Below are 41,952 nucleotides of genomic sequence, written 5' to 3'. Positions count from 1 at the left end.
GCGACTGCGCGTCACCACCACGTCGGACTGGACCAAGGTCGGTCTCGGCGGGGTCCCGCTGACCAACCTCGTCGTCACGACCTCGGCGCCGGGGTCCACGACGCGCACGGACCTCAGCCAGGGCTTCGTGCTGCTCTCCCAGCCGCTGCCTCGCGCCGAGTCGGGCGGCAGTGTCGAGGCGACCGTCGACGTGTTCCCCGCGCGGGCCGGCCGACGGCTGACCGTGACCATCGGCCGGGGCAGCATCGGCGCCACCACGGTGGCGGTCACCCGAGTCGACCGGCGACGGAGCACCGCGCTCGGCAGCTTCACCCGGGCCGGCGTCGACGGCACCGACGCCAACGAGCAGTCCTACGTCGTCCCGCTGCGTTGAGCCGTCAGGCCCTGACCAGCAGCTCGGCGTGGAGCACGGAGAACCAGCCGTCGGGGTCGTCGGCCCAGGCTCGCCAGCCGGCGGCGATCTCCGCCAGCTCGCCGGGGTCGGCGAGGCCGGCCGTCACGATCTGCTCGCCGAGCGTCGTCCGGGTGAGTCGGTCGGCCCAGAGCCCACCCCACCACTCCCGGTCGGCCGGTTCGGCGAAGCACCAGGTCGACGACGTCGCGGAGAGCACCTCCAGGCCCGCCTCACGCGCCCACCGGACCAGGTGCCGGCCGGCATCGGGATCGCCGCCGTTGCCGCGAGCGACCACGTCGTAGAGCTGCAGCCAGCGGTCGAGGGCCGGGCTGGCCGGCGCCCACACGAACCCGTGGTAGTCGGAGTCGCGCACCGCCACCAGCCCGCCGGGTCGCGCCACCCGGGCCATCTCGCGCAGCGCCTGCACCGGGTCGGCGACGTGCTGCAGCACCTGGTGGGCGTGGACCACGTCGAAGCTGCCGTCGTCGAACGGCAGCGCGTGCACGTCGGCCACCCGCACCTCGGCCGCCACTCCGCGCGACGCGAGCCCGTCACGGGTGACCGCGGCGGCCTCCTCGGACACCTCGACCGCGGTGACCGCACCCGGTGCCACCAGCTCGGCGAGGTCGGCGGTGATGGTGCCGGGCCCCGCCCCCACGTCGAGCAGGTCCAGCCCCGGCCGCAGGTGTGGCAGCAGGTGGGCCGCCGAGTTGGCGGCCGTCCGCCACCGGTGCGACCGCAGCACGCTCTCCGCGTGCCCGTGGGTGTAGCGGCCGCCGGCCGCGTCGCCGGTGGTCGTGACCCGACCCGCGTCGGTCACCGGGTCGCGGTGCCCTCGGTGTAGTCGGAGTCGTGGCTCTTCACCCAGGCCATCAGCTTGCGCAGCTCGCGGCCCGTGGCCTCGATCGGGTGCGCCTCGCCCTTGGCCCGCAGCGCCGTGAACTCCGGAGCGCCGGCGTCCTGGTCGTCGATGAAGCGCTGCGCGAACGTGCCGTCCTGGATCTCGGCCAGGATCTGCTTCATGTTGTCCTTGACGTGGGCGTCGAGGACCCGCGGGCCGGAGACGTAGTCGCCGTACTCGGCGGTGTCGGAGACCGACCAGCGCTGCTTGGCGATGCCGCCCTCGTACATCAGGTCGACGATCAGCTTGAGCTCGTGCAGGCACTCGAAGTAGGCGACCTCCGGCTGGTAGCCGGCCTCGGTGAGCACCTCGAAGCCGTACATGATCAGCTGCGAGGCACCGCCGCAGAGCACCGCCTGCTCGCCGAACAGGTCGGTCTCGGTCTCCTCGGTGAAGGTGGTCTTGATGCCGCCGGCGCGCAGGCCGCCCAGCGCCTTGGCGTAGGACAGCGCGAGCGGCCAGGCCTGGCCGGACTCGTCCTTCTCGACCGCGACCAGGACGGGCACGCCACGCCCGTCGACGTACTCGCGCCGGACCAGGTGACCCGGGCCCTTGGGGGCGATCATCACGACGTCGACGCCGGCGGGCGGGGTGATGTAGCCGAAGCGGATGTTGAAGCCGTGGCCGAACACCAGCGTGTCGCCCTCGGCCAGGTTGGGCTCGACGGACTCGGCGTAGAGCTTCCGCTGCACGTGGTCGGGAGCGAGGATGACGATGACGTCGGCCTCCTCGACCGCCTCGGCGGGGGTGACCACGCGCAGGCCCTCGGCCTCCGCCTTGGGCCGCGAGCCGGAGCCCTCGGGCAGGCCGACGCGGACGTCGACCCCGGAGTCGCGCAGGGACAGCGCGTGGGCGTGACCCTGGCTGCCGTAGCCCAGGACCGCCACGTTCTTGCCCTGGATCACGGACAGGTCGGCGTCGTCGTCGTAGAACATCTCGGCCACGGTGGGCTCTCTCCTTCTGGTGGGGTGGATCAGATCTTCGCGGATCGGGAGCGGGCGGCCAGCACCCGTCTCGAAACCGGCTGGGCTGGTCAGCCGGCGGCGGCCGGCGGCGGGACGGGGACGGGGCGGACCGGCCGCTCGCTGATCGACCGCGAGCCGCGGGAGATCGCGACCATGCCCGACTGCACGAGCTCGCGGATGCCGAACGGCTCGACCACCCGGAGGAAGTCGGCCAGCTTGCCACTGTTGCCGGTGATCTCGACGGTCACCGCGTCGGGGGCGACGTCGACGACCCGCGCCTTGAACAGCTGGACGGCGTCGAGGACGGCGCCGCGCGCGTCGGCGTCGGCCTTCACCTTGACCAGCATCAGCTCGCGGTTGACCGAGGCCTCGCCGTCGAGCTCGACGATCTTGATCACCTCGACGAGCTTGTTGAGCTGCTTGGTGACCTGCTCGAGCGGCGACTCCTCCACGTTGACCACGATGGTCATCCGGGAGACCTCGGGATGCTCGGTCGGACCGACCGCGAGGCTGTCGATGTTGAACCCGCGACGGCTGAACAGGCCGGCGATCCGCGCGAGGACGCCGGGCTTGTTCTCGACCAGCACCGACAGGGTGTGCTTGCTCATAGGTCGTCCTCGTCGAACTGGGGGGCCATGTCTCGCGCGTACTTGATGTCGTCGTTGCTGGTGCCGGCAGCGACCATCGGCCAGACCATCGCGTCGCGGTGGACGCGGAAGTCGACCACCACCGGGACGTCATTGATCTCCATGGCCTTCTGGATCGTCGCGTCGACGTCGTCGGGCGAGTCGCAGGACAGGCCGACGCAGCCGTAGGCCTCGGCCAGCTTGACGAAGTCGGGGATCCGCTTGGAGTGCAGGTCGGTGTTGGAGTAGCGCTCGTTGTAGAAGAGGGTCTGCCACTGACGGACCATGCCGAGCGACTCGTTGTTGACCACCGCGACCTTGATCGGGATGCCCTCGATCGCGCAGGTGGCCAGCTCCTGGTTGGTCATCTGGAAGCAGCCGTCGCCGTCGATCGACCAGACGGTGGCGTCGGGCCGGCCGACCTTGGCGCCCATGGCCGCCGGCACCGAGAAGCCCATGGTGCCGAGGCCGCCGGAGTTGATCCAGGTGCGCGGGTTCTCATAGCCGACGAAGTGGGCCGCCCACATCTGGTGCTGCCCGACGCCGGCGACGTAGATCGCCTCGGGGCCGGCCAGGGCACCGAGCCGCTCCATGACGTACTGCGGCGCGAGGGAGCCCTCGGCCTGGTCGTAGCCGAGCGGGTACTTCTTCTTCACGCCGGCCAGGAAGTCGACCCAGGCCTCGAAGTCGCCGGTGTGGCCGGCGTCGGCCTCGGCCTTGAGCGCCGCCGTGAGGTCGCTGATGACCTCCCGGGCGTCTCCGACGATCGGCACATCGGCGTGACGGTTCTTGCCGATCTCGGCCGGGTCGATGTCGGCGTGGATGACCTTGGCGTGGGGCGCGAACGAGTCGAGGTTGCCGGTGACCCGGTCGTCGAAGCGGGCGCCCAGGCTGATGATCAGGTCGCTGCGCTGCAGCGCCGCGACGGCGGCCACGGTGCCGTGCATGCCCGGCATGCCGAGGTGCTGGGGGTGGCTGTCGGGGAAGGCGCCCCGGGCCATCAGCGTGGTGACCACCGGCATCCCGGTGAGCTCGGCCAGCACGGCGAGCTCGCGTGAGGCGTTGGCGCGGATGGTGCCACCGCCGACGTAGAGCACCGGGCGTCGCGACTCCAGGATCAGCTTCGCCGCCTCGCGGATCTGCTTGCCGTGGGGGCGGGTGACGGGTCGGTAGCCCGGCAGCGTCAGCTCGGTGGGCCAGGTGAACGTCGTCTGTGCCTGCAGCGCGGACTTCGCCACGTCGACCAGCACCGGCCCCGGGCGGCCGGTGGAGGCGATGTGGAACGCCTCGGCCACGGTCCGCGGGATGTCGGCGGCGTCGGTGACCAGGAAGTTGTGCTTGGTGATCGGCATCGTGATGCCGCGGATGTCGGCCTCCTGGAAGGCGTCGGTGCCGATCATCGAGGCCCCCACCTGGCCGGTCACCGCGACCAGCGGCACGGAGTCCATGTGGGCGTCGGCGAGCGGGGTGACCAGGTTGGTCGCCCCGGGCCCGGAGGTCGCCATGCACACGCCGACCTTGCCGGTGGCGGCGGCGTAGCCCTGGGCGGCGTGCCCGGCCCCCTGCTCGTGGCGGACCAGGATGTGCCGGATCCGGGTGGAGTCCATCAGCGGGTCGTAGGCCGGCAGGATCGCCCCGCCCGGGATGCCGAAGATGTTCTCGGCACCGGCCCGCTCGAGGGACCTGATCAGGCTCTGTGCGCCGGTGATGCCGGTCGCGTCCTGGTCGCTCATCGCTTCGTCCTGCTCCTCCGCGCCCGGCCGGGCGCTCCTCCCGCGCCCCGGGGCGACGTGCCCCTGGTGCGCGACCAACAAAAAACCCCTCGGCCCGGTGTGGGCGACGAGGGGATGACGCGTGGTGACGGGGTCGTGACCCTCAGCCCACGCGCCAGATGCGTACGAGGTGCTCGCTGCACATGTGCCTACAGTCAGGGTACCCGGCCCGGTGCGTCAAGCGTCGTGCCGGGATGTTCCATCATGTGAAACCGCCGTCCTGCCATGCGGACGGCGCCGCCGGGGCTCGCCGGCGGTCAGTCGGCGGCGTCCTGCCAGGTGCAGAAGCAGGCCTTGTTGCCCTGGGCGTCGGCCAGCACCCAGAAGCTGGGCGCCTCGCTGTCGTCGACGAGGGTGCCGCCGGCGGCGATCGCCTCCGCGATGCGCTCCTCGACGACGTCGTGGGGGACGAACACGTCGAGGTGGAACCGCTGCCTGGGCTCCTCGTGAGCGTCGGTGCCTTGGAACCAGAGGCCGGGACGGGTGCCCCCCGGGTCGACCACCTCGTCGCCCTGCCCGGACGGCACATAGCCGAGCACCGCCGCCCAGAACGGCATGATCTGCGCCGCCTCGGCGGTGTCGAGAGCAAGGTCGAGGAGTCGGAGCTCGGCCGGCTCGGCGTCCAGCCCCGACTCGGCCGCGATCGTGCTGATGGTGGCGGCCAGCGCGAGGTCGCGCGAGGTGATGGCCCCGACGTCGTGGCTGCGGAGCCGGACCTCGACGTGGCCGTAGCGCAGGTCGAGGTCGGGGTGGTGGTTGGCCGCGTCGGCGGCCTCGCCGACCCGCTGCGCGAACCGGAGTCCGGTGGCGAGGTCGCCGGTGCGGTAGCGGGCGTGGATCGCCCGGAACAGCAGCCGCCAGTCGTCGAGGCCGGCGGCCAGCACCTCGGCGCCCGTGACGGGAGCCTTCGGGTCGGGGGTGTCGGTCATGGCAGGACCTCCTGTCCGATCGGACCCGGGTTGACGGCGACCTCCCAGCAGAAGCCGCCCGGGTCGGTGAAGTAGCCGGAGTAGCCGCCCCAGTCGCGCGCGACGCCGAGCCGCACGTCGGCGGCGCCGGCCTCGCGAGCCGCGACGAGCACGGCGTCGGCCTCCTCGGTGGTGGCGACGTTGTGGGCCAGCGTGAGGGGGATCGCCCCGTCGCCGCGGCGGATCGGCCCGACCTCGGCCTCGAACCCGGCCTCGGACCACAGGGAGAGCACCACCCGGTCGGCCACCTTGATCATCCCCACCTCGCCGGGCACGTCGAGGGCGGCCTCCCAGCCGAGGCCGTCGAGGTAGAACCTCCGCGCCGCCTCGAGGTCGGGCACGGCCAGGGTGACGAAGCTGAGTCGCTGGTCCACCCGCCCACCGTGTCAGACGGCACCGACAGACTCCAGGGCCGAGACGCCGTGGTGACGGCCGGGCCGCCTCACGCCAGCGCGGCAGCGGTCAGGGCGCTGAGGCTGCTGCGCTGCCGCCCGTCGGCGTCGAAGTTCGCGGCGTCCAACCAGGCGTCGTACGCCGGGGCGAGACGTCGCCACTCGGCGTCGGTGATCGAGAACCAGTCGGTGTCGCGGTTGCGGCCCTGATAGACCATCGCCTGCCGGAACCGACCCTCGTAGCGGAAGCCCAGCCGGGCGGCTGCCCTGCGGGAGGGCTCGTTGAGGCTGTCGCACTTCCATTCGTAGCGGCGGTAGCCGAGGTCGTCGAAGACGTGCCGCATCAGCAGCACCATCGCCTCGGTGGCGGCGCGGGTGCGCTGCAGCGACCGCGCGTAGAGGATGCCGCCGACCTCGACGGACCCCTGCGAGGCGTCGACCCGCATCAGGGTGGCGAGCCCGCGAGCCTTCCCCGCACCCGCCCCGTCGACCGGCACCAGGGCGAAGGTCACGGTGACCGGGTCCGCGGCCGCCGCGGCGACCATCGTGCGCAGCCCGGCGAGGTCGGCCGGCATCGGCAGCGGACGGTAGGTCCACAGTGCGGCGTTGCCGGGCCCGCACAGCGAGTCGTGGAGCGGCTCGGCGTGCGCCTCGGTCACCGGCTCCAGGCGCACCACCTCACCGGTCAGCGGCACCCGCGTGGGGATCCTGGCGCCTTCCCAGCCGGCGACCGCCTCTCCGATCGGCTGGCCGTGCTCGTTGCGGCGGGGTGCGAGGCTCGGGTCCACGGGGAGTGTCTAGCGCACCGCCGTCGCGAGGTCGACCGGGTTCTCGGACGGGGCAGCCCGCGCCAGCTCACGCAGCCGCCCGGCGAGGGCGACCGGGAAGCCTCCGGCCAGGCCGAGCACCGTCGTCGCCCGGAGCCCGAGCTCGGACGCGGTCCGCGCGGTGCGGTCGCTGAGGACGCCCGGCGCCAGCAGCAGCGGCACCACGACGGTCTCCCCGGTGGCCTCGACCTCGGCCAGCCGCGCCGGCGGACACAGGGCCACGCCACCTCGCCGGGTGCGGGACCACGCCCGCACCGCCGCCGAGAGGTAGGCCGCGGCCTCGCGGCGTACCGAGCCGGCCGTCACCAGCAGCACCGGCGCCTCGTCGCCTCCGCCGACGCCGGCGACCAGCTCGTCGAGCACCGGGTGCAGCCACGGGCCGGCCCCCAGCAGACCCAGGTGGTCGACGCGGCCCGGCGCGGCCGACGCGAGGGACGGGAGGTCATGTCGGGCATGGTGCCCCGGCGCCAGGAGTGCCCCCACCAGCCCGACCGGGTCGCTGGTCCGCTCGGCCAGATCGGCCAGCCGGCCACCGGCCCGAGGGCGGTCGTGCTCGAGGAACGCCAGCTCGAGCCCGAGGTCATCCGGCACCGCGGCCACCGCCGACCGGAGCACGGCCGCATGCCGGGGGTCCGGCGAGCCGTGGGCGACCAGCAGCATCCGCCTCATCGGGTCACCTCGAGCGCGGCCACCGCACCCACGACGATCACCGCCGGGTTGGTGACCTCGCGCTCCCGGGCACGGCGGGCGATGGTCTCGAGCGTGCCGCGGGTGACCCGCTGGTCGGGTCTGGTCCCGCGCTCCACCACCGCGACCGGCTCGCTGCCCGGCCGACCGTGGGCCACCAGTCGCTCGGCGATCTCGGCCAGTCGTCCGACGCCCCTCAGGAAGACCAGGGTGCCGTCGAGCGACGCCAGCGCCTCGACGTCGAGCGCCTCGTCGTGTGCCGAGACCACCGCGAACCGGCTGGCGACCCCCCGGGCCGTGACCGGGATCCCCGCGGCGGCCGGCACGGCGAGCGCGGAGGACACCCCCGGCACCAGCTCGACCGGCACGCCCGCGGCGCGGCACGCCTCGGCCTCCTCGCTCCCCCGGCCGAGGACGAGCGGGTCGCCGCCCTTGAGGCGGACCACGTGCAGTCCGCGACCGGCGCGGTCCACCAGCACCGCGTTGATCTCCTCCTGCCGCATCAGGTGGTCGCCCGGCGCCTTGCCCGCCTCGACGATCTCGACGTCGTCGGCCAGCTCGGCGAGCAGCTCGCGGGGGGCCAGCCGGTCCACCACCACGACGTCCGCCTCGGCCAGCCGCCGACGTCCGCGGGTGGTGATCAGGCCCGGGTCGCCCGGCCCGCCGCCCACCAGCGTCACCCGGCCGGGCCGGCGGCGGTGGCGGCGCAGCGGCAGCCGCCCGGTCTGGAGGTCGGCGGCGATCGCGCTGCGCAGCGCGGTGGCACGCCGAGGGTCGCCGCCGGCGCTCACCGACACGACCACGTCGCCGGACCGGGCGACGGCCGGACGCCAGGCGGGACTGCGGGCCGCGTCCGACGCGCGCACGCACCAGACCCGGCGCTCCGACGCCGCGGCCACCACCGAGTCGTCCACCTCCTCGTCCCCCGTCGCCGTGTGCACCAGCCAGGCGTCGTCCAGGTCCCGGCACTCGAACTCCCGCAGGTGCAGCACGGCGTCGCCCCGGGCGGCCGCCTCGTGCACGTCCTCGCAGGCGTACGCCGCCACGACGTGCACGTCGGCCCCGGCGTCGACCAGGTCGCGCATCCGGCGGGCCGCGACCGGCCCGCCCCCGACGACGACCACCCGGCGGCCGGCGAGATCCAGGTGCACCGGGTAGCCGGTGGTCATGCGTGGATCCCGCACTCGGTCTTGGGCGCGCCCGACCAGCGGCCGGCGCGCTCGTGCTCACCCTCGGCGACCGGTCGGGTGCACGGCTGGCAGCCGATGGAGGTGTAGCCCAGCTGCTTGAGCGGGTTCACCAGGATCGCGTGCCGGTCGGCGTACGCCTCGACGTCGGCGCTCGACCACCGGGCGATCGGGTTGACCTTCACCTTGCGGCGCCGGGCGTCCCACGCCACCACCGGCGTGTCCGCGCGGCTCTCGCTCTCGCCGCGGCGCAGCCCGGTCACCCAGGCGCGGTAGGGCGCGAGCAGGCGCCCGAGCGGCTCCACCTTCCGCAGCGCACAGCACCGGTCCGGGTCCCGGTCCCACAGCGCCGGCCCGTGCGCGGCCTCCTGGGCGGCCAGACTCAGCGCCGGCGTCACGCTCCTCACCCGGATCGGCAGGGTCGCGGCGATCGCGTCCCGGGTGCCGAGGGTCTCGGCGAAGTGCAGCCCGGTGTCGAGGAACCCGACGTCGACGCCGGGCGCCTGGGTGCCGGCGAGGTGCGCCACCACGCCGTCGGCCATCGAGGCGAGCACGACGAGCGACGAGCCGAAGGTCAGCCGGGCCCAGCCGACGATCTCCTCCGCCGACGCGGCCTCCAGCCGGCGGCCGGCGTCGACCGCCACCTGCTCCAGCTCGGTGTCACGCAACGTGGCCGCGTCGGCCACGACCACGCCGTAGCGGGCGGCCAGCCCCTCGCCGGTCATGACAGGTTCGCCTCGTCCGTGCGCCGCGCCCAGGCGGCGAAGGTCTCCTCACCGTGTCGCTGCTCGAGGAAGCGGCGGGCCAGGCGCTCGACGTACTCGGGCAGCTCCTGGGAGGTGACCTTCAGACCGCGCGGCTTCCGCCCGAGCTCCGCGTCCGGACCGAGCTCGCCACCCAGGTGCACCTGGAATCCCTCGACCGCGTTGCCCTGCCCGTCCTGGACGATCTGGCCCTTGAGACCGATGTCGGCGACCTGGATCCGCGCGCAGGAGTTGGGGCAGCCGTTGACGTGCAGCGTCAGCGGGGCGGCGTACGACGGCAGCGCCTGCTCGAGATGGGCGACCGCGGCGGCCGCGTTCGCCTTGGTCTCGGCGATGGCGAGCTTGCAGTACTCCAGGCCGGTGCACGCCATGGTGCCGCGTCGGAACTCACTCGGGTCCGGGTCGAGCCCGAGCTCGCGCAACCCGGCCAGCAGCGCGGGCAGGCGGTGTTCGGCGACGTCGAGCACCAGCAGCTTCTGCTGCGCGGTCAGCCGCACCCGGTCGCTCCCGGCGGCCTCGACGAGGTCGGCGAGCCCCGCCAGCGTGGTTCCGGAGACCCGGCCGACCAGGGGCGCGGCCCCCACGTAGAAGCGGCCGTCGCGCTGCCGATGGACGCCGACGTGGTCACGCCGCCCGGCCGGCGCGACGGGGGGAGGTCCGTCCGGAAGCCGTCGGTGGAGGTACTCCGTCTCGACCACCCGCCGGAACCGCTCGACGCCCCAGTCGGCGATCAGGAACTTCAGCCGTGCCTTGGTGCGCAGGCGTCGGTAGCCGTAGTCGCGGAACGCCGACACGACGGCGTGCCAGACCTCGGGCACCTCCTCCGGAGCCACGAAGGCCCCGAGCCGCTCGGCGAACCTCGGGTTCGTCGACAGGCCGCCCCCGACGAAGACGTCGAAGCCGGGCCCCAGGTCGGGGTGGACCACGCCGACGAAGGAGAGGTCGTTGACCTCGTGGGCGACGTCCTGGGCGGGCGAGCCGGAGACCGCGGACTTGAACTTGCGGGGCAGGTTCGACAGCGACGGGTCGCCCACGTAGCGGCGCACGATCTCGGCGATCGCGGGAGTGCCGTCGACGATCTCGTCGGCGGCCACCCCGGCCACCGGTGAGCCGAGCACCACCCGAGGCGTGTCGCCGCAGGCCTCCGCGGTGGTGAGCCCCGCCGCCTCGAGGATCGACCAGATCGCCGGCACGTCCTCGATCCGGACCCAGTGCAGCTGGATGTTCTGCCGGTCGGTCACGTCAGCGGTGTCCCGGGCGAAGCGGGACGACACCTGGGCGATGGCCCGGAGCTGGTCCAGCGACAGCCGGCCACCATCGCTGCGGATCCGGAGCAGGAAGTGCTCGTCGGAGAGCTCGTGCGGCTCGAGCTGCGCGGTGCGGCCGCCGGGGATGCCCGGGCGGCGCTGGGTGTAGAGCCCCCACCAGCGGAAGCGACCGTTGAGGTCGGCCGGGTCGATGCTGCTGAAGCCGCGCGGCGCATAGATCTGCTCGATCCGACGCCGGACGTGCAGGCCGTCGTCGTCGGCCTTGAGCTGCTCGTTGGCGTTCAGCGGGGTGTGGTAGCCCAGCGCCCACTGACCCTGGCCCCTCGGGCGGGCGGCCGGAGCCGGGGACGTGGGGGTGGGCGTGGAGAGGGTGGCGTCGGTGGTCATGGAGGTCCTCGAGACGGGGTGGTCGCGCGTCGGAGTGCGGCGACGGTGGCGGATCGGCTCAGCCGCCCGGCAGCGGGCGGGGGGCAGGGCGCCGGACAGCGCCTGCCAGCAAGGGAGCCGCGCGAGGCGGCGAGCGAACGGCTCAGGCCCGACACATGCAGGCTGACGACAGTCGCATCAGATCCACGTGGCGCCGAGCCACGAGCGCGACAGAGGTGCAAGCCATGTCGACAAGGCTGACACGACGCGACCCCGATCGATCGCGCATCTCACGTGTCGGACAACCGTCTCACATTGCAGACAATGCTTCGCGAACCGCACTCATCCCGGCGTGCACCTCGCCGAACGACGTGGACAACGGCGAGAGGCCGAGCCGCAGCCCGCCCGGGTCGCGATAGTCGGGGATCACGTCGCGCTGCCACAGCGCCGCGGTGACCTCGCGCATCCGCGGGTGATGGATCGTGACGTGACCGCCACGCCGCTGGGGGTCACGCGGGCTGGCGAGGCTGGCGCCCAGCGGGGTCAGCCAGGCGTCGGCCAGCTCGACGGCGTACGTCGTCAGGGCGACCGACTTCGCACGCACGGCCGCGATCCCGACCTCCTCGAGCAGCGCCAGCATGTCCTGCATCGCGAGCATGCCGAGCACCGGCGGGGTGCCGGACAGGAAGCGCCGGATGCCGGGCGCGGGGGTGTAGCCCGGCCCCATCGCGAACGGGTCGGCGTGCCCGATCCAGCCCGCGACCGGCTGGGTCAGGGCGTCGTGGTGACGCGCCGCGACGTAGCCGAAGGCCGGCGCCCCGGGCCCGCCATTGAGGTACTTGTAGGTGCAGCCGACAGCCAGGTCGGCGCCCCAGGCGTCGAGCTCGACCGGCACCGACCCGACCGAGTGGGACAGGTCCCAGAGGATCAGGGCGCCGGCGTCATGGGCGGCGGCGGTGAGGGCCGGGCCGTCGGCGAGGTACGCCGACCGGTAGGCCACGTGGCTCAGCAGCACCAGCGCCGTCTCGGGGCCGACCACCTGCCGCAGCTGCTCCGCGCCGACGCCACCGGCGGGGTCCATCGCCACCCACCGCAGTCGCAGGCCGCGCTCGGCGGCGATCGACTCGGCGAGGTAGCGGTCCGTGGGGAAGTCGTCGTCGCCGACGACCAGCTCGACGCGTCCGGGGTCGCGGGCCAGCTGGTGGTCGACCGCCGCGCGGGCCAGCTTGTAGAGCAGCACCGTGGTGGAGTCGCCGACGAAGGTCTGGCCGGCGGCCGCGCCGAGCAGGGCGGCGCCGATGCGGTCACCGAGCGTCACCGGGAGGTCCATCCAGCCCTCGTCCCAGCCGCGGATCAGCCGGCTGCCCCACTGGTCGCCGACGAAGTCCGTGAGCCGCGCGGCGGTCGCCCGCAGCGGCCGGCCCAGCGAGTTGCCGTCGAAGTAGACCAGCGGCGTCTCGGCGCCGACGAAAAGGTCGCGATGGCCGGCCAACGAGTCGGCGGCATCGAGGTCGGCGGCACGGGCGGGGTCGGTCGCGGTCACGGGGACTGTCTATCGCAGGTCGGCGGCCGACGGCTCACTGATAGCTCACGAACCGCACCCGCGGCCGGATCGCCCGCACCCGGGCTGGGGTCATCAGGTGCCGGTCCTCGTCATAGAACAGCTTGAGGCCGAGGTGGAACTGGCGCGGGCGGGCCACCGCGTGGAACGTGCCGAGCTTCTGCCGCTGGGTTCCGAACCCGTCGACGTGCTGCACCATCGCGAGCCCGGGGCGGCGCCGGATCGCGCCCGGGTCGGTGATCATCGAGGTACGGAACTGATGGAGCACGAAGAGCTTCTCGGGCAGCCGCTCACGCCGTACCAGCCCGGACAGCCAGGCCGCGGTGCGGTTGACCTCGGCGGCGCTCACGCTGCCGACCCGCCGGCCGGGCACCTGGCGCGGCCCCATCCGCCACTCGGGGTCGAGGGCGAGCCCGACCCGGGGGTCGCGCAGCGCCCACGCCCAGCGGCGGGCGACGGTGAGGAAGCCACTGCGCCCGGGCTGCAGGTCGAGCACCACCAGGGCGCCGTGCCGGCGGGCGGCGGCGAGGTACTGACGCACTCGTGCGCGCGAGATGTCGTGGCTGTAGTCGCCGTCGGGCCCGGGGCTCCGGTCGGCCACGGTGACGATCAGCTCGTAGACCGGCTGGATCCGCTCCCCCGGTCGGCGGTACGGCGCCGCGGCGCGACGCAGCCGGGCATCGGCCCGGTCGGGCGAGGTCTCCCCCAGCACGCCGAGGGAGCCGGTGCCGGCGGTGCCGTAGTAGGCGACGAGGAAGCGGTGGCCGTCGAAGATCCGCCGGCCTCCTCCAGGCAGCGTCGGCGGCCGGCGGGAGCGCAGCGGCGGGGAGGCGCCGGTGACCTGGGGGGCCGGGGGCGCCGCCTCGGCGGCCGCGGGCGGCAGCAGCCCGTCGGCCGACAGGCCCGGCTCGCCGCCGTGGCCGACGGCCCAGGCCAGACCCAGCAGGGTCACCAGCGCCATCGTCGCGGCGATCAGCGCCACGCCCTGCTGCTCCTGCCGCTCGAGCCAGCGCGTCGCCCGAGCGCGGCGGCTCGTCGGCTCAGCCGCAGACGGCACCGTGCGCCGCGGACTGCACGACCTGGGCGTACTTGCCGAGGACGCCGCGGGTGTACTTCGGCGGCAGCGGCTCCCAGCCCTGCTGCCGCGACTCGAGGTCGTCGATCTCCACCTCGAGGGTGCGGTTGGCGACGTCGAGGGTGATCCGGTCGCCGTCGCGCACGAACGCGATCGGGCCGGCGTCGACCGCCTCCGGAGCGATGTGGCCGACACAGAGACCGGTGGTGCCACCGGAGAACCGACCGTCGGTGATCAGCAGCACGTCCTTGCCGAGGCCGGCGCCCTTGATGGCGCCGGTGATCGCGAGCATCTCGCGCATGCCGGGGCCACCCTTGGGGCCCTCGTAGCGGATGACGACCACGTCGCCGGCGACGATCCGGCCCTCGGCCAGCGCGTCAAGCGCCGCGCGCTCGCCGTCGAAGACCCGCGCGGTGCCGGTGAAGACCGACTCGTCGAAGCCGGCCGACTTGACCACCGCGCCCTCCGGGGCGAGCGAGCCCTTGAGGATGGTCAGGCCGCCACTGCGGTGGATCGGCCGGTCCAGCGGGCGAACCACCTCGCCGTCCAGCCTGGGCGGCGCGATGTCCTCGAGGTTCTCGGCCATCGTCCTGCCGGTCACGGTCAGCACGTCACCGTGCATCAGGCCGGCGTCGAGCAGCGCCTTCATCACCATCGGGATGCCCCCGACCTTGTCGACGTCGTTCATCACGAAGCGCCCGAACGGCTTGAGGTCGCCGAGGTGCGGGACCTTGTCGCCGATCCGGTTGAAGTCGTCGAGCTCGAGGTCGACGTCGGCCTCGCGCGCGATCGCCAGCAGGTGCAGGACGGCGTTGGTCGAGCCGCCCAGCGCCATCACGACGGCGATGGCGTTCTCGAACGCCTCGCGGGTCATCACCTGGCGGGCGGTGATCCCCTGCCGGAGCATCCCGACCACGGCCTCGCCCGAGCGGTGCGCGAACCCGTCGCGGCGCCGGTCGACGGCGGGGGGTGCGGCGCTGCCGGGCAGCGACATGCCGAGCGCCTCGCCGACCGAGGCCATCGTGTTGGCGGTGTACATCCCCCCGCAGGCGCCTTCGCCGGGGCAGATCGCGCGCTCGATCCTGTCGACCTCGGCGCGGCTGATCTTGCCCGCGAGGCAGGCACCGACGGCCTCGAAGGCGTCGATGATCGTGACGTCGCGGCCGTCGACCTGGCCGGGCATGATCGAGCCGGCGTAGAGGAAGACGCTGGCCAGGTCGAGTCGCGCCGCGGCCATCAGCATGCCGGGCAGCGACTTGTCGCAGCCGGCGAGGAGCACCGAGCCGTCGAGCCGCTCGGCCATCATCACCGTCTCGACCGAGTCGGCGATCACCTCGCGGGAGACCAGGGAGAAGTGCATGCCCTCGTGGCCCATGGAGATGCCGTCGGAGACCGAGATGGTGCCGAACTCCAGGGGGTAGCCGCCGGCGGCGTGGACGCCGTTCTTGACCGCCTTGGCCAGCCGGTCGAGGGAGAGGTTGCAGGGGGTGATCTCGTTCCAGGACGAGGCGACGCCGATCTGCGGCTTCGCGAAGTCGTCGTCCTGCATGCCGACGGCCCGGAGCATGCCTCGCGCCGCGGCCTTCTCGAGACCGTCGGTGACGTCGCGGGAGCGGGGCTTGAGGTCGGGTCCGTCGGAGGGCGCGTCGGTCATGGGGGGAGCCTACTGGCCCCGTCGCGGCGCTCTCGCCGGCGTCAGCTCTCGGCGGCGGACTTGAGCCGGGCCAGGCCCTTCTCGAAGTCACCACCCACGAGCTTGTCCATGTTGAACAGCTTGCCGAACAGCCCGGAGAGGCCCTTCTGCTCGCCGGTCATCCGCCAGGTGACGTCGGTGCCACCGTCGGCGGGGACCAGCTCGAAGCCGATCTTGTTGTCGGCCTTGAAGGGCTTCTCGAAGCGCAGGTCGATGCCGACCCGAGCGGGGTTGGACTCGATGATCTCCATGCTGCCGCGGCCCGCCTTGCGGTTGCCGGACCAGGCGTAGTGGGCACCCACGCCGGAGTCGCTGCCGGTGTAGTCGCGCTCCAGTGCGGGGTCGACGTCCTCCCACGGTGACCAGGCGCGCCACCGGTGGAAGTCGTTGATCAGGTCGTGGACGCGCGCGGGATCCGCCGCGACGTGCGCCCGTCGTACCACCTCGAATGCTGACATGTGCGCATGGTGTCAGATCGCCGCCGCTCGCACGACCATCACATCGGGCAGATCGCGGATGATCTCGGTCCAGGACTCGCCCTCGTCGGAGGAGGCGAAGACCGACCCGTTGCGACCTCCGACGTAGAGGCCGAGGGGGTCGCGCCCGTCGTGGCACATCGCGTCGCGCATCACGGCGACGAAGAAGTCCTCGGGGAGACCGCCGGCGCCGAGCCCCTCCCAGGTCTCGCCCGCGTCGCGGGAGCGCCAGACCCGGGCATGGCCGTCGACCGGCCAGCGGCCGGTGGCATCGGAGAGCGGGAAGAGGAAGACGGTGTCGGGGTCGCGTGGATGGGCGACGACGGGGAAGCCGAACTCCGACGGGAGCCCGTCGGCGATGTAGTCCCAGGAGTCGCCGCCGTTGTCGGAGCGGTAGACCCCGCCGTGGTTCTGGAGGTAGAGGCGGTCGGGGTCGCTGGTGCGGGCGACCTTGTGGACGCACTGGCCGAACTCGGGGAAGTTGCGCTCACCGGGGAAGAACTCCGCCTTGATGCCCTGGTTGGCCGGCGCCCAGCTCTCGCCCCCGTCGGCGGTGCGGTAGACCCCACCCGTCGAGATCGCGGCCAGCAGCGACCGAGGGTCGGTGGGGTGTGGCTGCAGGGTGTGGAAGGCCTGGCCGCCGAAGCCGGCGTTCCACTCCTGGCGGTGGGGGTGGTCCCACAGCGCCCGCTCGAGCTCGAAGCTCTCGCCGCCGTCGGTGGAGCGGAAGACCGCACCGGGCTCGGTGCCGGCCCACACCACGCCGTCCTCGATGCCGGGCTGCAGCTGCCAGACGCGGGACACCGAGGCGCCGGTGTCCTCGGGGAACGCGATGCCTCCGCCCGGGGTCTCCTGCCAGCTCTCGCCGAGGTCGTCGGAGCGGCGCACCTGCGGGCCGAGCCACATGCTCGACGCACCGGCCAGCAGCCGCGGGGTGTCGGGTCGGGTGTCGACCATGCAGGAGTAGACCTCCTCCATCGCGAAGTGCGGACCGGTCCAGGACCAGTCCTGCCGGGACTCGTCGGAGGTGCCGATCCACATCCCCTTGCGGGTGCCGGCCAGCACGATCGTGCGGCCCGTGGCTGACTGCGAGTCTGACTGCCCAGCTGCCTGCGTGGTCATGCTCTGCTCCTTCCTCCGACCCGGTCGGGGACGGAGTTGCGGTCGATCTGTGCACGGTAGACCCGAGCGGGGACAGCGCGCTTCCCCAGCCGGGCCCTCAGTGATCTGACCGGGCGGGCGCCGGAAAGTCATCGGTCCTCGCGCGGGACTTCTCGACCGGGCTCGGAGGAGGTTGGCAGCAGCCTGCCTTCGCCGTCCCCGATCCACCTGGAGCACGTGCGGTCCCGGGCCCCCGCCCGCGGACCGGTCCACGCTCCCCGACGGTAACTCCCAGCGCCGGCCGCCCCCGGGGTCCGGTACTGCTCGACGAGGTGCCGGCCGTCGCCCGCCGCGCCGTGTCCTCGCGACCGCGAGCCGTCGCACGCCCCTCGACGTACACCTGTCTGCTCGCCGGTTGCCCCATGACCCACAACGTGAGCGCTGGCTTGTCGGCAGAGCGGGTGCGCCGCCCGGGCGTGCCGGTGTCCCCGCCGGTGCCTGAGTCGGCGGGGTGTCGGGGCGGGGTGGCTACTGGTCGGGTGGGTCGGTCGTTGCGTCGCTGTCGACGAGGTGGAGGCAGTTGGCCGTCATGGGCAGGCCGTCGGGACTGACGTCGCGGGTGCCGGTCTCGTCCACGAGCAGGCGGTAGCCGTGCGGGGTCGACCAGAGATAGGTCCCGGGTTCGATGACGGCGTAGCGCCACGGGGTGTGGGTCTTCAACCGGTGATGGCTCCGGCAGAGCGGGGCGATGTTGCACGAGCAGGTCGGCCCCCGGTCGGGATCAGTGTCGTCGTACGGGACCACGTGGTCGTGGTCGCAGCCCTGGCCGGTCTGGTGCACCACGGGAACACACAGTGCCCGTCGCGATGGTCCACCAGGGTCTTTGAGGCGGTCGGGGACCTCGTACTGGTCCACCCGCACATGCCCGGCCAGGTCCAGGACCGGCTTGACGGTCACCGTCGCGTCGGGGTGGCCACACCACGCCGGATGGTGTCGGCGTCGATCGGGGTGCGGGTGTTCTCACACCGCCCCACCCGGCCACCGGCCTCGCCGGTGAGCGCCTGCTCGGACAGGTGCAGGAACAACGTCACCGGCCGCTGCGGGCGCCGTCGGCTCGGACCGCGCCAGGCCCGATCACTCGTCGTCGTAGGAGAGGGCGAGCTGGGTCCGGGACATCTCCCCAACGCGGTCGCCCGGCGGGCATCCAACGACTCGGTCGACCCGGCGATCCTCAGCTGCTCCGCCCCCGCCGCCAGCGCCTGGTCGAGGTGCAGGGCGTCGGCCAGGTCCACTCACCGGTGACCTGCGACGGTGCCGGTGAAGGACACCTGATCGGTGTGCACCTGCACGTGGCGGGTGTCCGGCACGTCGGGGGGGGTTCTCGGGGTCTTCCCGCTCCACCCCCTCACAGCGGATCTTGGCTTCCAGGACCAGCGCGTCCAGCTGGGGGACCGACACCCGACCCGTCACGGCGGCGACCTGACGGTCCACGAACCCCGCCCCCGCCCGGGACAGCGTCATGGTGGCGTCCGCGATCCGGCGGGCCCGCCACACCGGGACCCGGCCCTCCTGCACCAGCCCCCACAACCGAGGAGACGATGGGCGAGCTCCAGGGCGTGCCCGATCAACCGGCGCCCGGCATCGGTGGTCAGCCGAGGGCGGTGGCGAACTCCGCCACCGCGAACTCGGCGATCTCCGGGGCACCCGCCCCGGCCAGCGGCAGCACGTGGCCGGCCTCCCACCACGACGCCGCCCCACCGAGATCGGTGGGCTCGTGCATGCCCGGCCCACTCCACCGCCGAGGCCGAGCAGCCCGGCCTCACCCCACACCACCGCCCGCTGGTGGTTGCGGGCAGCCGACAACACCGCCTCCGGCGACCCCGGTGTCGGGACCCCCGCGCGGTGATCGGCTGACTGGCTCATAGGTCAACCCAACCAGGCGCCACCGACAATCACGCCTGCTCAGACCCCGTCTGTCCCACCAGATGAGACGATATCCAAAGAAATTTTCGATTCGCCGAACCCCGGGACCCACCGCCGGATCCACGCCTCGCCCCGGGGGCCCTCGCAGCAGAGCCGGAAGCCGCCGCCCCCGCCGCAACCCCAGCGGCGCTCCCGCTCATCCAACCGCAACCCCAGCAGACCCGGCAGCCGCCATGGGCCGCAACGCACGCGCTCCGCCCCCGCTACAGCCGCGAACCGCAACCACGTCGGACGCCGGCACCCGCCACACTGGTGCGTGCACGGCGCCGCGACCACCGGAGGGCCCAGACCACCGGCGGGCGCTCGACCGGGCGGCACGCCCGCTCGACCATCGGGCGGCCTCGGGCGGCCGGCACAGCCACACGGTCCGCGGGCGGCCGACCGGCGGGCGGCACCGCCGGCGGACCTCGGGCGGCACGGGCGGAGGGCACCCGGGCGGCACGGGCGAAGGCGGCACCGCGGCACGGGGGGCGACCCGCTCGGCACGGGCGGCGCACCCGGCGCACCGCTTCGGCCACAGCGACGACTCTCGCGGCGCAGGCGAACCCGCAACGGGCGGGCGTCGGGCGCCCGGCACGGGTGGCGGCATCGCGCGGCACGGCGGGTCGCGCGCGGCCACGGCGGCCGGGCGCGGCAGGGCGGGCATCACGACCACCGCGCGAGCGGCACGTGCGGCTGCGGTGCACGGCACGGGCGGGCGGCACGGGCGGGCGGCACGGGCCCACGGCACGGGCGGCGAGCCGGGCCGGCGGCACGGGCGGGCGGCACGGCGGGCGGCACGGGCGGGCGGCACGGGCGGGCGGCACTAGATTGACCCGGTGCCGCAGCCGACGCATCCGACCGACGCGGCCAGGCCCGCGCTGTCGCCGGTCTGGCTGGTGCTCGGCGGCATCCTGTCGGTGCAGTTCGGGGCGGCGATCGCCAAGCACCTGTTCGACGAGATCGCGCCGACCACGATGGTGTGGCTGCGGCTGACGACCTCGACGGTGATCCTCGGCGCCCTCGCCCGCCCGCGGCTCACCGGCCGCAGCGGTGCCGACTGGCGGGTGGCGATCGCCTTCGGGATCACGCTGGCCACGATGAACTGGGCGATCTACCAGTCGTTCGCGCGGATCCCGCTCGGGTTGGCGGTGACCATCGAGTTCCTCGGGCCACTGACCGTGGCGGTGCTCGGGTCGAGACGGCCCAGCGACCTGGTGTGGGTCGCGCTGGCGGGGCTCGGGGTGGCGCTGCTGGGCTTCGAGCCGGGCGACGTGACGGCGGCGGGCGTGGGGTTCGCGCTGCTGGCCGGCGCCGCGTGGGCGTCGTACATCCTGCTGACGGTGCGCACCGGCGCGCGCTGGCCCGGGCTCGACGGGCTGGCGGTGGCGAGCGCGGTGGCCACCCTCCTGCTCACGCCGTACGCCGTGGCGCGCGGCGGCGAGGCGCTCACCGACCCTCGCCTGCTGGCGATGGGGGCGGCGGTGGGACTGCTCAGCTCGGTGGTGCCCTACTCACTGGAGATGATCGCGCTGCGCACCCTCAAGCCGTCGGTGTTCGGGATCCTGATGAGCCTCGAGCCCGCCGCCGCGGCGCTCGCCGGGGCGCTGCTGCTGCGCGAGCTGCTGGCGCCGCTCCAGCTGCTGGCGATCGCCTGCGTGGTGGCCGCCTCGATCGGCGCCACCCGGCGCTCACCCGCGCCCGCTCCCCTCGACTGAGCCCACCACCACCGCCCGCCGGGCGGCCCGCCGCAGCGTCACCAGCACCGCCGGCCCGAGCACCACCAGCGCCACGGACGTGGTGATCGCCCGACCGGTGTCCCAGCTGCCGGTCGAGGTCAGCAGCGTGTAGACCCCGAACCGGTGCAGGTTCTCGGCCAGCGGTGCCCCCGGCACGAACGACAGCGAGCCGGCCGTCGAGCCCGGCACCTCGACGCCGAGCAGGAACGGCCAGCCGGACAGGTTCATCAGGATGCCGAAGGCGTAGGCCGAGACGATGCCGTAGCCCACCAGCATCGCGATCTCCGCCCGTCCGGTCACCCGGCGCGGCAGCAGACCGGCACCCATGCCGACCCAGGCCGACACCAGCATCTGGTAGGGCAGCCACGGCCCCACGCCCGCCGTCAGCAGCGCCGACGCGAACAGCGACGTCGCCCCCAGGGCGAAACCGAACGCCGCGCCGTAGACCCGCCCGCCCAGGATCAGCAGGAAGAACACCAGCTCCACCCCGGCCACCCCCGCGGACAGACCGCGCAGCACCGCGTTGATCGCGCTGAGCACTCCCAGGATCGCCAGCACCCGCGCGTCGATGCCGCCCTCGCTGAGCTCTGCGAGCACCACCACGATGACCAGCGGCAGCAGCGCCAGGAACAGGAACGGCGGGTCCAGCCGCGCCCCCTCGGGCACCCGCACCAGCAGTGGCCAGACCAGCATCACCAGGCCCGCGAGCGACGCGGCGGCAAGGACGGCGCGGCTCCGCCACCGCAGGGGTACGGCGACCACGGCAGCAGGCGGGGCGGAGGCCGGCGTCACGCGGTCTCCCGGGCGGCGAGCACCTCGTCGACCCGCAGCCACGGCGGGCCGAGGATCTTGGTGACCTGCGGGGCGAAGGCGGGCGACTGGGCCATCACCTCGCGGACCGGGCCGGACGAGACCGTCTCGCCCTCGGCGAGCACCACCACGTCGTCGGCCACCGCCGCCACGAACTCCACGTCGTGGGTCGACACCAGCACCGAGCGCCCCTCCGCCGCGAGCTCGCGCAGGACCCGCGCCAGCTCGGCTTTGGCGGCGTAGTCGAGCCCCCGGGTGGGCTCGTCGAGCAGCACCACCGGAGGCGCCGCCGTGAGCACCACGGCCAGGGCGAGGGACAGCCGCTGCCCTTCCGAGAGGTCGCGCGGATGGGTCGCCGGGTGGATGCCCGGAGTCAGCCGGTCGAGCAGGGCCCGGCAGTGCCCCTCCGCCGATCCGGTGGTGGCGTCGGCGGCCGCGCACTCGTCGGCGACCGAGTCGAGGTAGAGCAGGTCGGCCGCGGTCTGCGGCACCAGGCCGACCAGGGCCCGGCGCTGCTCGGGGTCCAGCGCGCTCGGATCGGACGCCGCGGACCCCACGGTCACGGATCCGGAGTGCCGCCGACCGGTGCCCTGCAGCGCCCACAGCAGCGACGACTTGCCCGACCCGTTGCGGCCCATCAGGGCGGTGACCCGCCCGGCGGCCAGCTCGAGTGAGACCTCGCGGACCGCCACCTGGTCGCCGTACGCGACGGTGATGGCGCGCGCGGTCAGCAGCGGCGCCCCCGGCAGGGGCGACCACCGTCGGCGCCGCCCCGAGGGTCAGGTCACGGCTGCGCCGGCGGGCCTCGCGCACCGACAGCGGAAGCGGCGACCACCCCAGACCGCGGCCCAGCTCGACGATCGGCGGGACCACGGGTGAGTCGGCGAGCACCTCGGCCGGCTCACCGACCCGCAGCCGGCCGCCCTCGAGCAGCGCGAGCGTGTCGGCGAAGGGCACCACGCGCTCCAACCGGTGCTCCGCCAGGACCACCGCGACGCCGAGGTCGTGAACGAGCCGGGTCAGCGTCGCCAGCACCTCCTCCGCGGCCGTCGGGTCGAGCGCGGAGGTGGGCTCGTCGAGCACCAGGGCCCGCGGGTGCATGGTCAGCACCGAGCCGATCGCGACCCGCTGCTGCTGCCCGCCGGAGAGGCTGCGCAGGTCGCGTCGGCGCAGGTCGGCGATGCCGAGCAGGTCGAGGGTCTCCTCCACCCGGCGGCGCATGGTGGCGGCGGTCAGCCCGAGCTGCTCCATGCCGTAGGCCAGCTCCTCCTCCACCGTGTCGGTGACGAAGCCGGCGGCGGGGTCCTGACCGACGTAGCCGACCAGGTGCACCCGCTCACGCGGTGGCCGGGCCGTGACGTCGTCGCCGTCGACCAGCACCCGGCCCGCCAGCACCCCGCCGGTGAACCGCGGGACGAGCCCGGTCAGCACGCCCAGCAGGCTGGACTTGCCGGAGCCGGTGGGGCCGGTCACCGCCAGCAGCTCGCCCTCACCCACGTCGAGGTCGACGCCACGCAGCACCGGACGGTCGGCATAGCTCAGGTGCACCCCGCGGACCTCGATCACGCCGCCACCTCCAGGGGTACGTCGGTGCGCACGACGGCCACCTGCCACGGGTCGACCGGCGGCGGCGTCACCCAGGCCGGGAGCGAGGCGGCCGCCACCGCCACCAGCAGCGGAAGCGTGACGGTCGGCCATGCCTCGACGCCGGGGTGGACCGCGCTCAGGTCGGTGCGCCCGGCCCACCAGACCAGCGCCGCCGTCGCGAGCCCGCACGCGGTGGCGGCGGTCTCGGCGGCCAGCCAGCGGTCGGGCCGATAGCGGGTGCGCGAGACGCGGCGACCCGCCGCCCGCAGGCCCGCGACCGCCAACAGCACGCCGAGCACCAGCATCGGGGTCGCGAGCAGCCGTGGCGCGGTGGTGTCGAGAACGGCGTAGGACCCGACCCCGAGGCCGACGAGCGCGGCCAGCAACAGCGTCGCCGAGCGGGCCCGCTCGCGGCGAGCCGCCTCGCCGGCGCGGCCATAGCCGCGGGTGTCCATGCCCGCAGCCAGCGCCAGCGAGCGCTCCAGCGCGTCCTCGAGCACCGGCACCAGGAACCGGCGGGTCCGCGCGACCCGGCCGGCTGGTCCGCCGCGGAGCGCCTGCGCGGCCCGCACCCGCCGGACGCTGTCGGCCAGCTGCGGGAAGATCGTCACGCTCACCACCAGGGCGGTGCCGACCTCGTAGAGCGCCGCCGGCACCGACGCGAGGAGCCGCTTGGGGTTGGCCAGCGAGTTGGCGGCGCCCACGCAGACCACGATCGCGCCCAGCCGCAGCCCGTCATAGAGCCCGGCCAGCAGCGACTCCCGGGTGACCGGGCCGAACAGCCGGATGCCCGCCACCCAGTCGGGCAGCGGCACCTCAGGCAGGTCGAGCACCACGTGGCCGGTGTCGACGCCGAACACGATCCGGAACGCCACCCGGACCAGCACGATCATCAGGGCCAGGCCGGCGTACAGCCGGAACGAGCCGGCCCACGCCCGCGCCGAGCGCCGGGAGACCACCACCAGCCAGGCCGCGGCCGCCAACCCGAGCAGCACCAGCGGGTTGGTCGTCAGCGACGCCGCGGCCGCCAGCCCGAGCGCCCATCCCCACCACGCGGCGGGGTGCAGGTCTCGGGGCAGGCGGCGCGGCGTCGTGCCGGTCACGACGACGAGCCTCCCGCACGGCGTCGCAGCAGCGCCGTCACCGCCCCGACGGCCACCATCGCCACCACCAGACCGGGCAGCGCCCACACCGGCAGCCCGCCGTCGCCGCCCCCCGACGACGGCGGCTCGGACACCGGTGCCGCCACCGGCGACACCGACGCCGTCGTCGGGCCGGCCGTCGCCGCTGCCGATGTGCTCGCCTTCGGGGTGCGGCTCGGCTTCGCGGATCGAGTCGCGGTGGGCGAGTCGGAGGTCTCCGAGGACGCGACCGCGGTGGGGGTGGGCGAGGCCGCGTTGGTGGCTCCGCCGGCCGACGGCGTGGCGCTCGTGGACGGCTTCGGCGACGCGGACGGCTTGGGCGTCGGCGAGGTGCTGCTGGTGGCCGGCGGCTTCGCGCCCGGCGGGTTGCTGGTCGTGCTGGCCTGCCAGGAGAAGGCCACCGACTGGCCGTCCTGCAGGGTCAGTCCGGCGACCCCGAGGGTGGAGTACTTCCACGACGCGCTCTTGCCGTCGGCCCAGAACAGCCCCCAGTAGGCGTCGGCCGGCGGCGTGTTGACGCAGGCCTCCGCGTCGGCGTCGGGCTTGCCGTTGACCCGGCACACGAACCCGGGCTGCCGCTGCACGTAGGCCAACGAGAAGCCGTTGTCGGCGAAGAGGCTCTGGGCGCTCTTGCCCGCCCCGGCGGCGTCGCACTTCTGCACCACGCCCCCGCCGAGCTGGTGGTAGTCGACGACCACCGTCACCCCCGAGCCGGCGCTGCACGCGGCCGCCTCGGCCGGTCCGGTCAGCACCGGATCGAGCGCGGGGACCGCCGCCGCGGCCACCAGGGCCGCGGCGACGAGGAGGCGTCGAGCGCCGCCCATGCGCGCCGTCACGAGGCCTTGCAGTCGGCGAGCACCAGGTTGGCCAGCGCGGGGGTCGCCTGGGCGGTGGCCCGCCGCCACTGGTCGCGCGTCGCGTCGGTGATGCCGTCGGTCTGAGCAGCGACGTTGAAGCCCGGCCGGTCGTAGGCGACAGCACCGAGCTCTCCGGTCAGCGGGCCGGCGTCGTCGAGCACCTGCCACCTCGCGACCCACTCGGCGGCGTCCTGGGCCGCTCCGCAGGAGTGGGCCACCCCCAGTGCCCAGCCGGCCAGACCGGTGCTGTTGGTGTTGGAGCCCTCGGTGGTCGTTCCGCCGCCGAAGGCGCCGTTGGACTTCTGGTGCGCCTTGAGCCACGCCACCGCCTTGGTGATGGCGCGCTTGGTCTTGAGGTTCTTGCCCTTCAGCGCCTGCAGCTGGATCACGGCCACCGCGGTCGTGTCGGTGTCGGGCGCGCTGACGGTCTCCGGGTTGCCGGCATTGCAGCCCTGCTTCGTGGTGGTCGTGCTCGCGGCGAAGTTCAGCCGGAAGTGGCCGTCCCGGCACTGCTGCTTCAGCAGGAAGCCGAGCGCCGCGTCGGCCTTGCCCGTGCCGGCGGTCTTCAGGGCCCGGACGGCGAAGGCCTGACCGATCACGTTGGCGTAGTCGCCGTACTGGCTCTTGTCCTGGATCCGGCCCTTGATGGCGGTCTTGGTGCTCACGCGCCGGTTGAGCTTCAGGATCAGGTTGGTGGAGTCGCTGCCGTAGGCCGTCGCGTCGCCCCCGATGGACTGCACGAACACGGCGAGCTTCGCGGTGGCGCCGGCGTAGGCCTCGGGCGCGGCACCGGTGTAGTCGCCGACGCGCGACTGGAGGGCGGTGTCGATCGCGTCGATCGCGGCCCCCTTGGCGGCGCGCGAGGCCTGGAGGCCGAAGGCCACGTCGATGGTCAGGCCATCGTCGTAGAACCCCGGGAACTGGGCGCTCTCGACGAGCCCGTCGGTCAGCTGGAGCTCGAGCCAGTCGGCAGCCAGCCCGGGCGACGGGTCGGCGGCGTGGGCCGCTGGGCTGGTCAGCAGTCCGGCCGCCAGCGTGCTGGCGGCGATGAGCGCGGTTCGGCGCAGGATGCGGTGCATGGTTTCCTTCCCGCTGCGACAGCGGGAGGACGGGCACGAGGCGCGGCCACCCGCTGCTTACCTCGACAGCGTGGGGTCGGGACGCGACGCAGCGGGTGTTCCGGCTCACGGCCGCCTCGGTTGCGCCGAGGAAACGGCCGCCTACGGTTGCGGGTCAGCGCCGGATTTCGACCGGCTTCCCCCGCGTGCGGGCGTGGATGGATGGAGTTCGATGAAGCCCGCGCAGCGTATCAGCCGAGCCGGCCCCTCGGCGGCCCGCCTCAGGCCGCGTCGTACGCCGGCAGCCCGAGCAGCTCGTCGACGGTGGTGAACGCGTAGCCCTCGGCCTGCCAACGGTCCAGCAGCAGGTCGAGCGCGGCCACCGTCTGCGACCGGTCGGCGCCCTTGTCGTCGTAGCCGTCGTGGAAGATCACGATCTGCCCGGGGCGGGCCACCAGGGCGTCTGCCCACCCCGCCATCCAGGTCGACCTCGGCTGCAGCGGCTCCAGCGGATGGCAGAACCGGCCGGACACCGGCTCGAGCCCGAGCTCGTCGAGCACCCGGTAGGTCGCGGGGGTCCGGATCAGCCACGGCGGGCGGTAGAGCAGCGGGCGGCGACCGAGCACCTCGCCGAGCACGTCCTGGGCGGCGAGCACCTCCGCGCGCACCGCCGGCTCGGTCCAGCCCCGCTCGAAGCGGTGGCCGTAGCTGTGGTTGCCCACGACGTGGCCGGCGGCGGCGAGCGCCGCGGTGACCCGCGGGTGGCGCTCCACGCAACGCCCGACCTGGAAGAAGGTGCCGCGCAGGCCGCGCCGCTCGAGCAGCTCGGCGACCTGCGAGGTGAACGGCTCCTGAGGTCCGTCGTCGAACGTCAGCGCGAGCAGCGGGCGGCCCCGCTCGTCATGGGTCCGCGCCGACCGTGACGGGAACCGGCCCAGCTGCTGCGCCGAGGGTGACAGGTGCCGCCAGTAGGCCGCCCCGAGCACCGCGGCCGAGGCGCCCACCGCAGCCGCGGTCGTGGCCCGCGGCGTCACGCCATGTCCCAGCCGAGCCGCACGAACACCGCGACGCCCACGACCGCGGCGAGCATGCCCGCCCAGGCCCGGACGCCGGGTCGACGGGCCGCGGCCAGGATCGGTCGCTCGCGGATCTCCGGCGCGGTCCCCAGCAGCTGACGGCCGGCGAGCCGGTTCACGGCGTAGCCCAGGAGGTAGTAGTAGAAGCAGGTGACGAAGACGTTGTAGACGAGCCCGCGGCGCAGCCGGCGCGATGACGTCAGCGTGGGGTTCCCGAGGTCGAAGGCGATCCGGCCGCGGCGGCGCAGCTGACGCAGCACGGCGAGCTCGTCGCCGCCCTGGGTGAGCGAGGTGTCGTAGCCCTCGAAGGCCTCGCGGCGGAACGCGATGTTGGTGGCGGAGGCATAGAGCACCCGCCCTGTGAGCCGGTGCACCAGGTGGACCGCCCCGAACAGCAGCGTCGTGTAGATCCGGCCCCACCAGGGTGCGTCCACGAAGCGGCAGGGTCCGGCGACCGCCACCAGCCCCGGGTCGGCGCGGAACCGCTCGTCGATCCGGGCCAGCCAGGTCGGCGTGAAGGTGGTGTCGGCATCGGTCGAGACCACGATCTCGCCGCGGGCCGCCTCGGTGCCGGCCTGCCGGGCCCAGCAGACCCCCGGTCGGGGCTCGGCGACCACCCTGGCGCCCCGTGCCCCGGCCACGGCGGCGGTGCCGTCGCTGGAGTTGTTGGCGGCCACCACCACCTCGAGACCCCCGGCCACCCGCTGCTCGGCCAGGGAGTCCAGGCAGGGGCCGAGGTAGAGCTCCTCGTTGACGGCGGGGACGACCACGCTGAAGCGTGGCGAGGGGCTGGACCTCGGACCGGTGGGCATCGGGCTCCTCTCGCGATCGGCCGCGGCGCGGCCCAGCAGCAGCATGGCGACCGGTCGCTGAGGGCAGGCTGAGAGTCGACCTGCTCGGCGGTGGGCCCGGCGCCCGACTAGGTTGGTCGGATGCCGATCCGCGCCGTGGTGCTCGACATCGGCGGAGTGCTCGAGGTGATCGACGACGAGGTGTTCCCCGGCGACACCGAACGCCGCCTCGGGCTGCCGCCCGGTGGCTTCTCCGCGGCGCTGGCCGCCGCCGCGCCGCTCGCCGGTGACCCGATGCTCGGGGAGGTCACCGAGGCCGGCGTACGCCGGCACTGGCGCGACAGCCTCGGCGTCGACGACGACGAGGCCGACCGGATGATGGCCGACTTCTGGCGGTGGTACGCCGGCACGCTGGACCGACAGCTGTTCGACTGGTTCGCCTCCCAGCGACCGGAGCGCCTCACCGGCATCCTCAGCAACTCGGCGCCCGGTGCCCGCGAGGCCGAGCGACATCACGGCTTCGAGCAGGTCACCGACGACCTCGTCTACTCCCACGAGGTCGGGCTCACCAAGCCGGACCCGCGGATCTACACGCTCACCGCGCGCCGGCTCGGCGTCGCGCCCGCCGAGATCGCCTTCCTCGACGACGTGGAGGCCAACGTCAGCGCCGCCCGGCGGGCCGGCTGGCACGCCGTCCTGCACCGCGACACGCCCTCGTCGATCGCCGCCCTGGAGGCGTTGATCGCCGACCTGGGCTGAGGGGGTTTTGCTCCTCCGAGGAGCGAGAACGCTGAAATCGGCGGCAAAAACAGCAATCTGGCTCCTCGGAGGAGCAAATCCACCCTCAGGCGAGGCGCTCCAGGATCAGCTCCCGCACCCGCGCGGCGTCGGCCTGGCCACGCATCTCCTTCATCACCGCGCCGATCAGCGCGCCGGCGGCGGCGACCTTGCCGTCGCGGATCTTGTCGGCGACGTCGGGGTTGGCCGCGATCGCGGCGTCGACGGCCGCCCCCAGTGCACCGTCGTCGGACACGATGGCCAGGCCGCGAGCGGCGACGATCTCCGCCGGGGACCCCTCCCCCGCCAGCAGCCCCTCGAAGACCTGCCGGGCGAGCTTGTCGTTGAGCGAGCCGGCGTCGACCAGGGCCTGCACCTCGGCCACCTGGGCCGGGGTCACCCCCAGCGCCGAGAGCTCGACGCCGGTGTCGTTGGCCCGGCGCGCCAGGTCGGCCAGCCACCACTTGCGGGCGGCCTGCGGCGACGCCCCGGCGGCGATGGTCTCCTCCACCAGGGTGAGCGCCCCGGCGCCGACGGTGTCTCGCATCTCCAGGTCGGAGAAGCCCCACGCCTCCTGCAGCCGGGCGCGTCGCTCCCGCGGCGGCTCCGGCAGCGCGGCGCGCAGCGACTCGACCCACTCGCGCGACGGCGCGACCGGCACCAGGTCGGGCTCGGGGAAGTAGCGGTAGTCCTCGGCGTCGGACTTCTCCCGGCCACTCGTGGTGATGCCGGTGTCCTCGTGCCAGTGCCGGGTCTCCTGCAGCACCGACCCGCCCCCGGAGAGCACCGCCGCGTGCCGCTGGACCTCGAACCGCACCGCCCGCTCGACCGAGCGCAGCGAGTTGACGTTCTTGGTCTCGGTGCGGGTGCCCAGGGTGCCCGAGCCGGACGGCGACAGCGACAGGTTGACGTCGCAGCGCAGCGAGCCCTGCTCCATGCGTACGTCGCTGACGCCCAGGCCCAGCAGCAGCTCGCGCAGGTGGGCGACGTAGGCCCGGGCGACCGCCGGCGCCTCGGCGCCGGTGCCCAGGATCGGCTTGGTGACGATCTCGATGAGCGGGATGCCGGCGCGGTTGTAGTCGACCAGGGAGTAGTCCGCCCCGTGGATCCGGCCGGTCTCACCGACGTGGGTGGACTTGCCGGTGTCCTCCTCCATGTGGGCGCGCTCGATCTCGATCCGGTAGGTCTCGCCGTCGACCTCGACCTCGGTCCACCCGTTGAACGCGATCGGCTCGTCGTACTGGCTGGTCTGGAAGTTCTTCGGCATGTCCGGGTAGAAGTAGTTCTTCCGCGCGAACCGGCACCACTCCGCGATCTCGCAGTTGAGCGCCAGCCCGATCCGGATCGCCGACTCGACCGCGGTGGCGTTGACCACCGGCATCGCGCCGGGAAGACCCAGACAGGTCGGGCAGGTCTGCGTGTTGGGCTCCGCGCCGAACTCCGTGGCGCAGCCGCAGAACATCTTCGAGGCGGTGTTGAGCTCGACGTGGACCTCCAGGCCCAGCGCCGGGTCGAAGCCGGCGAGCGCGTCCTCGAAGGTCAGCAGGGTCTCGGTCATGACGACGCTCCCGTCAGGTCGGGGGCGCGGTCGAGCAACAGCCCGCCCCACCTCTCGGCCAGCAGCGCCTCGGCGGCCGCGCCGACGCGGTAGCACCGGTCGTCGGCCATCGCGGGTGCCAGGATCTGCAGGCCGGCCGGCAGCCCGTCCTCGTCGGCCAGCCCACTCGGCACCGAGATGCCTGGGACGCCGGCCAGGTTGGCCGGGATGGTCGCCAGGTCGTTGAGGTACATCGCCAGCGGGTCGTCGAGCTTCGCCCCCAGCGGGAACGCCGTCGTCGGCGCGGTCGGTGACAGCAGCACGTCGACCCGCTCGAAGGCCGCCTCGAAGTCACGCGAGATCAGCGTGCGCACCTTCTGGGCGGTGCCGTAGTAGGCGTCGTAGTAGCCGCTCGACAAGGCGTAGGTGCCGAGGATGATCCGGCGCTTCACCTCGTCGCCGAAGCCCGCCTCACGGGTCGCCTTCATGACCTCCTCGGCCGACGGCGCGTCACCCTCGGGCCAGACCCGCAGGCCGTAGCGCATCGCGTCGAACTTCGCGAGGTTGCTCGACGCCTCGGCGGGAAGGATGAGGTAGTAGGTCGCCAGCGCGTGCACGAAGTGCGGACACGACACCTCGACCACCTCGGCGCCCGCGGACACCAGCGCCTCGACGGCCTCGGTGAAGCGGGACATCACGCCGTCCTGCCAACCCTCGCCGGACAGCTCGGTGACGACGCCGATCCGCAGCCCGGCCAGGTCCCCGTCGGCACCGCGACGCGCGGCCGCGACCAGGTCACCGACCGGCGCGTCGACCGAGGTCGAGTCGAGCGGGTCGTGCCCGCCGATCAGCTCGTGCAGCAGCGCGGCGTCGAGCACCGTCCGGGTCACCGGACCAACCTGGTCGAGGGAGTTGGCCAGCGCCACCAGGCCGTAGCGGGACACCCCTCCATAGGTCGGCTTGACGCCCACCGACCCGGTCACCGCCGCCGGCTGGCGGATCGAGCCGCCGGTGTCGGTGCCCAGCGCGATCGGCGCCTCGTACGCCGACACCGCGGCCGCCGACCCGCCCCCCGAGCCGCCGGGGATCCGGGCCAGGTCCCACGGGTTGCGGGTCGGCCCGTAGGCGGAGTGCTCGGTCGAGGAGCCCATCGCGAACTCGTCCATGTTGGTCTTGCCGAGGATCGGCAGCCCCGCCTCGCGCAGCCGGCGCACGACCGTGGCGTCGTAGGGCGGCACCCAGCCCTCGAGGATCTTCGAGCCGCAGGTCGTCGGCAGCCCCTCGGTCGCCAACACGTCCTTGACCGCGATCGGCACCCCGTCGAGGGGAGAGGCCGCGGCACCCGCCGCGCGCCGGCCGTCGGAGGCGGCCGCCTGCTCCAGCGCGCCCTCGGCGTCGACGTGCAGGAACGCGTGGACCTCGCCATCGACCTCGGCGATCCGGTCGAGATGGGCCTGGGTCAGCGCCACCGACGTGGTCTCTCCCGCCTCCAGGGCGGCGGCCATCTCGGCGGCGGTCTTGCGGATCACTGCTCGTCTCCGAGGATGCGCGGCACGCTGAACCGCTGCGACTCCACCTCCGGCGCGCCGGACAGCGCCTGCTCGGGCGTCAGACTCCGGGTCACCACGTCGGCGCGGAACACGTTGGTCAGCGGCACCGGGTGGGAGGTCGGCGGCACGTCGTCGCCGGCGACGCCGCTGATGGAGGCGACCGACTCCAGGATCACCGAGAGCTGCGGGGCCAGGTGGTCCAGCTCCTCGGGGGTCAGGTCGATCCGGGCGAGGTCGGCCAGGTGGGCCACCTCGTCACGGGTGATCTCGGGCATGAAGGGGTTCCTCCGGAGGACGGCGGGAGTTCGGCAGCCATCCTAGGGACCGGGCCGCGGCGCCTCCCAACCGATTCCCGCCCAACCGATCCTCGCCGGTCGGCATCTTGACGGGTGAGAGACGCTTCCGGGGGAGGAACGATGGCCATGGAGTCCAGCGGCAGAGGCTCGCGTCGGCCACCCGCGGACGAGGAGTTCACGGCGTTCGTCGCGGCCGCCTGGCCCGGCCTCTACCGGACGGCGTACCTCCTGCTGGGCGACCACGGCCTGGCCGAGGACCTGGTGCAGACCGCGCTGGCGAAGACCTACGCCTCCTGGGGCCGGGTCCGCCATGTCGAGGCGGCGTCCGGCTACGCCCGGACGGTGCTCGTCAACACCGCGACCTCGTGGTTCCGGCGACGCTCCTGGCGACGCGACCTACCGACCGCGTCGCTGCCCGAGGTCGCGGACCAGGTCGCCGACCCGACGCATCGCCCCAGCATCCTCGCGGCGCTGGCGCACCTGGCGCCCCGCCAGCGCGCCGTGATCGTGCTCCGGTTCTACGACGACCTCTCGGTCGCCGAGACCGCCGAGGCCCTCGGCTGCACGGAGGGCACCGTCAAGAGCCAGACCCATGACGCGCTGCGCCGACTGCGCACCCTGCTCGATGACGACCTGGACGACGTCCTCGACGACGAGCTCACCTCCGACTCACCACCGACGATGGGAACCCGACGTGACTGACCGACTTGCCGACCTGCTCGACGCGGAGGTGGCCCACCTCGTCGTGCCCGTGCCGCCCAGCGCCGAGGTGCTCGCCCAGGGTCGCCGGCTGCAGCGGCGCCGGCGCACCGTGGCCGTGGGCGGCGCCGCCGCCGCGACGGCGACCGCCGTGGTGATCGGCGTGCTGGCCGCCGGCGCCGGGCCGCGCACCGCACCCGACCACCGCGACCCCGCGCCGCTGACCGCGCTCGAGGCCTACCGGACCCAGGGCGCCTTCTCCGTCGGCTCCGACATCCACTTCGGCGCCAGCGGCGCGTTCGTCACCCACCTCGACGAGAAGGTGAAGTCGTTCTACTACACCTCGGCCGGGGTCCTCGTGCGCACCGGCAAGGTCACCTACACCGACGACAGCGGGCCCTCGCACTACGTGCTGGTCCGCCCCGACGGGGAGACCTCGCGGGTCTCGCTCGACCTCGGCGACCGGGCGCCGGGTGCCGATCCGTCGCAGCCCTACCTCGCCTTCGCCGACCGGGTCGGTGACGGCGACGACTCGTGGCGGGTCGTGGTCTATGACGTCTCGGCCGACGAGGAGGCCGCCAGCATCCCCGTGCAGGGCCGCTTCACCTGGGGTGGCTGGGTCGCCCCGCCGGTCGCGCTGTCCGGCGACCACGTCTACCTGGGGATGGACGACGGGCGTGTGGACGTCGACTGGCGGGCCGGCACCGTCTCCGCGCCCGACCCGGGGGGCGCGGCGACCTATCCCGAGATCGCGGGAACCCACGTCCTCACCGATGGCGTGGCAGAACCGTCTCGACGACAACCAGCAGGACGAGAGCACCCGGCTGTCCTTCACCGACCTGGCACCGGCCAGGTCATCCTGTCGCTGGAGCTACGACACCTACGCCTGGGCCACGATGTCCCCACCGGTCGATGCGGTGATCGACGTCAGCTCCTTCGGAAGCCGGCCGGCGAGCAGGTCCGCAGGTCTACGACCTGGCCACCGGCGAGCACCGGCGGCTGTCGACCGACCAGACCTTCGGCTGGACGCCGGACGACGAGATGCTCGAGGTGGACCGCGGTCGGGTGTCGGTCTGCGCCCCGATGACCGGCAGCTGCGACGACTACGACGCCTCGCTCGGCGAGGGCACCGTCAAGCTGGGTGGGACGTCGTACGAGTCCTGAGCTCAGCCGAGCCCGACCATCCCGCGCACCACGAGGTAGCCGCCGACCACGGCGGTCAGCGACAGGCCGATCGTGCGGCCGTGACGGGTGACCAGGGTGCCGAACTCGCGCAGCGCGGCCCGGCCGTGACGAGGTGAGGCGGTCGCCACCGCGATGGGCAGCCAGGCCGGGAGACAGCCGAAGAACAGCACGAACGCCAGCGCCAGTCCGACGCCGGCCATGCCGACACCGCTGGCCGAGACGTCCTTGAGTGCCGTGACGACCACGGCGAGCGTGGTGAAGTTGGTCGCCATCGAGAAGACCCCGAAGCCGAACGCGGGAGCCGGCGCCGTCGCGTGGAAGCGCGGCGGCCGCGGCGCGCGGCGGCCGGCGGCTCAACAACACCGTCCCGACCACCAGGAGGATCCCGAGGGCGATGTCGAGCCGGCGGTCAGATGCGGCGCGGTGGGCAGCTCCAGCGAGGCGCCCAGCAACAACAGCGCCACCGAGATCCCGGCAAGCACGACGGCGGTCCCGGCGGCGTACGCCGCGGCGCTGCGCCGACCTCCCGTGCCGAGCACCACCGACTGCTCGGTCAGCATCATCGGGCTGACCGCGGCCACGACGCACATCGGCAGCAGCGTGCTCAGCAGGGCGCCCACGCCGGCACTCTAGGCAATCGCGCCGCACCGGCCGAGGCCCCGCGCCCACGCGCCCGACACGTGCCGCGTCCCCCGATCGCCGAGCGGACGACCGGCGAGTCACGTACCGTGAGCGGCTCGATGACCGTCCTGCACCAGACCGAGGTGGATGGCGTCCGGTGCTTCTGGGTGGAGACCGGTCGCCCGACGCTGGCTGCCCTGCTTCTCTTCCGCCAGGGCATGGCCGACGAGCCGCTCACGGAGTCCGGCTGGCTGCACATGCTCGAGCACCTCGCCCTGCACGGGCGCGGCGGCGGCGCACTTCACGTCAACGGCTCGGTCACCACCCTGCACACCTCGTTCAACGTCCACGGACCGAGCGCTGGCGTCGTCGACCAGTTGGCAGGGATCACCGCCTGGCTGAGTGATCCCACCTTCCGCGAGTTCGAGCGGGAACGTGGCGTGCTGCGCGCCGAGGCCGCCATGCGCGGCCAGGGCACCGGTGGCCGCGCCTTCGGCTGGCGGTACGGCGCCCAGGGGCCGGGCCTGCTCAGCCACGACGAGCCCGGGATGGGCCGGGCCACCCCGGAGCTGTTGGCCGAGCGCGCGCGGCGAGTCTTCGCCCGACAGAATGCTGTGCTCGTGCTCGACGGGCCGCCGCCCGAGGGGCTGACCCTGACCCTGCCGGAGGGCTCGCTGCTCGACCCGCCTCCGGCCGTGCCCGTGGAGGACACCCTCCCGGCGGCCTACGTCGACGAGGGCGGCCTGGTCCTGAGCGGCGTCGTGACCCGCTCGGCGACGGCGACGCTGGCCGAGGCGGTGCTGCAGCGTTCCCTGCACGAGCGGCTCCGCGACGGTGAGGGGGCGGCCTACGCCCCGTGGGCGACCTACGAACCGGTCGACGCGACCCACGCCCTGCTGCTCGGCGGCAGCGACGTGCTGCCCGAGCTGCTCCCGCGGCTCGCGGACAACGTGCTCCAGCTCGTCGAGGCACTGCGCCTGGGCGAGCCACCGCCAGCGTGGATCGACGAGATCGTCGAGGCCCGGGTGCAGCAGATGCACGACCCCTACGCCGCCACGGCACTCGCGTGGCGTGCCGCGCACTTCCATCTGCAACGGATTGAGCCGCAGACGCACCAGGAGATCATCGACGAGCTCCACGCGATCGACCCCACCCAGGTCGCCGCGACGCTCCACGAGTTCGCCGAGACGCTGCTGCTCGGCGTGCCCGGCAAGACGACCTGGGACGACCAGCTGCCCATGCTCACCTTCCCCGAGGGGCCCGCCCAGCGTGAGGGCACGACGTACCGCAGCGCCGATTGGCCGGCCCACGAGGAGCGGCTGACCGTCGGTCGCGAGCGCCTGGAGCTGTCCGTGGGGGACATCGCACGAACCGTGGAGATCGAGGACGCGGCGGGGTTGTTCGTGTTCGGAGACGGCGGTCGCTATCTGATCGGGCGCGACGGTTGGGGCATCCACGTGCTGCCGGGCGCCTGGCGCGGATGGTCGGACGCGGTCGCCGAGCTCGATGCCGCCGTGCCTGCCCACCTGCACCTGCCGCAGCCGGCACGCGAGGGCGTGTCCCATCAGCGACTGTCGTTCCTGCGTCGGTGGCTGACGTCGGTTCGGCGGCCGGCGAACAAGGTGGCCATCTGGTCGCTGGTGGCTGCGCTCTACGTCGCGATCCTGCTGATCGCCGTTGCCGTCGACGTCCCTAGGCTCGGCATCGGCTTGACCATCGGTCTGACGGCCTTCATCCAAGGGGTGCGCAAACCGGGCGACTAGGACCGAACGGGGTCGCGATCAGGCCGGCCCACGGTCCAGCAGCGCCTCGAACCCCGCTTCGTCGAGGACGGGCACACCGAGCGACTCGGCCTTGTCGGCCTTGGAGCCGGCGTTGTCGCCGACCACGACATAGTCGGTCTTCTTCGAGACCGAGCCGGCCGCCTTGCCCCCGCGGCTGATGATCGCCTCCTTGGCCGAGTCGCGGGAGAAGCCCTGGAGGGTGCCGGTGACGACGAGGGTGAGCCCCTCGAGGGTCTGCGGCACCGAGGTGTCGCGCTCGTCGGCCATCGAGACGCCGGCGGCGGTCCACTTCTCGACGATCTCGCGGTGCCAGTCGACGTCGAACCACTCCAGCACCGACTCCGCGATCGTCGGGCCGACGCCCTCGGCGGCGGCGAGCTGCTCCTCCGTGGCGGCTCGGATCGCCTGCATCGAGCCGAACTCGTCGGCCAGCGCCCGGGCGGCGGTGGGGCCGACGTGGCGGATCGAGAGCGCCACCAGCACCCGCCACAGCGGCACCTGCTTGGCCCGGTCGAGGTGGTCGAGCAGCCGCTCGCCGTTGGCGGAGAGCACCCGCCCGTCGACCGCCACGTCGGTCTCGGTCTTCTTGGCCGCCCGGGTGAACAGCTCGGTGCGCAGCAGACCCGCGGCGTCGAGGCCGAAGACGTCGCCCTCGTTGTCGATCACCCCGGCCTCGAGCAGGGCGGCCGCCGCCTCCGAGCCGAGCCCCTCGATGTCGAAGGCACCTCGGCCGGCCACGTGGAAGACCCGGTCGAGGACCTGGGCCCGGCAGAACCGGTGGTTGGGACAGCGCAGGTCCTTGTCGCCCTCCTTCTGCTCCACCAGCGTGGTGCCGCACGCCGGGCACTCGGTCGGCATCACCCAGGCGGCCAGCCCCTTCGGTCGCAGCGCGAGCACCGGCCCGAGGATCTCGGGGATCACGTCGCCGGCCTTGCGCAGGATCACCGTGTCACCCGGCCGGACGTCCTTGCGCTTCACCTCGTGGGCGTTGTGCAGGGTGGCCCGCTCGACGGTCGACCCGGCGACCCGGGTCGGCTCCATCACCCCGAACGGCGTCACCCGGCCGGTGCGCCCCGTGTTGACCTCGATGGCCAGCAGCTTGGCGTTGACCTCCTCGGGTGGGTACTTGAACGCGATCGCCCAGCGCGGCGCCCGCGACGTCGACCCGAGCCGCCGCTGCAGCGCGACCTCGTCGACCTTGACCACGACGCCGTCGATCTCGTGCTCGACGTCGTGGCGGTGCTCGCCGTAGTAGGCGATGAACTCGCGCACCTCGGTGAGCCCCGGGAGCACCCGGACCCGGTCGCTGGTCGGCAGCCCCCAGGCCTTCAGCGCGTCGTAGGCGCCGCTCTGGGCGACCGGCTCGAAGCCCTCACGAGCGCCGATCCCGTGGCAGACCATGCCGAGGTCGCGGGTGGCGGTCACCCGCGGGTCCTTCTGCCGCAGCGAGCCGGCCGCGGCGTTGCGCGGGTTGGCGAACATCGGCTTGCCGGCGTCGGCCATCGAGGCGTTGAGCCGCTCGAACGCCTCGACGGGCAGGAACACCTCGCCGCGCACCTCGACCAGCGCCGGCACCGGGAACTCCTCGGACGCGCGCAGCCGGTGGGGCACCGAGTCGATCGTCTTGACGTTGGGCGTGACGTCCTCGCCGGTGCGGCCGTCGCCGCGGGTCAGCGCCCGGACCAGCCGGCCGCGCTCGTAGAGCAGGTTGATCGCGAGGCCGTCGACCTTGAGCTCGCACAGCAGCGCCGGGTCGGTGAGCCCGTCGCGGAGCAGACGGGCGTACCACGCGTCGAGCTCCTCGTCGGAGAACGCGTTGTCGAGCGACTCCATCCGCTGCAGGTGGTCGACCGCGGTGAACTCGGTGGAGACCGCGCCCCCGACCTTCTGGGTCGGCGAGTCGGGCGTGCGCAGCTCGGGGAACTGCTCCTCGAGCTCTTCCAGCTCCCGCATCCGTCGGTCGAAGTCGGCGTCGGACAGGGTCGGGTCGTCCAGCACGTAGTAGCGCCAGCGCGCCTCCTCGACCTGGTCGGCCAACGCCTGGTGGCGCTCGCGCGCGTCGGCGGGGGCCGGGGTGACCTCGGGAGTCGCGCTCGGGTCCGCTGGGCTCATGGGCACATCTTGCCCGGCGGTCCCGACAGCGCCAACGAGGGCCGAGGACGGCGGGACGGCCCGGCCACCGGACGCTTGGGCCGCGGGTGCCCGGGCCACCACCCATCCGGTTGACTGGCGGCGACGAACCACCGGTGTGACCGCCACCGGAGCCGCCGTAGGAGCCACCACGATGCCCTCCGCCGCGGCCGGGACCAGCCCCGGCCTGACCCGCCTCGACGCCCCTGGGGTTCCGCGCGGCGTCGTGCTGGCGCTGCATGGCGGGCGCCCCCGGTCCCGGCGCCGCGTCGACGGTCGCAGCGCGTCGTGGCGGCTGATGCTCGGGCTCACCCGCGCGCTGGCCCAGCAGGCCGAGCGGGAGGCGGTCAGCGTCTGGACGCTGCGCTATCGCCACCGCGGCTGGAACGGCGGCGTCGACCCGATCGAGGACGCCCGCTGGGCACTGGCCGAGGTGCGGCGTGAGCTGGGCGAGGTGCCGGTCGTCCTGCTGGGTCACTCGATGGGCGCCCGGGCCGCCCTGCACGTCGCCGACGACCCCGTCGTCGCCGGTGTCGTGGCGCTGGCCCCTTGGATCGAGGGCGACACCCCGGTGGACACCCTCACGGGACGACGCCTGGTCGCCGCGCACGGACGCCGCGACCGGCTCACGTCGTACGCCGCCACGCGCGCCTACGTCGACCGCGCCACCGCCGTCGCCCGCTCCGCGCGCTTCGTGGACATGGGCGACCTCGGGCACTACCTGATCCGCGGTCACGCCCGCTGGGCGGAGCTGGCCCGCTCGGAGTCGCTGCGCCTGCTCGCCTAGGACCCGGCACGAGATCGTTCGAGATTTCCCCGCTGAGGCGGGAATGGATCGGTGCGGCATGCTGTTCGATGGAACGAAACCGTTTCGTTCCATCGCCAGGAGGCTCCGATGTCCCCCACCGACACCGACACCCAGGTCCAGCGACCCCGGGTCGAGGGCGAGCGGGAGCAGGAGATCCTCGACGCGACGATGGCGGTGCTCGCCGAGGTCGGCTACGACCGGCTGACGATGGATGCGGTGGCCGCGCGCGCCAAGGCGTCCAAGGCCACGCTCTATCGCCGTTGGTCCAACAAGGAGACCCTCGTCATCGACGCGCTCCGGCGCCTGAAGGGCCAGAGCGAGGTGCCCGACACCGGCTCCCTGCGCGAGGACCTGCTGTCGTCGTACTGCGGCGCCGGCGGCGTGACCAGTCCCGAGGCGACCGACTCGTTCATGGCGGTGATCACCGCCATCGCCCACGACGAGGAGTTCGCGACGGCTTTCCGGCGCGACGTCGTCGGTCCGAAGTCCGAGACCACTCGACAGATCTTCGAGCGCGCACGCGACCGCGGCGAGCTCCGCGACGGCCTCGACCTCGACCTCGTGTCCCCCGCGCTCGCCGGGATCGTCCTGCATCGCAAGTTCATGATCGGGCTGCCACCCGACCCCGACACGGTCGCCGCCGTGCTCGACCAGATCATCCTGCCCGCCGTCCTGGCGCCCACACCCGACGCCTGACCCGACCCGTCCCGACCCCTCTCTCCGCCACTCACACCCGAGGACATCCATGACCGACCAGATCGCCGTCGACGAGACGGCCAGCGCAGCTCCTCGCCCCCACCTGGTGGGCGCGCTCGTGCTGATCTCCCTCGCCCAGCTGATGGTCGTGCTCGACAGCACGATCGCCAACATCGCCCTGCCCTACATCGGCCGCGACCTCGACATCTCCCAGGCCAACCTCTCCTGGATCGTCACCGGCTACGCGCTCACCTTCGGCGGCTTCCTGCTCCTCGGCGGCCGGCTCGCCGACCTGCTGGGCCGGCGCCGCATCTTCATGACCGGTGTCGTGGTCTTCGCGGCCGCCTCGTTGGTCGGCGGCACCGCGCAGACCGAGTTCGTGCTCCTGGGCGCCCGCGCGCTGCAGGGGCTCGGCGCCGCGATGGCCTCCCCTGCCGCGCTGGCGCTGATCACCACGACGTTCCCCGCCGGCCGGGAGCGCAACCGCGCGTTCGCGATCTACGCCGCGATGGCCGGCATCGGCGCCGCCGTCGGCCTCATCCTCGGTGGCTGGCTGACCGACCTCGACCACCCCTTCGGCATCGCCGGCTGGCGCTACACGTTCCTGATCGTGGTGCCGATCGGTCTGGGCGCGGCGTTCTTCGCCCCGCGGATGCTTCCCGAGTCCGACCGGCACGACGGACAGCTCGACGTCCCCGGTGCCCTGTCGGCGACGGCCGGCCTGCTCGCGATCGTGTTCGGCCTGACCCGGGCCGGCGAGGCGGCCTACGGCTGGACCGCCCCCAGCACCATCACCGCACTGGTGACCGGGGCGCTGCTGCTGCTGGCCTTCGTGATCATCGAGACCCGGGTCGCCCACCCGCTGCTGCCGTTCCGCATCCTGCGCAGCAAGACCCGGTCGGTGGCCTTCATCGTGATGATGATCGTGCCGGCGGCGATGTTCGCAATGTTCTTCTTCCTCAGCCTGCTGGTGCAGCTGGTGGTCGGCTGGACCCCGCTCCACACCGGCTTCGCGTTCCTGCCGTTCTCGGTCGCGATGATCATCTCGGCGACCACGGCCTCCAAGCTGGTCAGCCACGTCGACCCGCGGTTCCTGTCGGGCATCGGGACGCTGCTCTCCGCCTCGGCGCTCTACGGCTTCAGCCGGATCTCCGTCCCCGAGGACCCGGCGTCGATCCTCGGCGCGATCCCTGCGTCGGCCGGCGGGGCCGGCGTGCCTCTCGGCAGCGACGTGAACTACTGGACCCAGATCCTGCCGTTCATCATCCTGATGGCCTTCGGCATGGGGCTGAACTTCGTCCCGCTCACCCTGGTCGCGGTGCACCACCTGCGGCCGGAGGACTCCGGCATCGGCTCCGGGGTGCTCAACACCATGCAGCAGGTGGGCGGTGCGCTCGGCCTGGCCACCCTGTCGACGGTCGCCCTGCACTTCACCCAGAACAAGGCCGCCGACATCGGTCCCGAGGTCGCCGCCGCCGCGCAGGGCGCCGGCCTCGACAAGCAGCTGCCCGCCGACCAGTTTCAAGGCCTGGTCGGCCAGATGACGCAGCTCGGGTCGTTCACGACCGGTGCGACCACGGCCTTCCTGGTCGGCGCCGCCATGATGGTGCTCGCCTCCGCGATCGTGTGGCTGTTCCTCGACCTGCCGCACGAGGCGCTCGCCGTCGACGCCGAGGAGCACCCCGACGCGGCGCTGCACATGGGCTGAGCCGCTGAGGCCGGCGGGCCGCCGCGACCTCTCCTCAGGAGAGGCTCGCGGCGGCCTTCGTCGTGAGGGCGAGTGCGGCGCGCGCCCAGGCCGCCGACGCCCCGGCCAGGCCGCAC

General features: G+C 73.6%; 42 protein-coding genes, 1 pseudogene and 1 riboswitch (1 of these 44 only partly in view). Of the genes and pseudogenes, 9 read left to right on the top strand and 34 right to left on the bottom strand.

Annotated elements, in window-relative coordinates; genetic code table 11:
- Positions 1-373 (top strand): hypothetical protein (locus R2740_RS14500; RefSeq protein WP_371303397.1); only part of this gene is annotated, 373 nt, incomplete at its 5' end.
- A 4-nt stretch (positions 374-377) separates the two neighbouring features.
- On the opposite strand, the gene R2740_RS14495 is transcribed toward R2740_RS14500, so the two are convergent.
- The 19 genes from R2740_RS14495 to R2740_RS14405 all read right to left on the bottom strand — a co-directional run bounded on the left by R2740_RS14495 (position 378) and on the right by R2740_RS14405 (position 18,803).
- On the bottom strand, positions 378-1,214 hold the full coding sequence (locus R2740_RS14495; RefSeq protein ID WP_371303396.1) for a class I SAM-dependent methyltransferase: 837 nt from the start codon (positions 1,212-1,214) through the stop codon (positions 378-380).
- Complete coding sequence (gene ilvC, locus R2740_RS14490; RefSeq protein WP_371303395.1) at positions 1,211-2,239, bottom strand: ketol-acid reductoisomerase; 1,029 nt, start codon at positions 2,237-2,239, stop codon at positions 1,211-1,213. The genes R2740_RS14495 and ilvC overlap by 4 nt, the downstream gene beginning before the upstream one ends.
- 89 nt (positions 2,240-2,328) lie before the next feature.
- Positions 2,329-2,868 (bottom strand): acetolactate synthase small subunit, encoded by a 540-nt coding sequence (gene ilvN, locus R2740_RS14485; protein ID WP_371303394.1) that lies wholly within the window; start codon positions 2,866-2,868, stop codon positions 2,329-2,331.
- Complete coding sequence (locus tag R2740_RS14480; protein ID WP_371303393.1) at positions 2,865-4,619, bottom strand: acetolactate synthase large subunit; 1,755 nt, start codon at positions 4,617-4,619, stop codon at positions 2,865-2,867. The genes ilvN and R2740_RS14480 overlap by 4 nt, the downstream gene beginning before the upstream one ends.
- A gap of 296 nt (positions 4,620-4,915) precedes the next feature.
- Positions 4,916-5,587, bottom strand: a complete 672-nt coding sequence (locus tag R2740_RS14475) for a 4a-hydroxytetrahydrobiopterin dehydratase (protein WP_371303392.1) — start codon at positions 5,585-5,587, stop codon at positions 4,916-4,918.
- Positions 5,584-6,000 (bottom strand): VOC family protein, encoded by a 417-nt coding sequence (locus tag R2740_RS14470; RefSeq protein WP_371303391.1) that lies wholly within the window; start codon positions 5,998-6,000, stop codon positions 5,584-5,586. The genes R2740_RS14475 and R2740_RS14470 overlap by 4 nt, the downstream gene beginning before the upstream one ends.
- 68 nt (positions 6,001-6,068) lie before the next feature.
- A complete protein-coding gene (locus R2740_RS14465) occupies positions 6,069-6,806 on the bottom strand; it encodes a GNAT family N-acetyltransferase (protein ID WP_371303390.1) in 738 nt (245 codons plus the stop codon).
- A 9-nt stretch (positions 6,807-6,815) separates the two neighbouring features.
- Complete coding sequence (locus R2740_RS14460; protein ID WP_371303389.1) at positions 6,816-7,514, bottom strand: sirohydrochlorin chelatase; 699 nt, start codon at positions 7,512-7,514, stop codon at positions 6,816-6,818.
- The gene (cobA, locus tag R2740_RS14455; RefSeq protein WP_371303388.1) at positions 7,511-8,701 is read right to left on the bottom strand and encodes a uroporphyrinogen-III C-methyltransferase; all 1,191 of its coding nucleotides are present in this window, start codon (positions 8,699-8,701) and stop codon (positions 7,511-7,513) included. The genes R2740_RS14460 and cobA overlap by 4 nt, the downstream gene beginning before the upstream one ends.
- On the bottom strand, positions 8,698-9,444 hold the full coding sequence (locus tag R2740_RS14450; protein ID WP_371303387.1) for a phosphoadenylyl-sulfate reductase: 747 nt from the start codon (positions 9,442-9,444) through the stop codon (positions 8,698-8,700). Before R2740_RS14450 ends, cobA begins: the two co-directional genes overlap by 4 nt.
- Positions 9,441-11,138 (bottom strand): nitrite/sulfite reductase, encoded by a 1,698-nt coding sequence (locus R2740_RS14445; RefSeq protein ID WP_371303386.1) that lies wholly within the window; start codon positions 11,136-11,138, stop codon positions 9,441-9,443. Before R2740_RS14445 ends, R2740_RS14450 begins: the two co-directional genes overlap by 4 nt.
- Positions 11,139-11,427: 289 nt before the next feature.
- Complete coding sequence (locus tag R2740_RS14440; RefSeq protein WP_371303385.1) at positions 11,428-12,660, bottom strand: kynureninase; 1,233 nt, start codon at positions 12,658-12,660, stop codon at positions 11,428-11,430.
- A gap of 34 nt (positions 12,661-12,694) precedes the next feature.
- Entirely contained in the window at positions 12,695-13,660 is a 966-nt protein-coding gene (locus R2740_RS14435) for a hypothetical protein (RefSeq protein ID WP_371303383.1), read from the bottom strand.
- Positions 13,661-13,718: 58 nt separating this feature from the next.
- On the bottom strand, positions 13,719-15,407 hold the full coding sequence (gene ilvD / locus R2740_RS14430) for a dihydroxy-acid dehydratase (protein WP_371303382.1): 1,689 nt from the start codon (positions 15,405-15,407) through the stop codon (positions 13,719-13,721).
- A gap of 41 nt (positions 15,408-15,448) precedes the next feature.
- Positions 15,449-15,904 (bottom strand): SRPBCC family protein, encoded by a 456-nt coding sequence (locus tag R2740_RS14425; protein WP_371303381.1) that lies wholly within the window; start codon positions 15,902-15,904, stop codon positions 15,449-15,451.
- Positions 15,905-15,916: 12 nt separating this feature from the next.
- Entirely contained in the window at positions 15,917-17,044 is a 1,128-nt protein-coding gene (locus R2740_RS14420; RefSeq protein ID WP_371303380.1) for a WD40/YVTN/BNR-like repeat-containing protein, read from the bottom strand.
- Between the two features lie 507 nt (positions 17,045-17,551).
- Positions 17,552-17,866, bottom strand: a complete 315-nt coding sequence (locus R2740_RS14415; RefSeq protein WP_371303379.1) for a hypothetical protein — start codon at positions 17,864-17,866, stop codon at positions 17,552-17,554.
- Between the two features lie 110 nt (positions 17,867-17,976).
- Positions 17,977-18,315 carry a hypothetical protein gene (locus tag R2740_RS14410; protein WP_371303378.1) on the bottom strand — a complete coding sequence of 113 codons (339 nt, stop codon included), beginning with the start codon at positions 18,313-18,315 and terminating at the stop codon, positions 17,977-17,979.
- Between the two features lie 356 nt (positions 18,316-18,671).
- On the bottom strand, positions 18,672-18,803 hold the full coding sequence (locus R2740_RS14405) for a hypothetical protein (protein WP_371303377.1): 132 nt from the start codon (positions 18,801-18,803) through the stop codon (positions 18,672-18,674).
- 1,021 nt (positions 18,804-19,824) lie between these two features.
- Here R2740_RS14405 and R2740_RS14400 point away from each other — a divergent pair.
- The gene (locus R2740_RS14400; RefSeq protein WP_371303376.1) at positions 19,825-20,703 is read left to right on the top strand and encodes a DMT family transporter; all 879 of its coding nucleotides are present in this window, start codon (positions 19,825-19,827) and stop codon (positions 20,701-20,703) included.
- Here the strand turns inward: R2740_RS14400 and R2740_RS14395 are convergent.
- The 8 genes and pseudogenes from R2740_RS14395 to R2740_RS14360 form a co-directional block, all read right to left on the bottom strand.
- A complete protein-coding gene (locus tag R2740_RS14395) occupies positions 20,677-21,516 on the bottom strand; it encodes an ECF transporter S component (RefSeq protein WP_371303406.1) in 840 nt (279 codons plus the stop codon). The genes R2740_RS14400 and R2740_RS14395 overlap by 27 nt on opposite strands.
- A complete protein-coding gene (locus R2740_RS14390; protein ID WP_371303405.1) occupies positions 21,513-22,226 on the bottom strand; it encodes an ATP-binding cassette domain-containing protein in 714 nt (237 codons plus the stop codon). Before R2740_RS14390 ends, R2740_RS14395 begins: the two co-directional genes overlap by 4 nt.
- Positions 22,227-22,656: 430 nt before the next feature.
- Positions 22,657-23,007, bottom strand: a pseudogene (locus R2740_RS14385) (ATP-binding cassette domain-containing protein); the annotation flags it as partial.
- A gap of 89 nt (positions 23,008-23,096) precedes the next feature.
- Positions 23,097-24,224: a CbiQ family ECF transporter T component gene (locus R2740_RS14380; RefSeq protein WP_371303375.1), complete on the bottom strand. Its 1,128-nt coding sequence runs from the start codon at positions 24,222-24,224 to the stop codon at positions 23,097-23,099.
- Positions 24,221-25,099, bottom strand: coding sequence for a hypothetical protein (locus R2740_RS14375; protein WP_371303374.1), 879 nt, complete (start codon positions 25,097-25,099; stop codon positions 24,221-24,223). The genes R2740_RS14380 and R2740_RS14375 overlap by 4 nt, the downstream gene beginning before the upstream one ends.
- Complete coding sequence (locus tag R2740_RS14370) at positions 25,096-26,199, bottom strand: prenyltransferase/squalene oxidase repeat-containing protein (protein WP_371303373.1); 1,104 nt, start codon at positions 26,197-26,199, stop codon at positions 25,096-25,098. The genes R2740_RS14375 and R2740_RS14370 overlap by 4 nt, the downstream gene beginning before the upstream one ends.
- A 93-nt stretch (positions 26,200-26,292) precedes the next feature.
- A riboswitch (cobalamin riboswitch) is annotated at positions 26,293-26,381 on the bottom strand.
- 78 nt (positions 26,382-26,459) lie between these two features.
- The gene (locus R2740_RS14365) at positions 26,460-27,212 is read right to left on the bottom strand and encodes a polysaccharide deacetylase family protein (protein ID WP_371303372.1); all 753 of its coding nucleotides are present in this window, start codon (positions 27,210-27,212) and stop codon (positions 26,460-26,462) included.
- Positions 27,209-28,066 carry a glycosyltransferase family 2 protein gene (locus tag R2740_RS14360; RefSeq protein WP_371303371.1) on the bottom strand — a complete coding sequence of 286 codons (858 nt, stop codon included), beginning with the start codon at positions 28,064-28,066 and terminating at the stop codon, positions 27,209-27,211. Before R2740_RS14360 ends, R2740_RS14365 begins: the two co-directional genes overlap by 4 nt.
- Before the next feature lie 120 nt (positions 28,067-28,186).
- Here R2740_RS14360 and R2740_RS14355 point away from each other — a divergent pair, with 120 nt between their 5' ends.
- Entirely contained in the window at positions 28,187-28,804 is a 618-nt protein-coding gene (locus R2740_RS14355; protein WP_371303370.1) for an HAD-IA family hydrolase, read from the top strand.
- A gap of 85 nt (positions 28,805-28,889) precedes the next feature.
- Here the strand turns inward: R2740_RS14355 and gatB are convergent, their stop codons facing one another.
- Genes gatB through gatC form a run of 3 tightly spaced genes read right to left on the bottom strand, consistent with a single transcriptional unit; the run spans position 28,890 to position 32,184 of the window.
- Positions 28,890-30,380 (bottom strand): Asp-tRNA(Asn)/Glu-tRNA(Gln) amidotransferase subunit GatB, encoded by a 1,491-nt coding sequence (gene gatB, locus R2740_RS14350; protein ID WP_371303369.1) that lies wholly within the window; start codon positions 30,378-30,380, stop codon positions 28,890-28,892.
- Positions 30,377-31,864 carry an Asp-tRNA(Asn)/Glu-tRNA(Gln) amidotransferase subunit GatA gene (gene gatA / locus R2740_RS14345; protein ID WP_371303404.1) on the bottom strand — a complete coding sequence of 496 codons (1,488 nt, stop codon included), beginning with the start codon at positions 31,862-31,864 and terminating at the stop codon, positions 30,377-30,379. Before gatA ends, gatB begins: the two co-directional genes overlap by 4 nt.
- A gap of 20 nt (positions 31,865-31,884) precedes the next feature.
- Complete coding sequence (gene gatC / locus R2740_RS14340; RefSeq protein WP_371303368.1) at positions 31,885-32,184, bottom strand: Asp-tRNA(Asn)/Glu-tRNA(Gln) amidotransferase subunit GatC; 300 nt, start codon at positions 32,182-32,184, stop codon at positions 31,885-31,887.
- A gap of 147 nt (positions 32,185-32,331) precedes the next feature.
- Here gatC and R2740_RS14335 point away from each other — a divergent pair, with 147 nt between their 5' ends.
- Positions 32,332-32,907, top strand: a complete 576-nt coding sequence (locus R2740_RS14335) for a SigE family RNA polymerase sigma factor (protein WP_371303367.1) — start codon at positions 32,332-32,334, stop codon at positions 32,905-32,907.
- Positions 32,900-33,991, top strand: a complete 1,092-nt coding sequence (locus R2740_RS14330; RefSeq protein WP_371303366.1) for a hypothetical protein — start codon at positions 32,900-32,902, stop codon at positions 33,989-33,991. Before R2740_RS14335 ends, R2740_RS14330 begins: the two co-directional genes overlap by 8 nt.
- Positions 33,992-34,070: 79 nt before the next feature.
- Here R2740_RS14330 and R2740_RS14325 read toward each other — a convergent pair whose 3' ends face one another.
- Together R2740_RS14325 and R2740_RS14320 are read right to left on the bottom strand one after the other, a co-directional pair.
- On the bottom strand, positions 34,071-34,361 hold the full coding sequence (locus R2740_RS14325; protein WP_371303365.1) for a hypothetical protein: 291 nt from the start codon (positions 34,359-34,361) through the stop codon (positions 34,071-34,073).
- An 81-nt stretch (positions 34,362-34,442) separates the two neighbouring features.
- Positions 34,443-34,709: a hypothetical protein gene (locus R2740_RS14320; RefSeq protein ID WP_371303364.1), complete on the bottom strand. Its 267-nt coding sequence runs from the start codon at positions 34,707-34,709 to the stop codon at positions 34,443-34,445.
- 120 nt (positions 34,710-34,829) lie between these two features.
- Here R2740_RS14320 and R2740_RS14315 point away from each other — a divergent pair, with 120 nt between their 5' ends.
- On the top strand, positions 34,830-36,473 hold the full coding sequence (locus R2740_RS14315) for a hypothetical protein (protein ID WP_371303363.1): 1,644 nt from the start codon (positions 34,830-34,832) through the stop codon (positions 36,471-36,473).
- Positions 36,474-36,491: 18 nt separating this feature from the next.
- Here R2740_RS14315 and ligA read toward each other — a convergent pair whose 3' ends face one another.
- The gene (ligA, locus tag R2740_RS14310; protein WP_371303362.1) at positions 36,492-38,606 is read right to left on the bottom strand and encodes an NAD-dependent DNA ligase LigA; all 2,115 of its coding nucleotides are present in this window, start codon (positions 38,604-38,606) and stop codon (positions 36,492-36,494) included.
- Positions 38,607-38,778: 172 nt separating this feature from the next.
- Between ligA and R2740_RS14305 the strand changes: the two genes are divergently transcribed.
- From R2740_RS14305 to R2740_RS14295, 3 genes are all read left to right on the top strand, one after another.
- On the top strand, positions 38,779-39,411 hold the full coding sequence (locus R2740_RS14305) for an alpha/beta hydrolase (protein WP_371303361.1): 633 nt from the start codon (positions 38,779-38,781) through the stop codon (positions 39,409-39,411).
- 108 nt (positions 39,412-39,519) lie between these two features.
- The gene (locus tag R2740_RS14300) at positions 39,520-40,128 is read left to right on the top strand and encodes a TetR/AcrR family transcriptional regulator (RefSeq protein WP_371303360.1); all 609 of its coding nucleotides are present in this window, start codon (positions 39,520-39,522) and stop codon (positions 40,126-40,128) included.
- 49 nt (positions 40,129-40,177) lie between these two features.
- Positions 40,178-41,836 (top strand): MFS transporter, encoded by a 1,659-nt coding sequence (locus R2740_RS14295; RefSeq protein ID WP_371303359.1) that lies wholly within the window; start codon positions 40,178-40,180, stop codon positions 41,834-41,836.
- A 34-nt stretch (positions 41,837-41,870) separates the two neighbouring features.
- On the opposite strand, the gene R2740_RS14290 is transcribed toward R2740_RS14295, so the two are convergent.
- Positions 41,871-41,952, bottom strand: partial view of a methionine synthase gene (locus R2740_RS14290; protein WP_371303358.1) — the 3' portion only. 917 nt of this gene lie beyond the right edge of the window; 82 of the gene's 999 nt are visible here — the last part of the coding sequence; the start codon falls outside the window, past its right edge; its stop codon occupies positions 41,871-41,873.

Origin of the sequence: Nocardioides sp. (assembly GCF_041393715.1) — a bacterium.
Classification (GTDB): Bacteria; Actinomycetota; Actinomycetes; order Propionibacteriales; family Nocardioidaceae; genus Nocardioides.
This window is presented reverse-complemented; position numbering and strand designations above follow the sequence as displayed.

Coding starts and splice junctions, on each gene's coding strand:
- ilvN (WP_371303394.1), bottom strand. CDS start 2,868: ATGAGCAAGCACACCCTGTCGGTGCTGGTCGAGAACAAGCCCGGCGTC.
- R2740_RS14480 (WP_371303393.1), bottom strand. CDS start 4,619: ATGAGCGACCAGGACGCGACCGGCATCACCGGCGCACAGAGCCTGATC.
- R2740_RS14475 (WP_371303392.1), bottom strand. CDS start 5,587: ATGACCGACACCCCCGACCCGAAGGCTCCCGTCACGGGCGCCGAGGTG.
- R2740_RS14460 (WP_371303389.1), bottom strand. CDS start 7,514: ATGAGGCGGATGCTGCTGGTCGCCCACGGCTCGCCGGACCCCCGGCAT.
- cobA (WP_371303388.1), bottom strand. CDS start 8,701: ATGACCACCGGCTACCCGGTGCACCTGGATCTCGCCGGCCGCCGGGTG.
- R2740_RS14450 (WP_371303387.1), bottom strand. CDS start 9,444: ATGACCGGCGAGGGGCTGGCCGCCCGCTACGGCGTGGTCGTGGCCGAC.
- R2740_RS14445 (WP_371303386.1), bottom strand. CDS start 11,138: ATGACCACCGACGCCACCCTCTCCACGCCCACCCCCACGTCCCCGGCT.
- ilvD (WP_371303382.1), bottom strand. CDS start 15,407: ATGACCGACGCGCCCTCCGACGGACCCGACCTCAAGCCCCGCTCCCGC.
- R2740_RS14425 (WP_371303381.1), bottom strand. CDS start 15,904: ATGTCAGCATTCGAGGTGGTACGACGGGCGCACGTCGCGGCGGATCCC.
- R2740_RS14420 (WP_371303380.1), bottom strand. CDS start 17,044: ATGACCACGCAGGCAGCTGGGCAGTCAGACTCGCAGTCAGCCACGGGC.
- R2740_RS14405 (WP_371303377.1), bottom strand. CDS start 18,803: ATGCACGAGCCCACCGATCTCGGTGGGGCGGCGTCGTGGTGGGAGGCC.
- R2740_RS14370 (WP_371303373.1), bottom strand. CDS start 26,199: ATGCACCGCATCCTGCGCCGAACCGCGCTCATCGCCGCCAGCACGCTG.
- R2740_RS14360 (WP_371303371.1), bottom strand. CDS start 28,066: ATGCCCACCGGTCCGAGGTCCAGCCCCTCGCCACGCTTCAGCGTGGTC.
- R2740_RS14355 (WP_371303370.1), top strand. CDS start 28,187: ATGCCGATCCGCGCCGTGGTGCTCGACATCGGCGGAGTGCTCGAGGTG.
- gatB (WP_371303369.1), bottom strand. CDS start 30,380: ATGACCGAGACCCTGCTGACCTTCGAGGACGCGCTCGCCGGCTTCGAC.
- gatA (WP_371303404.1), bottom strand. CDS start 31,864: ATGGCCGCCGCCCTGGAGGCGGGAGAGACCACGTCGGTGGCGCTGACC.
- gatC (WP_371303368.1), bottom strand. CDS start 32,184: ATGCCCGAGATCACCCGTGACGAGGTGGCCCACCTGGCCGACCTCGCC.
- R2740_RS14335 (WP_371303367.1), top strand. CDS start 32,332: ATGGAGTCCAGCGGCAGAGGCTCGCGTCGGCCACCCGCGGACGAGGAG.
- R2740_RS14325 (WP_371303365.1), bottom strand. CDS start 34,361: ATGGCGACCAACTTCACCACGCTCGCCGTGGTCGTCACGGCACTCAAG.
- R2740_RS14315 (WP_371303363.1), top strand. CDS start 34,830: ATGACCGTCCTGCACCAGACCGAGGTGGATGGCGTCCGGTGCTTCTGG.
- ligA (WP_371303362.1), bottom strand. CDS start 38,606: ATGAGCCCAGCGGACCCGAGCGCGACTCCCGAGGTCACCCCGGCCCCC.
- R2740_RS14305 (WP_371303361.1), top strand. CDS start 38,779: ATGCCCTCCGCCGCGGCCGGGACCAGCCCCGGCCTGACCCGCCTCGAC.
- R2740_RS14300 (WP_371303360.1), top strand. CDS start 39,520: ATGTCCCCCACCGACACCGACACCCAGGTCCAGCGACCCCGGGTCGAG.
- R2740_RS14295 (WP_371303359.1), top strand. CDS start 40,178: ATGACCGACCAGATCGCCGTCGACGAGACGGCCAGCGCAGCTCCTCGC.